This window comes from Mycobacterium sp. IS-3022 (assembly GCF_001500065.1).
Lineage (GTDB): Bacteria > Actinomycetota > Actinomycetes > Mycobacteriales > Mycobacteriaceae > Mycobacterium.
Window position 1 is genome coordinate 1 of record NZ_LQIN01000005.1, and the last position, 56,683, is coordinate 56,683.

General features: G+C 67.9%; 56 protein-coding genes (1 of these 56 cut by a window edge). 25 read left to right on the forward strand and 31 right to left on the reverse strand.

Translation table 11 applies throughout. The features are described 5' to 3' along the window. The 9 genes from AU188_RS25685 to glgX all read left to right on the forward strand — a co-directional run. Positions 1 to 91 (forward strand): hypothetical protein (locus AU188_RS25685; RefSeq protein WP_286137329.1); only part of this gene is annotated, 91 nt, incomplete at its 5' end. A 292-nt stretch (positions 92 to 383) separates the two neighbouring features. Further along, positions 384 to 1,562 (forward strand): zinc-dependent alcohol dehydrogenase, encoded by a 1,179-nt coding sequence (locus tag AU188_RS05835; RefSeq protein ID WP_059162801.1) that lies wholly within the window; start codon positions 384 to 386, stop codon positions 1,560 to 1,562. Positions 1,563 to 1,567: 5 nt separating this feature from the next. Continuing rightward, positions 1,568 to 3,028: an aminotransferase class I/II-fold pyridoxal phosphate-dependent enzyme gene (locus AU188_RS05840; protein WP_059162802.1), complete on the forward strand. Its 1,461-nt coding sequence runs from the start codon at positions 1,568 to 1,570 to the stop codon at positions 3,026 to 3,028. Positions 3,029 to 3,109: 81 nt separating this feature from the next. Further along, on the forward strand, positions 3,110 to 4,942 hold the full coding sequence (locus AU188_RS05845; protein WP_059162803.1) for a hypothetical protein: 1,833 nt from the start codon (positions 3,110 to 3,112) through the stop codon (positions 4,940 to 4,942). Beyond that, complete coding sequence (locus AU188_RS25470) at positions 4,939 to 5,109, forward strand: hypothetical protein (RefSeq protein ID WP_172799406.1); 171 nt, start codon at positions 4,939 to 4,941, stop codon at positions 5,107 to 5,109. Before AU188_RS05845 ends, AU188_RS25470 begins: the two co-directional genes overlap by 4 nt. Next, positions 5,106 to 5,537: a hypothetical protein gene (locus AU188_RS05850; protein ID WP_059162804.1), complete on the forward strand. Its 432-nt coding sequence runs from the start codon at positions 5,106 to 5,108 to the stop codon at positions 5,535 to 5,537. The genes AU188_RS25470 and AU188_RS05850 overlap by 4 nt, the downstream gene beginning before the upstream one ends. Then, positions 5,537 to 6,865, forward strand: a complete 1,329-nt coding sequence (locus tag AU188_RS05855; RefSeq protein WP_059162805.1) for a hypothetical protein — start codon at positions 5,537 to 5,539, stop codon at positions 6,863 to 6,865. The genes AU188_RS05850 and AU188_RS05855 overlap by 1 nt, the downstream gene beginning before the upstream one ends. Before the next feature lie 10 nt (positions 6,866 to 6,875). Further along, positions 6,876 to 7,427, forward strand: a complete 552-nt coding sequence (locus AU188_RS05860) for a nicotinamidase (RefSeq protein WP_059162806.1) — start codon at positions 6,876 to 6,878, stop codon at positions 7,425 to 7,427. Positions 7,428 to 7,649: 222 nt separating this feature from the next. Then, a complete protein-coding gene (glgX, locus tag AU188_RS05865) occupies positions 7,650 to 9,800 on the forward strand; it encodes a glycogen debranching protein GlgX (protein WP_286137312.1) in 2,151 nt (716 codons plus the stop codon). Between the two features lie 4 nt (positions 9,801 to 9,804). Here the strand turns inward: glgX and AU188_RS05870 are convergent, their stop codons facing one another. Genes AU188_RS05870 through treS form a run of 3 tightly spaced genes read right to left on the reverse strand, consistent with a single transcriptional unit; the run spans position 9,805 to position 13,361 of the window. After that, positions 9,805 to 10,152 (reverse strand): hypothetical protein, encoded by a 348-nt coding sequence (locus AU188_RS05870; RefSeq protein WP_059162808.1) that lies wholly within the window; start codon positions 10,150 to 10,152, stop codon positions 9,805 to 9,807. A 54-nt stretch (positions 10,153 to 10,206) separates the two neighbouring features. Further along, on the reverse strand, positions 10,207 to 11,553 hold the full coding sequence (locus tag AU188_RS05875; protein WP_059162809.1) for a maltokinase N-terminal cap-like domain-containing protein: 1,347 nt from the start codon (positions 11,551 to 11,553) through the stop codon (positions 10,207 to 10,209). Beyond that, the gene (gene treS, locus AU188_RS05880; protein WP_059162810.1) at positions 11,553 to 13,361 is read right to left on the reverse strand and encodes a maltose alpha-D-glucosyltransferase; all 1,809 of its coding nucleotides are present in this window, start codon (positions 13,359 to 13,361) and stop codon (positions 11,553 to 11,555) included. The genes AU188_RS05875 and treS overlap by 1 nt, the downstream gene beginning before the upstream one ends. 213 nt (positions 13,362 to 13,574) lie before the next feature. On the opposite strand from treS, the gene AU188_RS05885 reads away from it, so the two are divergent. From AU188_RS05885 to pyrE, 3 genes are read left to right on the forward strand one after another with little or no spacing between them, the layout of a single operon-like run. Then, positions 13,575 to 13,964, forward strand: coding sequence for a hypothetical protein (locus AU188_RS05885; protein ID WP_059162915.1), 390 nt, complete (start codon positions 13,575 to 13,577; stop codon positions 13,962 to 13,964). A gap of 43 nt (positions 13,965 to 14,007) precedes the next feature. Then, the gene (locus AU188_RS05890) at positions 14,008 to 14,808 is read left to right on the forward strand and encodes a HugZ family pyridoxamine 5'-phosphate oxidase (protein WP_059162811.1); all 801 of its coding nucleotides are present in this window, start codon (positions 14,008 to 14,010) and stop codon (positions 14,806 to 14,808) included. A gap of 15 nt (positions 14,809 to 14,823) precedes the next feature. Then, complete coding sequence (gene pyrE, locus AU188_RS05895; RefSeq protein WP_059162812.1) at positions 14,824 to 15,402, forward strand: orotate phosphoribosyltransferase; 579 nt, start codon at positions 14,824 to 14,826, stop codon at positions 15,400 to 15,402. 232 nt (positions 15,403 to 15,634) lie between these two features. Here pyrE and AU188_RS05900 read toward each other — a convergent pair whose 3' ends face one another. The 4 genes from AU188_RS05900 to AU188_RS05915 form a co-directional block, all read right to left on the reverse strand. Then, positions 15,635 to 16,675 (reverse strand): ABC transporter ATP-binding protein, encoded by a 1,041-nt coding sequence (locus AU188_RS05900; RefSeq protein WP_059162813.1) that lies wholly within the window; start codon positions 16,673 to 16,675, stop codon positions 15,635 to 15,637. Continuing rightward, positions 16,672 to 17,376, reverse strand: coding sequence for an ABC transporter permease (locus AU188_RS05905; protein ID WP_082686519.1), 705 nt, complete (start codon positions 17,374 to 17,376; stop codon positions 16,672 to 16,674). The genes AU188_RS05900 and AU188_RS05905 overlap by 4 nt, the downstream gene beginning before the upstream one ends. 74 nt (positions 17,377 to 17,450) lie before the next feature. Further along, entirely contained in the window at positions 17,451 to 18,293 is an 843-nt protein-coding gene (locus AU188_RS05910; protein ID WP_059162814.1) for an ABC transporter permease, read from the reverse strand. 9 nt (positions 18,294 to 18,302) lie between these two features. Next, entirely contained in the window at positions 18,303 to 19,427 is a 1,125-nt protein-coding gene (locus AU188_RS05915) for an ABC transporter substrate-binding protein (protein ID WP_059162815.1), read from the reverse strand. Between the two features lie 190 nt (positions 19,428 to 19,617). Between AU188_RS05915 and AU188_RS05920 the strand changes: the two genes are divergently transcribed. The 3 genes from AU188_RS05920 to AU188_RS05930 all read left to right on the forward strand — a co-directional run bounded on the left by AU188_RS05920 (position 19,618) and on the right by AU188_RS05930 (position 22,900). After that, complete coding sequence (locus AU188_RS05920; RefSeq protein ID WP_059162816.1) at positions 19,618 to 20,166, forward strand: hypothetical protein; 549 nt, start codon at positions 19,618 to 19,620, stop codon at positions 20,164 to 20,166. Between the two features lie 36 nt (positions 20,167 to 20,202). Further along, entirely contained in the window at positions 20,203 to 20,610 is a 408-nt protein-coding gene (locus AU188_RS05925; protein ID WP_059162817.1) for a TIGR03668 family PPOX class F420-dependent oxidoreductase, read from the forward strand. A gap of 109 nt (positions 20,611 to 20,719) precedes the next feature. Next, positions 20,720 to 22,900, forward strand: coding sequence for an elongation factor G-like protein EF-G2 (locus AU188_RS05930; RefSeq protein ID WP_059162818.1), 2,181 nt, complete (start codon positions 20,720 to 20,722; stop codon positions 22,898 to 22,900). A 1-nt stretch (position 22,901) separates the two neighbouring features. On the opposite strand, the gene AU188_RS05935 is transcribed toward AU188_RS05930, so the two are convergent. Next, complete coding sequence (locus tag AU188_RS05935; RefSeq protein ID WP_059162819.1) at positions 22,902 to 23,258, reverse strand: STAS domain-containing protein; 357 nt, start codon at positions 23,256 to 23,258, stop codon at positions 22,902 to 22,904. 184 nt (positions 23,259 to 23,442) lie between these two features. Between AU188_RS05935 and AU188_RS05940 the strand changes: the two genes are divergently transcribed. Continuing rightward, entirely contained in the window at positions 23,443 to 25,410 is a 1,968-nt protein-coding gene (locus tag AU188_RS05940; protein ID WP_059162820.1) for a SpoIIE family protein phosphatase, read from the forward strand. A gap of 166 nt (positions 25,411 to 25,576) precedes the next feature. Continuing rightward, on the forward strand, positions 25,577 to 25,921 hold the full coding sequence (locus AU188_RS05945; protein WP_286137316.1) for an STAS domain-containing protein: 345 nt from the start codon (positions 25,577 to 25,579) through the stop codon (positions 25,919 to 25,921). Between the two features lie 16 nt (positions 25,922 to 25,937). On the opposite strand, the gene AU188_RS05950 is transcribed toward AU188_RS05945, so the two are convergent. Further along, complete coding sequence (locus tag AU188_RS05950) at positions 25,938 to 26,828, reverse strand: DMT family transporter (RefSeq protein ID WP_059162822.1); 891 nt, start codon at positions 26,826 to 26,828, stop codon at positions 25,938 to 25,940. Between the two features lie 154 nt (positions 26,829 to 26,982). Between AU188_RS05950 and AU188_RS05955 the strand changes: the two genes are divergently transcribed. Further along, positions 26,983 to 27,333 carry a hypothetical protein gene (locus AU188_RS05955; RefSeq protein WP_059162823.1) on the forward strand — a complete coding sequence of 117 codons (351 nt, stop codon included), beginning with the start codon at positions 26,983 to 26,985 and terminating at the stop codon, positions 27,331 to 27,333. Here the strand turns inward: AU188_RS05955 and AU188_RS05960 are convergent. From AU188_RS05960 to AU188_RS05990, 7 genes are all read right to left on the reverse strand, one after another. Continuing rightward, positions 27,330 to 27,605, reverse strand: a complete 276-nt coding sequence (locus AU188_RS05960) for a hypothetical protein (protein ID WP_059162824.1) — start codon at positions 27,603 to 27,605, stop codon at positions 27,330 to 27,332. The genes AU188_RS05955 and AU188_RS05960 overlap by 4 nt on opposite strands. Further along, on the reverse strand, positions 27,602 to 28,909 hold the full coding sequence (locus AU188_RS05965; RefSeq protein ID WP_059162825.1) for an MFS transporter: 1,308 nt from the start codon (positions 28,907 to 28,909) through the stop codon (positions 27,602 to 27,604). Before AU188_RS05965 ends, AU188_RS05960 begins: the two co-directional genes overlap by 4 nt. Positions 28,910 to 29,014: 105 nt before the next feature. After that, complete coding sequence (locus tag AU188_RS05970) at positions 29,015 to 29,434, reverse strand: hypothetical protein (protein WP_156426591.1); 420 nt, start codon at positions 29,432 to 29,434, stop codon at positions 29,015 to 29,017. After that, positions 29,431 to 30,684: a DUF58 domain-containing protein gene (locus AU188_RS05975; RefSeq protein ID WP_059162826.1), complete on the reverse strand. Its 1,254-nt coding sequence runs from the start codon at positions 30,682 to 30,684 to the stop codon at positions 29,431 to 29,433. The genes AU188_RS05970 and AU188_RS05975 overlap by 4 nt, the downstream gene beginning before the upstream one ends. Further along, positions 30,681 to 31,646, reverse strand: a complete 966-nt coding sequence (locus AU188_RS05980) for an AAA family ATPase (RefSeq protein ID WP_059162827.1) — start codon at positions 31,644 to 31,646, stop codon at positions 30,681 to 30,683. Before AU188_RS05980 ends, AU188_RS05975 begins: the two co-directional genes overlap by 4 nt. Then, complete coding sequence (locus AU188_RS05985) at positions 31,643 to 32,128, reverse strand: hypothetical protein (protein WP_059162828.1); 486 nt, start codon at positions 32,126 to 32,128, stop codon at positions 31,643 to 31,645. The genes AU188_RS05980 and AU188_RS05985 overlap by 4 nt, the downstream gene beginning before the upstream one ends. Continuing rightward, a complete protein-coding gene (locus AU188_RS05990) occupies positions 32,125 to 33,096 on the reverse strand; it encodes a DUF4129 domain-containing protein (RefSeq protein ID WP_059162829.1) in 972 nt (323 codons plus the stop codon). The genes AU188_RS05985 and AU188_RS05990 overlap by 4 nt, the downstream gene beginning before the upstream one ends. A gap of 67 nt (positions 33,097 to 33,163) precedes the next feature. On the opposite strand from AU188_RS05990, the gene AU188_RS05995 reads away from it, so the two are divergent. Next, positions 33,164 to 33,829 carry an O-methyltransferase gene (locus AU188_RS05995; protein WP_059162830.1) on the forward strand — a complete coding sequence of 222 codons (666 nt, stop codon included), beginning with the start codon at positions 33,164 to 33,166 and terminating at the stop codon, positions 33,827 to 33,829. Here AU188_RS05995 and AU188_RS06000 read toward each other — a convergent pair. After that, the gene (locus AU188_RS06000) at positions 33,822 to 34,649 is read right to left on the reverse strand and encodes a hypothetical protein (RefSeq protein ID WP_059162831.1); all 828 of its coding nucleotides are present in this window, start codon (positions 34,647 to 34,649) and stop codon (positions 33,822 to 33,824) included. The genes AU188_RS05995 and AU188_RS06000 overlap by 8 nt on opposite strands. A gap of 10 nt (positions 34,650 to 34,659) precedes the next feature. After that, positions 34,660 to 35,508, reverse strand: a complete 849-nt coding sequence (locus AU188_RS06005) for a rhomboid family intramembrane serine protease (protein ID WP_059162832.1) — start codon at positions 35,506 to 35,508, stop codon at positions 34,660 to 34,662. A 327-nt stretch (positions 35,509 to 35,835) separates the two neighbouring features. On the opposite strand from AU188_RS06005, the gene AU188_RS06010 reads away from it, so the two are divergent. The 3 genes from AU188_RS06010 to lipE all read left to right on the forward strand — a co-directional run bounded on the left by AU188_RS06010 (position 35,836) and on the right by lipE (position 38,096). Beyond that, positions 35,836 to 36,234, forward strand: a complete 399-nt coding sequence (locus AU188_RS06010; protein ID WP_059162833.1) for a heme-binding protein — start codon at positions 35,836 to 35,838, stop codon at positions 36,232 to 36,234. 110 nt (positions 36,235 to 36,344) lie between these two features. Further along, positions 36,345 to 36,842: an Rv1352/Rv1906c domain-containing protein gene (locus AU188_RS06015; RefSeq protein WP_059162834.1), complete on the forward strand. Its 498-nt coding sequence runs from the start codon at positions 36,345 to 36,347 to the stop codon at positions 36,840 to 36,842. Between the two features lie 9 nt (positions 36,843 to 36,851). Beyond that, on the forward strand, positions 36,852 to 38,096 hold the full coding sequence (lipE, locus tag AU188_RS06020; protein WP_059162835.1) for a lipase LipE: 1,245 nt from the start codon (positions 36,852 to 36,854) through the stop codon (positions 38,094 to 38,096). 26 nt (positions 38,097 to 38,122) lie between these two features. On the opposite strand, the gene AU188_RS06025 is transcribed toward lipE, so the two are convergent. The 6 genes from AU188_RS06025 to AU188_RS06045 form a co-directional block, all read right to left on the reverse strand. Further along, positions 38,123 to 39,253 (reverse strand): FAD-dependent oxidoreductase, encoded by a 1,131-nt coding sequence (locus tag AU188_RS06025; protein ID WP_059162918.1) that lies wholly within the window; start codon positions 39,251 to 39,253, stop codon positions 38,123 to 38,125. 18 nt (positions 39,254 to 39,271) lie between these two features. Then, the gene (locus AU188_RS25690; RefSeq protein ID WP_286137318.1) at positions 39,272 to 39,400 is read right to left on the reverse strand and encodes a hypothetical protein; all 129 of its coding nucleotides are present in this window, start codon (positions 39,398 to 39,400) and stop codon (positions 39,272 to 39,274) included. A 6-nt stretch (positions 39,401 to 39,406) separates the two neighbouring features. Continuing rightward, positions 39,407 to 40,213, reverse strand: a complete 807-nt coding sequence (locus AU188_RS06030) for a glutaminyl-peptide cyclotransferase (RefSeq protein ID WP_059162836.1) — start codon at positions 40,211 to 40,213, stop codon at positions 39,407 to 39,409. An 88-nt stretch (positions 40,214 to 40,301) separates the two neighbouring features. Beyond that, positions 40,302 to 44,219: an ATP-dependent RNA helicase HrpA gene (hrpA, locus tag AU188_RS06035; RefSeq protein WP_059162837.1), complete on the reverse strand. Its 3,918-nt coding sequence runs from the start codon at positions 44,217 to 44,219 to the stop codon at positions 40,302 to 40,304. Beyond that, positions 44,197 to 45,354, reverse strand: coding sequence for an FUSC family protein (locus AU188_RS06040; protein WP_156426592.1), 1,158 nt, complete (start codon positions 45,352 to 45,354; stop codon positions 44,197 to 44,199). Before AU188_RS06040 ends, hrpA begins: the two co-directional genes overlap by 23 nt. A gap of 39 nt (positions 45,355 to 45,393) precedes the next feature. Then, the gene (locus tag AU188_RS06045) at positions 45,394 to 46,287 is read right to left on the reverse strand and encodes a mycobacterial-type methylenetetrahydrofolate reductase (RefSeq protein WP_059162839.1); all 894 of its coding nucleotides are present in this window, start codon (positions 46,285 to 46,287) and stop codon (positions 45,394 to 45,396) included. Positions 46,288 to 46,486: 199 nt separating this feature from the next. On the opposite strand from AU188_RS06045, the gene AU188_RS06050 reads away from it, so the two are divergent. Next, positions 46,487 to 47,971: a protein adenylyltransferase SelO gene (locus AU188_RS06050; protein WP_059162840.1), complete on the forward strand. Its 1,485-nt coding sequence runs from the start codon at positions 46,487 to 46,489 to the stop codon at positions 47,969 to 47,971. Positions 47,972 to 48,031: 60 nt separating this feature from the next. After that, a complete protein-coding gene (locus AU188_RS06055; RefSeq protein WP_059162841.1) occupies positions 48,032 to 49,105 on the forward strand; it encodes a M42 family metallopeptidase in 1,074 nt (357 codons plus the stop codon). Positions 49,106 to 49,113: 8 nt separating this feature from the next. Here AU188_RS06055 and AU188_RS06060 read toward each other — a convergent pair whose 3' ends face one another. From AU188_RS06060 to AU188_RS06070, 4 genes are all read right to left on the reverse strand, one after another. Beyond that, positions 49,114 to 49,773 carry a hypothetical protein gene (locus tag AU188_RS06060; RefSeq protein ID WP_059162842.1) on the reverse strand — a complete coding sequence of 220 codons (660 nt, stop codon included), beginning with the start codon at positions 49,771 to 49,773 and terminating at the stop codon, positions 49,114 to 49,116. 164 nt (positions 49,774 to 49,937) lie between these two features. Then, the gene (locus AU188_RS06065; RefSeq protein WP_059162843.1) at positions 49,938 to 50,648 is read right to left on the reverse strand and encodes a DUF899 domain-containing protein; all 711 of its coding nucleotides are present in this window, start codon (positions 50,646 to 50,648) and stop codon (positions 49,938 to 49,940) included. A 67-nt stretch (positions 50,649 to 50,715) separates the two neighbouring features. Beyond that, positions 50,716 to 50,871, reverse strand: a complete 156-nt coding sequence (locus AU188_RS25475) for a DUF7218 family protein (RefSeq protein WP_172799407.1) — start codon at positions 50,869 to 50,871, stop codon at positions 50,716 to 50,718. 111 nt (positions 50,872 to 50,982) lie between these two features. Beyond that, positions 50,983 to 52,095, reverse strand: coding sequence for an alpha/beta hydrolase (locus tag AU188_RS06070; protein ID WP_059162919.1), 1,113 nt, complete (start codon positions 52,093 to 52,095; stop codon positions 50,983 to 50,985). A 219-nt stretch (positions 52,096 to 52,314) separates the two neighbouring features. Between AU188_RS06070 and AU188_RS06075 the strand changes: the two genes are divergently transcribed. Further along, the gene (locus AU188_RS06075) at positions 52,315 to 53,289 is read left to right on the forward strand and encodes an aldo/keto reductase (RefSeq protein WP_059162920.1); all 975 of its coding nucleotides are present in this window, start codon (positions 52,315 to 52,317) and stop codon (positions 53,287 to 53,289) included. A 12-nt stretch (positions 53,290 to 53,301) separates the two neighbouring features. Here the strand turns inward: AU188_RS06075 and AU188_RS06080 are convergent, their stop codons facing one another. The 3 genes from AU188_RS06080 to AU188_RS06090 all read right to left on the reverse strand — a co-directional run. Further along, positions 53,302 to 55,125, reverse strand: a complete 1,824-nt coding sequence (locus tag AU188_RS06080) for a fatty acyl-AMP ligase (RefSeq protein WP_059162844.1) — start codon at positions 55,123 to 55,125, stop codon at positions 53,302 to 53,304. Between the two features lie 54 nt (positions 55,126 to 55,179). Beyond that, positions 55,180 to 56,355, reverse strand: a complete 1,176-nt coding sequence (locus AU188_RS06085) for a metallophosphoesterase (RefSeq protein WP_059162921.1) — start codon at positions 56,353 to 56,355, stop codon at positions 55,180 to 55,182. Between the two features lie 112 nt (positions 56,356 to 56,467). Then, positions 56,468 to 56,683: the final stretch of an acyl-CoA dehydrogenase family protein gene (locus AU188_RS06090; protein WP_059162845.1), read on the reverse strand. It continues 882 nt past the right edge of the window; 216 of the gene's 1,098 nt are visible here — the last part of the coding sequence; its start codon lies beyond the right edge, outside the window; its stop codon occupies positions 56,468 to 56,470.

Genomic DNA, 56,683 nt, shown 5'->3' on the forward strand with positions numbered 1-56,683 from the left:
AGTCCCACCCTGGCGCGGACCCCTCGGCGAACGCGCCGACTGGTGGTGGTACAACCCCTTCGAACCCCAACCCCCACAACCGCCCAACTGAGTCGGCCACCGGCCAACACCGCGCCAACGCTGAACCAGTTGAGGATCAACAGAATTCGACCTGGGTCAGTGCATGGCCAGATCACCGCAGCATGTAAGTCGCTGCGCGCCCGACAGCCAGCTAGATCGCCGTTCGCCAGACCGTCGCGCGCTGGACCGCCGTTCGCTCGATCGCGCGGTGTCCGCGGGCACCGTTCGAAGCGACAGCCAGCCTCCGTCTGACACCTCCGGACCCGCAGGGTTAGACACCCTCCGCAGCGGGCACGCCTCCTCCAGACAATCAGGAGGGCCCCATGCGAGCAGTGACGTGGCAGGGTCGGCGGAAGGTGTCCGTCGACGACGTGCCCGATCCGGCGATCAAGGAACCGACCGACGCGATCATCCGGGTCACCAGCACCAACATCTGCGGCTCGGACTTGCACCTCTACGAAGTGCTCGGCGCCTTCATGACTCCCGGCGACATCCTCGGCCACGAAGCGATGGGCATCGTGGAAGAGGTCGGCCGCGAGGTCAACGGCCTCCAACCCGGCGATCGCGTCGTGATCCCGTTCAACATCTCCTGTGGGCACTGCTTCATGTGCGACCACGGCCTGCAGAGCCAGTGCGAGACCACGCAGAACCGCGATCAAGGCACCGGCGCCGCACTGTTCGGCTACTCCAAGCTCTACGGCGAAGTCGCCGGCGGACAGGCGGAGTATCTGCGGGTCCCGCAGGCTCAGTACACCCACATCAAGGTGCCCGAGGACGGGCCCGACGACCGCTACGTCTACCTCTCCGACGTGCTTCCCACCGCATGGCAGGCCGTTGAGTACGCCGCCGTGCCCGACGCCGGCACCCTCGTCGTCCTCGGCCTCGGGCCGATCGGCTCGATGGCCTGCCGTATCGCGGCGCATCGCAAGGGCTGCAAGGTGATCGGCGTCGATCTGGTCGACGAACGGATTTCACGCGCCCGCGCCTACTGCGACGAGATCATCGACCTCCGCACCGACAACGCCGAAGAGGTCGTCAAGAGCCAGACCGACGGTCGCGGCGCCGACTCCGTCATCGACGCCGTCGGAATGGAAGCGCACGGTTCGCCCGTCGCCGAAACCATGCAGACCGCCAGCGGGTTCCTGCCCTCGCCGATCGGCCGCGTGGTCATGAAGAATGCCGGCGTCGACCGGCTCGCCGCGTTGAACTCCGCCATCTCCCTGGTCCGCCGCGGCGGCACCATCTCTCTGTCCGGGGTCTACGGCGGCGCCGCCGATCCGATCAACATGATGACGTTGTTCGACAAGCAGATTCAGCTGCGGATGGGCCAGGCCAACGTCAAGAAGTGGGTGCCCGACATCATGCCGCTGCTGACCGCCGAGGACCCCCTGCGCCTCGAGCAGTTCGCCACCCACCGGCTTCCGCTGGACGCAGCACCCGAGGCTTATGCAAGCTTCCAGAAGAAGGAGGACGGCATGGTCAAGGTGATCCTCAAGCCGTGAGCCACATGGATCAATCAGAAGCGCCGCTGCTAAACGCGCTGGTCGACTACCGAAACCGGAACCGCTATGGCTTCACCCCGCCGGGCCACCGGCAGGGGCGCGGCACCGACGCCCGCGTTCTCGAGGTCCTCGGCCGTGAAGCTTTCGCCGACGACCTGCTCGCCAACGGCGGGCTCGACGACCGTCGCAGCAGCAACAAATACCTTCAGCACGCCGAGGACCTGATGGCCGAAGCAGTCGGCGCCGAGGTCGCCTGGTTCTCCACCTGCGGTAGTTCACTCTCGGTGAAGGCCGCGATGATGGCCGTCGCCGGCGGGGACGGCGGGCTGCTCGTCCCCCGCGACAGCCACAAGTCCATCGTCGCCGGCCTCATCTTCTCCGGTGTCCAGCCGCGATGGGTCACCCCGCGCTGGGATGCCGAGCGCCACTTCAGCCATCCGCCGTCGGCGCAGGACTTCCGCGACGCCTGGGACCGTCATCCCGACGCCGCCGGAGCCCTCGTCGTCAGCCCCAGCGCGTACGGCACCTGCACCGACCTGTCCGAAATCGCCGAGGTCTGCCACGAACGCGGCAAGCCGCTGATCGTCGACGAGGCCTGGGGCGCACACCTGCCGTTCCACGAAGACCTGCCGACCTGGGCGATGGACGCCGGGGCCGACGTCTGCGTGGTGAGCGTGCACAAGATGGGCGCCGGTTTCGAGCAGGGTTCGGTCTTTCATCTGCAGGGCGACCTCGTCGACCAGGACCGTCTCTCCGCGTGCGCGGACCTGCTGATGACGACCAGCCCGAACGTGTTGATCTATGCCGCGATGGACGGCTGGCGCCGTCAGATGGTCGAGTGCGGCCACGAATTGCTCGGCGACGCATTGGGACTCGCGCGACAGCTACGCCAGGACATCGGCCTCATCCCCGACGTCGCGGTGATGGAGGATGAACTGCTCGGCAATGAGGCATCCCACGACCTCGACCGCCTGCAGATCCTCATCGACGTCTCCGCCACCGGCACGTCCGGCTATCAGGCGCACGACTGGCTGCGTGAACACAAGCAGCTCGACCTCGGCATGAGCGATCACCGGCGCATCCTGGCGACCATGTCGTTCGCCGACAACAAGGCCAGCGCCGAACGGTTGCTCGACGCGCTGTGGGCGTGGCGCAAGCAGGCCAACCACTTCGATCCGCCCCCACCGATGCACCTGCCGTCGCCCGAGGAGATCGAACTGGAGACCGTCGAACTGCCTCGTGATGCGTTCTTCGGGCCGGTCGAGGAGGTGCCGATCGAGAAGGCGAGCGGGCGCGTCTGCGCCGAGCAGATCACCCCGTATCCACCGGGTATCCCGGCGGTCGTCCCCGGCGAACTGCTGAACGAAGCGGTCCTCGACTATCTACGAACCGGACTGAAAGCGGGTATGAACATTCCCGATGCGGCAGACACCTCGCTTGAGACAATTCGCGTCGTCGCCACCTGATACCTCTGGTTTCGGGTCGGCGGCTTCTGGCAACATTACCGACGAGTAAGAAGTTTCCTCCGACAGTCAGCAGGTGGGCAGATGACGGGAACTGCGGAAATTTCGTTCGTCGCGCAGGACGAGGGCGGTGGTGCCGCACTCAACGAAGTGATCGGCCTCTCGGTCGCCGGCGCGGTGGTCGCGGCGTTGTTGTTGTGGATCGGCTGGATGCACCGCAACCACAAGATCACCTGGTTGGCTAGCCTCGGCGATTGGTCCGGGCGGCGGTTCAAGCGGCCGTCGTGGGTGGCCCTGCCGATCGCGTTGTTCATCGCGTCGATCATCTGCGCCCTGTTCGGCTTCATCTGGGACGTCAGTCTGCACATCGGCAACGGCCGTGATGACGGCGCGCTGGCCAATCCGGCGCACTACTTCATCCTGATCGGTCTGTTCGGCATCTTCGTCGCGGGCTGCACCGCGATGGTGCTGCCCTATGACCGGCCCGGTCCGTCCGCCGTGCGCATCACCGACGACTGGTACGCACCGGTCGGCGGGATCGTGATGGCCGGCTGCGGGCTCTACGCGCTGATGGGTTTCCCGCTCGACGACATCTGGCACCGCATCTTCGGCCAGGACGTCACGCTGTGGGGACCCACCCACCTGATGATGATCGGTGGCGCGGGCTTCTCCACGCTGGCCGCCGCGTACCTGGAGAAGGAAGGTCAGCGCGTCCGGACGGCGGACACCCCACCCGACGGCATCGGACTCAAGTTCGTGCAGTACCTGGCGTTCGCCGGCGTGCTCATCGGCGCGTCCGTCTACCAGATCGAATTCGACTTCGGCGTGCCGCAGTTCCGGCAGGTGTTCCAGCCCATGCTGATCGCGGCCGCCGCGGCGCTGGCGCTGGTGGCAGCCCGCATCTACATGGGCCGAGGCGCGGCCCTGCTCGCTGCGATCATCGCGATCGGGCTGCGCGGCCTGGTCGCGCTGGCGGTCGGTCCCGTCCTCGATGCGCCGATCAACTGGTTCCCGCTCTACCTCGGGCCGGCAGTGGTCGTCGAACTCCTGGCACTGACCCCTCTGTTGAAGCGGCCCATCGTGTTCGGTCTGGTCGCCGGCCTCGGTATCGGCACCGTGGGGCTGTGGCTGGAATCGCTTTGGATCAACGCCGTCTATCACTTGCCGTGGCCCACCAGCATCTGGCCGGAAGCATTGGCCATGGCGGTGCCGGTGGCGGTGCTCGTCGGCGCGTGCGGCGCGATGGTCGGCATGGTGTTGACCTCACAGCGGCTACCCCGCCGGGCCGTCGGGGTCGGCCTCGTCGTGCTGACGGTGTTGGCGATCGGCGGTGCAACGGCAAACGGGCTCCGCTATGACGTCCCCGAAAGTGCTTCGGCGGCAATCACTCTCACCGAAGCCCCGAACGCCGAGGGTGAGCGGTACGTGACCGCGGACGTCCAGATCACGCCCGCGAACCTGCTGAGTGACGATCCGAACTGGGTTTCCGTGCTCGGCTGGCAGGGTGAACTGCCCAACGACCGCGGCATCTTCATCGACCACCTCCAACAGGTGGGACCGGGCCACTACCGCTCCACGGAACCGATGCCGGTGTCCGGTACGTGGAAGACGTTGCTGCGCGTGCACGACGGGCGCACGCTCGCCGCGGTGCCGATCTATCTTGCGGGCGATCCGGGGATCGGCGCCGAAGAGGTGCCCGCCGAGGCGTCGATGACACGCCCCTTCGTCGCCGAGATCACGATCCTGCAGCGTGAGCGCAGCCCGGACATCCCCCAGTCGCTGTGGCTGATCGGCTGCCTGATCGTGCTGATCTGCAGCCTCGCGATGGTCGCGGGCGTCACCTGGGGCGGCGGCCGGATCAACAACAGCGAACCCTCCGGCAGCGAAGCGGAACTACAACCGACCGCCCAAGCATGATCGGCGCAGCGGACGGCCCAGATGTTCTGATTCTGGCCGACCACCCGGTGTGGCTTGCGGTGCCCGCTTTCGCACCGGCGATCGTCGTCGCCGGGGTGGTGGTGTACATCGCGGTGAAGAACCGGCGCAAACGTGAAACCCGACCGACCGACGAAGGGACACCGTGACACCGACACTGCGCCGACGATCCGTAATCGGCATCGTGACCGCCCTGACACTCCTGGCCGCCGGATGCGGCGGCTCGCAGAACACCGACACCGATGCAGGCAGTCCGGCGCAGGCGACGGTGAGCCCGTCGGACATGCCCGACCAGCAGCGGCCACCGGATCGGCTCACCATCGACATCACCATCGAGGGCGGCAACGTCACTCCCACCAACGCGCAGGTACAAGGCAAGGTGAACGAGCCGATTGTGCTGCGGGTCAACAGCGACGCGGCCGACGAGCTTCACGTGCACTCGGTGCCTGAGCACACGTTCAAGGTGGCGCCGAAGCCCGGACAACAGTTCCAGTTCACCGTGGAAGTGCCGGGCAACGTCGAGATCGAACTGCATGAGCTGAACCGCGTCGTCGCCACCGTCCAAGTTCAGCAGTGATGCCGGGGCCGTCGGTTTCCGTACTGGCCCACGGTCTCGGCGGTTCGACCGATCTGCCGATCCCCTTCACCTACGCGCTGATCGGTGCGGCGTGGGCGTTGACGTTCACGTTCGCGGTGGTCGCGCTCGCTTGGCGGAAGCCACGGTTCGATCCGACCAATTCCGTTCGGCCCCTTCCCCGTTGGGTGTCGACGGTGGTGGACGCGCCGCTGACCCGGTGGATCGTCGCGCTGGCCGGCTTGGCGTTCGCGGTGTGGGTGGGCATCGCCGCGGTCGCGGGTCCCCAGGACGAGAGAAACCCGCTACCCGGGGTGTTCTACGTCTTGCTGTGGGTGGGCCTGGTGGCGGTGTCGCTGGTCATCGGGCCCGTGTGGCGGGCGATATCGCCGGTGCGGTCGGTTCTTCGGCTGGTGGGCAGTCGTTCACTGGGCCTGACCTACCCCGCGCGGCTGGGATACTGGCCGGCCGTCTTCGGCCTGTTCGCGTTCGTCTGGCTGGAACTGGCCAGCCCCGAACCGGGTTCGCTTACCGCCATTCGGATCTGGCTGCTGATCTACCTCGGAGTCACCCTCGCCGGTGCGCTCTGCTGCGGTGAGCGGTGGTGCGCGCGGGCCGATCCGTTCGAGGTGTACAGCGTGGTGGCATCACGGCTGTCGCCGTTTCGGCGCGACCCCGACACCGGCCGGATCGCGATCGGCAACCCGTTCGACCACCTTCCGTCGCTACCGGTGCGCCCAGGCACCGTCGCGGTCGTCGCCGTGCTACTGGGATCGACTGCGTTCGACAGCTTCTCGGCGATGCCGGCGTGGCGAAACTTCGTCGACGACAACTCCTCGTCCGAGTTCACGGCAACCCTCATCAGAACCGCCGGCCTGTTCTCGTTCGCCGCGATCGTCGCCTGCACGTTCTGGCTCGCGTCGATCGCCACCGGCGGTGTCGACCGCGACCGCCGCCGCCAGTTGCCCGGCCTGATGGCGCATTCGCTGATCCCGATCGTCATCGGATATGTGTTCGCCCACTACCTGACGTACCTGATCGAGCGTGGACAGCAGACCATCATCCTGTTGGCCGATCCGCTGGGCCGCGGCTGGAACCTCCTCGGACTCGGCAACGCCGAGGTCAGCTACTTCCTGTCCCAACATCCCGCGGTGCTCTCGAGCCTCAAGGTCGGGTTCGTCGTCGCCGGCCACATCGCGGGGGTGGTCGCGGCGCACGACCGCGCGCTGCGGATCCTGCCGTCCGGCTATCAACTCACCGGACAGCTCGCGATGATGCTGGTCATGGTGGGCTACACGTTCACCGGGCTGTACCTGCTGTTCGGCGGGTAGCGTCGGAAGGATGAAGGCGCTCATCATCGTCGACGTCCAGAACGACTTCTGCGAGGGCGGTTCGCTGGCTGTCACCGGAGGCAGCGACGTCGCAGCGGCCATCAGCGACTTGCTCGCCGGTCGGACCGACTACGCACATGTGGTGGCCACCAAGGACTTTCACGTCGATCCCGGCGACCATTTCTCCGACAACCCGGATTTCGTCACGTCCTGGCCGCGGCACTGCGTGGTCGGCACCGCCGGCGCCGACTTCCATCCGCACTTTCAATTCAACGCGGTCGAGGCCGTCTTCACCAAGGGTGAGTACTCGGCCGCTTACAGCGGGTTCGAAGGCACCGACGACGACGGCACGTCGCTGGCCGACTGGCTGCGCCAGCGCGGGGTCGACGAGGTGGACGTCGTCGGCATCGCTACCGACCACTGCGTCAAGGCGACCGCCTCCGACGCCGCGGCCAACGGCTTCTCCACCCGGGTGCTGCTCGAACTGACGGCAGGTGTCGCGCCCGAGTCGACCGAGCGGGCCGTCGCCGACCTCCGCGAGGCCGGCGTCGAAATCGCCTAGCCGGCCGTTACCGCAGTGCGCTGCCGCGGCCGGTTGAGCGTGACAGTTGCCACACCATCGTCGACGTCGGCCCACAACGTCCGAAAAGTGGGCAGGTCGGGACGGCTGGCCACATGATCTCCCTGCGCTGGCGGGCTTCGGTGCGATTTGGTTGTGATGTTGCCTCACCGGGCACACCCGTATGGTTCCGTTGGTCTGTTCGTTCGTCGTCTGGAGTGTGCATTGACCCAAGCCGCCACCGCCCAAGCCGCGCCCGTGGAGATCTGGCCGGGCAAGGCCTACCCGCTGGGCGCCACCTATGACGGCTTCGGCACCAACTTCGCGGTGTTCAGCGAAGCCGCCGAAAAGGTCGAGCTGTGCCTGTTCGACGCCCAGGGCACCGAGACCCGGATCACGCTGCCCGAGGTCGACGCGTTCGTGTGGCATGGCTTCATCCCGAACATCGAGCCCGGCCAGCGCTACGGGTACCGGGTACACGGCCCGTATGAGCCGGCGGCAGGGCACAGGTGCAACCCGAACAAGCTGCTGATCGACCCGTACGCGAAGGCCATCGACGGCCAATTCGACTGGGGCCAGTCGCTGTTCAGCTACAACTTCGGTGATCCCGACAGCCGCAACGACGACGACTCGGCGCCGAACATGCCGAAGTGCGTCGTGATCAACCCGTACTTCGACTGGGGTGTGGACCGGCCGCCGGGCCACGAGTACGCCGATTCGATCATCTACGAGGCGCACGTAAAGGGCCTGACGCAAACGCATCCCGACATCCCCGAACAGATCCGCGGCACCTACGCCGCGGTGGGCCATCCGGTCATCATCGAGCACCTCAAGTCGCTGGGCGTGACCGCGATCGAGTTGATGCCGGTGCACCACTTCGCCAACGACTCCACCCTGGTCGACAAGGGCCTGTCCAACTACTGGGGCTACAACACCATCGCCTTCCTCGCACCGGATTCCAAGTACAGCTCCAACCCCAATCCGGGTGGTCAGGTGCAGGAGTTCAAGGCGATGGTGCGCGCGCTGCACGAAGCCGACATCGAGGTGATCCTCGACGTGGTCTACAACCACACCGCCGAGGGCAATCACCTGGGCCCCACCCTGTCGTTCCGCGGTATCGACAACTCCGCGTACTACCGGCTCGTCGACGACGACAAGCGCTACTACATGGATTACACCGGCACGGGCAACAGCCTCAACGTCGGCCACCCGCATGCACTGCAGCTGATCATGGATTCGCTGCGGTACTGGGTCACCGAGATGCACGTCGACGGGTTCCGGTTCGACCTGGCCTCGACGCTGGCCCGGGAGTTCTACGACGTCGACCGGCTGGCTACGTTCTTCGAACTCGTGCAACAGGATCCGACCGTCAGCCAGGTCAAGCTGATCGCCGAGCCGTGGGACGTCGGCCCCGGCGGCTATCAGGTCGGCGGCTTCCCGCCGCAGTGGACGGAGTGGAACGGCAAGTACCGCGACACCGTTCGCGACTACTGGCGCGGCGAGTCGGCGACCATCGACGAGTTCGCGTCCCGGCTCACCGGTTCGTCGGACCTCTACGAGCAGACCGGCCGACGTCCGGTCGCCTCCATCAACTTCGTCGTCGCCCACGACGGCTTCACGCTGCGGGACCTGGTGTCCTACAACGAGAAACACAACGAGGCCAACGGCGAGGACAACCGCGACGGCGAGAGCCACAACCGGTCCTGGAACTGCGGCGTCGAAGGGCCCACCGACGACCCGGAGGTCAACGCCCTGCGAGCCCGGCAGCAACGCAATTTCCTCACCACGCTGCTGCTGTCGCAGGGCGTGCCGATGATTGCGCACGGCGACGAACTCGGCCGCACGCAGCAGGGCAACAACAACGTCTACTGCCAGGACAACGAGCTGTCCTGGATCGACTGGGCCTCCGCCGACGCCGACCTGATGGACTTCACCCGCACGGTGTCCGCCCTGCGCTCGGGGCACCCGATATTCCGTCGGCGCCGGTTCTTCTCCGGCCGTCCCGTGCGGCAACGCGGCGGCGAGCGACTGCCCGACATCGCCTGGTTCGCACCCGACGGTTCGGAGATGAGCGACGAGGACTGGGAGAGCGGCTTCGCCAAGACGATCGCGGTCTACCTCAACGGCAACGGGATCCCCGACCGAGACGTCCGCGGTCAGCGGGTGGTCGACGACTCGTTCGTGCTGTGCTTCAACGCCCACCACGAGGCCATCGAATTCACTCTGCCCGGCGAACAATTCGGGCCGGCGTGGACGCCGGTGGTCAACACCGGGAAGGATTCGGCCGACGAGTCGGAGCCAAAGCCGCTCAACGCCGGCCACGCCATCACCGTCGAAGCCCGTTCAGTGGTGGTGCTGCAGGCACCGATGGCCTAGAGGGCTATTCGACGACGGGGAAGAACGAATCGCCGTCTTCGGGCGTCCCACTGATCTGGCCCTCGTCGGTGCCATGGTCGTCCGGATTGACGCGGTCCATCTGCACGCCCTCGTCGGTCGGCCGCTCGGCCACGTCGGGTTCCTCGGCGGCGAGTTTCTCGTCGAGGGTCTCGTCGATTTCGCCGTCGGCATTGACCTTGTCGGCCTCGCGCCAATGATCTGGCGGATCGACGGTTTCGTCGCCGTCGTCGTTGCGCACGTCGTCGGAGTCGAACGCCTCCGTCGGGCGCAGCGTGTCGCCGACGCCGCCGCCGTCGTTGGGTGAATTACCTGGGTCCGGATTCGCGTTCACACCTGTTCGGTTGCCCGCCTGCCCTGACGCTAAACGCCAGCCGGCGCCGGCGCGTCAGCCGACGATCCGGGCGATCGACTTCAGCGGGATCGGCAACCAACTCGGCCGGAAGCGCGCCTCGTATGCGGCCTCGTAGACCGCTTTGTCCAGTTCGTAGGCCGCCAGCAGCTGCCCGGAATCGCGCGGATCCGCGCCGGACACCTCGGCATAGCCGTCGCAGAACGACGCGGCGTTGCGGTCCACCCACTCGCGCGCCCGCGCCCCGAGCTGACGGTCGTGGTCCTCGTCGGAAGACTGTTCCATCAGGCGCTGGTAGGCGGCGTACTCGTAGGACCGCAGCAGCCCGGCCACATCGCGCAACGGCGAGTCGGGGCGGCGGCGTTCCTCGAGCGGCTGGCCCGGCTCGCCTTCGAAGTCGATCAGCAGCCAGCCCTCGGGGATGCGCAGCACCTGGCCGAGATGCAGGTCGCCGTGGATGCGTTGAACCCTGATGGTCTCCTCGGAGAGCTTGCGGTAACGCTCCTCGATCAGCGGCGCGTACTGCTCGAGGGCCGGTACCGCCTTGGCGGCCGATGCCAACCGCTCCAACGCCGTGTCGGCCGGGAACAGCGCGGTCTCCGTGCCCAGTTCGTCGGCCAGCGTCGCATGCACCGACGCGACCGCCTCGCCGAGCCGGTAGGACTCCCCGGCGAAGTCGCCGCCCACCTCGTCGGCGTACAGGTCACCTTCGGCGAACAGGTCGCGGGTGCTGGCGGTCGCCATGTCCCAGCCCTCGGCCGAGGTCGCGGCGAACTCCGTGACCATGCCCAGCGCGCACGGCTCGCCGTGCCCGTCCACCGTCCAAGTCGTCTCGAAAGCGCCGAGCAGCCGCGCCACATGCGGGTTACCGGCGCGCGCCAGCACGCGGTTCAACTCGATGTCGGGGTTGGTCCCGGGCGTGATGCGGCGGAACAGCTTGAGGATCGCCTCCTCCTCGAACACCACGCTGGTGTTGCTCTGTTCGGCTGCGGACACCCGCGGTGCGGCGTCCAGCGGTAACTCGACGTCGGGCTCCTTGACGAAGCGCACGGTGTTCTCGCCGGAGCCCACGGTCGCCGACGAGTCGATGAGCGACAGCAGGTACTGCGCGGCGTCGGGCTCGTAGAGCGCGTCGTAGGCGGTGCGGTCGCCGTCCGCACCGATGGTCGCGACCTCGGCGTACTCCTCGATTGGCCCGGTGTTCCAGCGCACGAGCACCTGATAGCGCTCACGCGACCCGTCGGTGTAGGACACGTCGAGCAGCATGAGGTCCAGATCGTCGCGCAACGCGATGCGCGCGGCCTCCTCGACGGAGGCCAACTCACGGCTGCGGCCGGCGTACCACCGCTGGTGGGGTAGCCATTCGTCGAACGGCAGGGTCATCACTGTTCTCCAAGCTCCGGGCTGGGCGCCTTCAGCGAGAACCAGTAGAACCCGTGACCGGGCAGGGTCAGCAGGTAGGGCAACTGGCCGATGCGGGGGAACTCAACGTACCCGGTCATCTCGACCGGCGTGTACCCGTTGTAGGCCTGCAAATTCAACTCGATGGGTTGTGGGAAACGGGACAGGTTGTTGACGCACAACACGGTGTCCTTCTCGCCGCTGTCCTTCTCGATTTCGCGGACATACGTGAGCACGGACGGGTTCGAGCCCCCCAACTCGTGGAAGCTGCCGATCGCGAACGCGTCGTGGCGGCTGCGCACGGTGAGCATGGTGCGGGTCCAGTTCAACAGCGAGTTGGAGATGTCGCGCTGAGCTTCGACGTTGACCGCTTGATAGCCGTAGATCGCATCCTGGTTCGGCGGCAGATACACCCGGCCGGGCGTCGCGGTCGAGAAACCGGCGTTGCGGTCCGGCGTCCACTGCATCGGGGTGCGCACGGCATCGCGGTCGCCGAGCCAGATGATGTCGCCCATGCCGATCTCGTCGCCGTAGTACAGCACCGGCGAACCGGGCAGCGACAACAGCAGCGCGGTGAACAACTCCATCTGATTGCGGTCGTTGTCCAGTAGCGGCGCCAGCCGTCGCCGGATCCCGACGTTGGCCTTCATCCGCGGATCCTTGGCGTACTCGGCGTACATGTAGTCGCGCTCTTCGTCGGTGACCATCTCCAACGTCAACTCGTCGTGGTTGCGAAGAAAGATGCCCCACTGCGCCATCTCCGGGATGTCGGGCGTCTGCGCCAGAATTTCGGAGATCGGAAACCGCGATTCGCGGCGGACCGCCATGAAGATGCGCGGCATCAACGGGAAGTGGAACGCCATGTGGCATTCGTCGCCGCCGGTGTCGGGGTCGCCGAAGTACTCGACCACGTCGGCCGGCCACTGATTCGCCTCGGCCAACAGCACGCGGCCCGGGTACTCGTCGTCGATCACCTTGCGGCAGTGCTTGAGAAACGCGTGCGTCTCGGGCAGGTTCTCGCAGTTGGTGCCCTCTCGCTCGAACAGGTACGGCACCGCGTCCAGCCGGAAGCCGTCGATGCCGATGTCGAGCCAGAACCGCAGGACGTCGAGCATCGCCTCCTGCACGGCAGGGTTGTCGTAGTTGAGGTCGGGCTGATGGCTGAAGAACCGGTGCCAGTAGAACTGCCGTCGCACCGGGTCGAAGGTCCAGTTCGACTCCTCGGTGTCGACGAAGATGATCCGGGCGTCTTTGTACTTGTCGCTGGTGTCGCTCCACACGTAGAAGTCGCCGTACGGCCCGTCCGGGTCCCTGCGTGACTCCTGAAACCATGCATGCGAGTCGGACGTGTGGTTCATGACGAGATCGGTGATGACCCGGATACCCCGGCGGTGCGCTGCGTCGAGCAGATCGACGAAGTCGTCGACGGTGCCGAACTCAGGCAGCACCTTGTAGAAGTCCCGGATGTCGTAGCCGCCGTCGCGCAGCGGCGAATCGTAAAACGGGGGCAGCCAAAGACAGTCCACCCCAAGCCACTTCACGTAGTCGAGTTGTTCGGTCAGCCCACAGAGGTCGCCGATGCCGTCGGAGTTCGAGTCGTAGAACGCGCGCACCAGCACTTCGTAGAAAACGGCCCGCTTGAACCACGTGCGGTCCTCGGGCAGCACCCGGGCGTGACCGAAGTCTTCGGCGGTGGGGTGTTCGACGACACCATCCTCGACGTGACTGCCCTCCGCCGGGTCGTGGTCGGCGGATGCGTCGGAAGCTCGGACACCGCTGCGTTGATCCATACGGTCTCCAACCTACCCACGTCGCGAAGAATCGAATCGCCGTAGCTCCGTGCGCTGGGCGCGGCGGAACTGTTGAATCGGCGTCGGAGACAGGCTACGGTTCTCGACGTCTTGTGATCTTGATCTCCGAACGAAGTGGGTGCTGTGGCTGATTCGACGCCGAACGAAGGTGAAGCTCCGGTAATTGTCGGCATGGCCGATGCGGCCATGCACATGTACGACGCCGCCATCGAAGCGCTTCCCGGCCACAGCGACCCGGAGTTCTCCGAGCGGGCCGGCGTCATCCTCGCGGGCCTGCGCAAGTTGCAGGGCTCGCTGACGGACGCCGCGGGCCGCAGCCGCCCGACGCCGTCGGTCATCGTCGCGCTCAGCGGTGTCCGCAAGCGCTACGACGAGTTGATGGAGAACGCCGCGTCGGGACCGAACGCCACGCTCGGCCAGCGGCTCTACGTCGCGCGGGTGCACGCGAAGCTGTCGAGCAAAGAGGCGGCCAACGGCGTCGGACTGCGCAAGGACCTGATCGAAGCCGTGGAGGCGGAGGAACCCGCCACCGAGGAAGAAACCACCCGGATCAAGGACCTGATCGCCGCGCTCGGCGGCTGAGGCTCGAGGCGGTCACGGGCGATCGCTTCGGTATCGTTCCGGCGTGGCAACACGTGATCACGGCGACCCCGGCGACGCACCGTCCGTTCCTCCGCCGCTGACGGAGGTGGTCAATGCGGTCCGGCCGTCGGCGGCCGAGGAAGCCCGCACGATCGCCGCGTCCACCAACACCGGAACACTCGCGACGCTGACCTCCGACGGCGACCCATGGGCGTCGTTCGTGACGTACGGGCTGCTCGACGGCGCCCCGGTGCTGTGCGTATCCAACCTCGCCGAGCACGGCCGCAACCTTCTGAACGATCCGCGGGCCAGCATCGCGATCGTCGCGCCGGATTCGGAGACCGACCCGCTGGCCAGCGGTCGGATCACGCTCGCGGGCGTGGCGGAGCGACCCGTCGGCGACGAGTCGGCCGCCGCGCGGGAGGCGCACCTGTCGGCCGTCGCGGCGGCGAAGTACTACATCGACTACAGCGACTTCACGCTGTGGGTGCTGCGGGTGCACCGCGTGCGCTGGGTCGGCGGGTACGGCCGCATGGACTCGACGACGGGTGAGGCCTACGCCGCGGCGCAGCCCGATCCGGTGCAGCCATTGGCGGCCGGCGCCATCGAACACCTCAACGCCGACCACGCCGACGCGCTGGTCGCGATGGCCAAAGTCCTGGGCGGCTACCCGGACACCACGGCGGCGACCTGCACGAGCGTCGACCGCTACGGGCTGGACCTGCGTCTGACGACCGATCGTGGGATGGCCTACACCCGGATCGGCTACCGCGCGCCGATCGACTCCATCGGCGAATTGCGTTCGGCCGCCGTGGAGCTGACGCGGCTGGCGCGTCGGGCCTGAAATACGATCGCGGGTATGTCTGCAGCCGCCGGGCGACCGGCCTCCTGGCAAGCGGCGTTCGACCTGATCGCCACCCGCGGTCACGAACGTCGCGAGGAGCCGTTCAAGTTGGCCAGCGGCCAGCTGTCCCACGACTACATCGACGGCAAATACGCGATCGACACCGGTGAGCGGTTGACGATCGTCAGCCGCGCGGTCGCGGAGCTGGCCGACAGCCGCGGCATCGAGTTCGACGCGGTCGGCGGCCTCACCATGGGCGCGGACCCGTTGGCGCACGGCGTCGCGATGGTGACGGGCAAGGCCTGGTTCTCGGTCCGCAAGGAACAGAAGCAGCGGGGCCGCGAGCAGTGGATCGAGGGCACGCGGTTGCAGGCGGGCACCCGGGTACTGCTCGTCGACGACGTGATCAGCACGGGCGGCTCGACCGAGATCGCGTTCGACCGGGTGACCGCGGCGGGGGCTGTCGTCACGGGCGTGATCCCGATGGTGGACCGCGGCGACATCGCGGCCAAGCGCTTCGCCGACCGCAACGTGCCGTTCGCCGCGCTGGTGACCTACCGCGACCTGGGAATCGAGCCGGTCAAGGACGTCTAGCGTCGTGAGTCATTAGTTCGGGCGCAGAATTTAGGGTGCTTGTGCGCACGCACGGGGCCGGGGGTGCTGGTCTGCGAAATGGTCCTAGCGCCGAGATTGCATCCAGGGTTGTGCTGATCTGAGAAAACGACCACAGCCGTGTGTGCAATCTCGAGCATAGGAAGCCGAAAACGGACCACACCGAACGCGCGAACCTCGAATTCTCACTGACGACAAGTAACGACTCTGGACACTAGCCCGGTACCACCAGCACGCCGTCGGCCTGGACACCGACCGTCACGGTGTCCCCCGGCGCGAAGGTGCGGGCCGCCGAACTGGCCATCTGCGCGCTGACCGTCCCGCCGTCGGGCAGCGTCAGGTGGACGCGCGACGTCGGACCGAGGAACACCACCGAGCTGACCGTCGACGTGCCGGCCGGGTCGGCGGTCACCGTGACCGATTCCGGCCGCACCATCGCCAGCCCCGACCCAGAGCTCAATGACCCCGGCAGCATGGGCACCGAGGTGTCGAGCAGCTGCGCGCGACCGCCGGAGATCACCGCAGGCACTTTGTTGTTCAGCCCGACGAAGTCCGCGACGAACGGCGTCGCCGGGTTGGCGTAGAGGTCCGCGGGCGCGGCCACCTGTTCGAGCTTGCCCTGGCTCATCACCGCGACGCGGTCGGCGACGGCGAGCGCCTCCTCCTGGTCGTGGGTGACGAACAGCGTCGTCGTGCCGACTTCGGACTGCACGCGGCGGATCTCGTCACGCAACTGTGAGCGGACCTTGGCATCCAACGCCGAGAGCGGTTCGTCGAGCAGCAGCACGCGCGGCTGGACGGCCAGGGCGCGGGCCAGCGCGACGCGCTGCTGCTGACCACCCGACAACTCGCTGGCGAACTTGTGTGTGTGCGCGGACAACCCGACCAAGTCGATCATGTCGGCCGCTCGAGACAGCCGCTCGCGCTTGGACATTCGACGCATCTTCAGCCCGAACGCGATGTTGTCGAGCACCGTGAGGTGCGGGAAGAGGCTGTAGGCCTGAAACACCATGCCCATGTCGCGCTTGTTCGCCGGAATCCCGCTCAGGTCCCGGCCGTCGACGGACACCGTCCCCGCGGTGGCTTTGTCGAGGCCGGCGAGGATGCGCAGCGCGGTGGTCTTGCCGCAGCCGGACGGTCCGAGCAACGCGACCAGTTCACCCGGTTCGATGTGCAGGGTCAGCCCGTCGAGCGCCTTCACCGAACCGTACAACCGCGTGAGATCGTTGAGTTCGACGGCGACTCCGGCGGTCATGACGTCACTCCTCGCACGCCGCGGCGCCCTCGGGTGACCAGCGAAAGCGCAAGGAGCAGAACGAAGCCAAGCAACAGCACGGCCAACGAGGCCGCCACCGAGGTCGGGCCGTCGGACTTGCCGATCGCCACGATCTGCACCGGAAGTGTCTGGTACCCGCTGAGCGACGCGATCGTGTACTCGCCGAGCACCACGGCGATCGAGATGAACGCCGCGGACAGGATGCCCGACCAGATGTTGGGCACCACGACCCGCAGGATCGTCGTCGTCCAGCCGGCGCCGAGCGACCGCGCGGCCTCGGTGAGGGTCGGCAGGTCGATCGACGACAGCGCCGCGTCCAGCGCTCGGTAGGCGAACGGGAACACCAACACGAGGTAGACGAACGTCAGCGTCAACGCGGATTCCCCGAACAGGTACGTGACCCAGAGGTACACGTTGCGCAGGCCGACGACGATGACCAACGCCGGAATCGTCAACGGCAGCAGGCACAAAAACTCCACCACGCCGTTGGCCCACCGCGCACGCAGGCGCACCCAGATCATCGTCGGCAGCAGGATCACCAACACCGCGAGCACCGTGAACACCGCAAGCAGCAGCGAGACCACGATGGCCTGATACAGCGCGTCGTCGGCCAGCAGGTTGGTCCACGCCCGAAGTGTGCGTCCGCCGGTAATCAGGTTGCGCGTGGAGAAGTCGGCCATCGCATACAGCGGGAACAGGAAGAACAATCCGAACAACACCCACAGCGTGCCTCGAAACAGCTTGGCACCGAAGCTCACCGGAGCCACCGCGCGGTGCGTCGCACCAACCTGGTGTAGGCCACCATCACCACGGCCACGACGACGATCATCTCCAGCGCCAGGGCGTAGGCGAAGCCGGACTGGCCCAACACCACCTCGCTGGTGAGCGCCGCCCGGATCAGCAGCGGCACGATCGGACTGCCCTGGCTGACCAACGCCGCGGCCGTCGCGTATGCCGCAAAAGCGTTGGCGAACAACAGCAGCGCGGAGCCCAGGAACGCCGGCGCCAACAACGGCACGACCACTTCGCGAAAGTACTGGCCGCGCGAGGCCCCCAGGCTCACCGCGGCTTCCCGCCACTGCTCGCGCAGCCCCTCCAGCGCCGGCACGAACACGATCACCATCAGCGGGATCTGAAAGTAGGCGTAGACGACGATCAATCCGGGGAGATCGTAGAGCCAGCCCGACGCCGCGAGATTCCATCCGAGCATCTGCTGGATCCACAGCGTCAGGACACCGTTCAGCCCGATCGTCGCGAGGAACGCGAAAGCCAGTGCCACACCGCCGAACTGCGCGAGCACGCTGCACAGCGCGATCACCGCGCGGCGCACCATCGAATTGGTCGGGCTGGACACGATCAACCACGAGAGAACGGCACCCAGCAGGGCGCCGATGAGAGCGGTGCTGGCCGACAACACCAGGCTCTTCGTCAGCGCCGAGAGCGCCGGGCCGGAGAACAACGCGTCGATGCGGGCCAGCGTGAAAACTCCGTCGGCGAAGAACGCGTTGACGATCACCGTGACGGTCGGGACGACCAGGAACGTCGCCACCACGGCCAGAAACGGCACCAGGGGCACGGCATCCCGCAGTTTCTTCAGCGTCGCTCCTCAGCCGATCGCGGCGGCCCAGTGCTCGGACAGGTACTTGGTGGCCGCCTTGGTCTGCTGCGGGGACGGCACGGTGACGGGCCCGTCGATGATCGGGACGGTCGCCGCGGCGTCCAATTTGCCTTCGGCGGCCATGATGTCGGCGCGGACCGGTCGCACACCGCCGAGCGCGAACAGGTTCTGTCCCTCGTCGCTGTAGAGGAATTCCTGCCACAACCGCGCGGCGGCCGGATGCGGTGCGTCCTTGTTGATCGCCTGGTAGTAGTAACCGGCGACCGCGTGTGCCGGCGGCACCAGCACCTGCCACGACGGCAACCTCTTGGTTTCGGCGGCGTTGGTGAAGTTCCAGTCGATGACCACCGGCGTCTGCCCGGACTCGATGGTGGCCGGCGTCGGGTCGACGGGCAGGAAGTTGCCCGCGTCGGCGAGCTTTCGGAAGAACTCGACCCCCGGAGCGATGTCGTCGACCGAACCGCCTTGGGAGAGCGCGACCATCAGCACACCGGAGAACGCGGCACCAGCCTGGGTGGGATCGCCGTTGAGCGCGACTTTGCCGCGGTAGTCCGGTTTGAGCAGATCGTCGACAGCCGTCACCGGCGGCACCTTGGCCGAGTCGTATCCGATCGACATGTAGCCGCCGTAATCGTTGACCCAGGTGCCGTTCGGGTCCTTGAACGCCGCGGGGATGTCGTCGAAGTTGGCCACCTTGTACGGCGCGAACATCGCGGTGTTGGCCAGCGCAACGGACTGGCCGAGATCGAAGACGTCGGGCGCGGTGCTCTTACCCTTCTGCTGGGTGGCCGCGTTGATCTCATCCTGGCTCGACGCGTCGGGATGCGCGGAGTTCACCTTGATGCCGTACTTGTCCGAGAAAGCCTTGGTGATCGCGCCGTAGTTCGCCCAATCCGGCGGCAGCGCAATGACATTGAGCTCGCCTTCCTTCTTGGCTGCCGCCACCAGCGCGTCGATTCCGCCGAAATCCTCGGCGGAGGTGGCCTCGGCGGCTTTCACGCCGGACTCCGTCTGTTCGCCGTCGCCGCTCTTCTGCGGCGGTGCGCACGCGGTCGAACCGGCCAGCAGGAGAACGGATGCGGCTGATGCGGCCACCAGGCCTGTGAAGTTCATTGCCGAACCTTCCGATGGTCTGGCGAAACGGCGCAGTGACGCAGCAGTTACCGCATCCGATCGCCGCGGTGAATCAATCTGTGCGGGGCGCTCGAACCCTATCGCGGCCGGACAGAGGACGGGAAACTCGCTTGTCTTCAGTTTGTCCGACCGGACATTTGTGCAGGTCTGTCGGCGTTAACATTCCTGTGTGGCGGAACGCGAAGCCTCGGGGGACTTCGACTACCTGTCCGACGACATCGTCGATGTCGCGGACGCCGATGAGAGCGGCGACGATGAACTGCCCCAACCGAACATGGCGTTCGACGCCTTCGACGAGCGCACCTGGTACTTCGAACCCGCCCCGCCGCCCTGGTATCGAACCAAGCCCACGCTGACCGTGCTGGTCGCCGCGTCGGTCGCGGCCGTCGCGCTCGTCGTCTCCGGTGTCCTGCTCATGTTCCGCGGACCCGGCGAGCCCGGAAGCGAGGAGGCCACCCCGGTCAGCCCGACCGCGCTGACCACGGCCGCACCCGCGCGCAGCGCATCGCCGCCCAGGAAATCACCGCCGCCGCCTGCACCACCGCCGCCGGTCGCGAGGTCGGCGGCACCCGCCGCCCCGCCCCCTGCCGCGACCAACCGGCCGCGTCCCCCGGAGACGAGGGCCACCCGCGATCCGGAGTTCGGCGTGACGCGTACCCCGGTCACGCGATCGCCGATCAGCGTCGCACCGCAGCGGCCGGGGCAGGCTCAGCGGTGACGCCAACCCGGGTGGGAACCGGAATACGCTGAACGTATGGCCGAATTCGATGCCGAGGCCACCTTCGCCGAGTCGCCGGTAGCGATGCTGGCCACCGTGGGGCCGGAGTCGACGCCGCACGTCGTGCCGGTGGTGTTCGCCGTGCACCGCAACGTCGTCTACACCGCGGTGGACGCCAAGCGGAAGTCGACACACCGGCTGCGCAGGCTGGCCAACATCGAGGCCAACCCGCAGGTGAGCATGCTGGTCCATCACTACGACGACGACTGGGCCAAATTGTGGTGGGTGCGCGCCGACGGCCGCGCCGAAATTCATTACAGCGGCGAGGAAATGGCGGCCGGTTACGCGCTGCTGCGCCGCAAGTACCCGCAGTACCAGCGGCTCGAGCTGGCCGGGCCGGTGGTGACCGTCGACATCGAGCGATTGTCGTCATGGCAGGCGTGAACGGCTTCGCGCAGCCCTTGTGCTCGCTGACGGTTAGAGGAATTGTGGTCTAACACACACTGCGGCGGCTGGGCGGCCGCCATCGGACGGGCGGTGGGAAGGGAACGTCATGGCCGACAAGACGACACATGCCCAGGGCGCCGGAGCCGCTCCAACCGCGGACAGTCCGGCCGCCATCCGAAACGTGGTGCTGGTGGGCCCATCGGGTGGCGGCAAAACCACACTCGTCGAGGCGCTTCTGGTGGCCTCGGGTGTGCTGACCAGAGCCGGATCCGTGCAGGACGGCAGCACGGTCTGCGACAGCGACGAGGCGGAGATCTCCCAGCAGCGTTCGGTGGGCCTCGCGCTCGCGTCGCTGCAACACGACGGCATCAAGGTCAACCTGATCGACACGCCCGGCTACGCCGACTTCGTCGGCGAACTGCGCGCCGGGCTGCGGGCCGCCGACTGCGCGCTGTTCGTCATCGCCGCCAACGAAGGCATCGACGGACCCACCAGATCGCTGTGGATGGAGTGCAGCCAGGTCGGCATGCCGCGCGCGGTGGTGATCACCAAACTCGACCACGCCCGCGCGAACTACGACAACGCGTTGGCCGCCGCGCAGCAGACGTTCGGCGACAAGGTGCTTCCGCTGTACCTGCCCGCCAACTCCCCGTGCACTGGGCTGATCGGGCTGCTGTCGACGACGCACTACGAGTACGCCGACGGAAAACGCACCGCCACCCACGACCCCGATGACGCTTACGCCGAGGCGATCGAGGAGCACCGCGGCGCCCTGATCGAGGGGATCATCGAGGAGTCCGAGGATGAGACCCTGATGGAGCGCTACCTCGGCGGTGAGCAGATCGATCAGTCGGTGCTCATCGACGATCTGGAGAAGGCCGTCGCGAGGGCGTCGTTCTTCCCGGTCATCCCGGTGTGCAGCAGCACCGGGGTGGGCACCACCGAACTCCTCGAGATCATCACCGCGGGATTTCCCTCGCCGCCGGAGCATCAGGTCCCGGAGGTCTTCACACCGCAGGGCAAGGAACGCGACCGGCTGCCGTGCGACCCGGCCGGCCCGCTGCTGGCCGAGGTCGTCAAGACCACCTCCGATCCCTACGTCGGGCGGGTCAGCCTGGTCCGGGTGTTCTCCGGGACCATCTCGCCCGATGCGACCGTGCATGTGTCCGGCCACTTCTCGTCGTTCTTCGGCGGCAACGGGTCCCTGACCGGTTCGCCTGCCGGCTCACTGGCCGGGCATGAGGACCACGACGAGGACGAGCGCATCGGCACGCTGTCCTTCCCGCTCGGCAAGCAGCAGCGGCCCGCACCGTCGGTGATCGCCGGTGATATCTGCGCGATCGGCCGGCTCAGCCGCGCCGAGACCGGAGACACGCTGTCGGACAAGTCCGATCCGCTGGTGTTGCGGCCGTGGACCATGCCGGAACCACTGTTACCCATTGCGGTGCAACCCCGGGCGAAGACCGACGAAGACAAGCTCTCCGTGGGGTTGCAGCGGTTGGCCGCCGAAGACCCCACCCTGCGCATCGAACAGAATCCCGAAACACACCAGATCGTGCTGTGGACCATGGGCGAGGCGCACGCCAGCGTCGTGCTCGACGCACTCTCCAGGCGTTACGGTGTCGCCGTCGACACCGTCGAGTTGCGGGTGCCGCTGCGAGAAACGTTCGCGGGCAAGGCCAAAGGTCACGGCAGGCACGTCAAACAGTCGGGCGGACACGGTCAGTACGCGGTGTGTGACATCGAGGTCGAACCGCTACCCGAGGGCTCGGGTTTCGAATTCGTCGACAAGGTCGTCGGCGGCGCGGTGCCCCGACAGTTCATTCCGAGCGTCGAGAAGGGCGTGCGGGCGCAGATGGAGAAGGGGGTCGGGCCGGGCTATCCGGTCGTCGACATCCGCGTCACGCTGTTCGACGGCAAGGCCCACAGCGTGGACTCGTCGGACTTCGCGTTCCAGATGGCGGGCGGACTGGCGCTGCGCGAGGCGGCCGCGGCGACGAAGGTGAACCTGCTCGAACCCGTCGACGACGTGTCGATCCTGGTTCCGGACGACTTCGTCGGTGCGATCATGGGCGATCTGGCCGGGCGGCGGGGCCGGGTACTCGGGACCGACAAGGTCGGTGAGGACCGCACGTTGGTGAAGGCCGAGATCCCTGAGGTCGAGCTGACCCGCTATGCCGTCGATCTGCGTTCGCTGGCGCACGGCGCCGGTACCTTCACCCGCTCGTTCGCCCGATATGAACCGATGCCCGAGCACGCGGCCGCGAAGGTCAAGGCCTCGGCCTGACTCAACCGGACTTCAGCGCGTCGAGGGCCTCGTCCAACGTCGAAAACAGCGAGAACACCTGATCGAGTCCGGTCAACTGGATCGGCCGACTGGTCGCCGGGCCGTCGGCCACCACCGCGAAGCGAGCGGCCTTGCTGACACTCTCGTGCGTCGCGACCAGCGCCTGTAGCCCCGCGGATGCGAGGAAGTCCACCGCCGACAAATCCACCACCAGTGCCGACGGCTCCTGTGTGAGTGCCTCGGTGATCGCCGCCTGGAACGCGGGGACGGTGGCGAGGTCGACGTCGCCGCCGACCTTCAGCACCGCGATGCCGCCCTCGTGCGAGATCGAGGTGGAAATCGGGTCATTACGTGACAAGGCCGTCCTCCGGTCAGCGCCGCCACCACGACGGCAATGGGCCGAGCTTAACCCGTGGCGTGCGGGCGGATATCAAAGCTTCAGCTGATCGCGCTGCGATACGCAGGCTACTGTCGAATCGACAGACCTGCGGTGCTCGGGGATTCCGGTGCGCGCGAGCTGGGAGGGACCAACTGCGTCGAACATGACCGACCCCGGAGACTTGTATCACCGCTATGAGCGGGAGCGGGCGCGCGCCGACGATCTGGCCGATCGCGATGAGTTCCGCGGCGCATTGGTCAATTCGTTGCAGGAAGGTTTCTTCGTCGCCGACGACCACGGGTGCGTGGTCGAGATCAACGACGCCTTCGCCGAGATCACCGGGTACGGCCAGGACGGCATGCCCTACCCCATGCCGCATCCGTGGGTGATCGACGACGCAACGGCGCATGACCGGAACAAGGCGCTCGTCCGCAACGGCAGGGTCACCGCCGAGATCAGGATCCGGCACCGCGACGGGCGCCTGCGGTGGGTGGCGGTCAGCATCAATGCCGTCCCGGATCATCACTCCCGCCGAGGTCTGTACGTGGGCACGATCCGCGACGTCACCGGACCCCGCGCCGCTGCAGAGCGCGACCGCGCGGTAGCCCGGCTGGCCACCGCCGTCAGCGTCGCGAAGAATGTCGACGAGGTGCTGGCGATCACGCTGGCCCAGTGCCGGGTACCGCTGGATGCGCAGCGGCTGATGGCGGTCATATGGCCGAAGACCGAGGGCGAGCAGCCGACGGTACGGGTCGCGGGCGAACCCGAGTTGGCCGGCTGGGAGGACCTGGACGAGGACTGGCGCCGCACCTTCGAGGACGCCCGCAGGTGGATACCGCTGACCGTGACGCCCGTCGGCGGGGCGCCCAGCGCCGGCACCACCCGCGGCTTCGTCGCCGTCCTCTCCGGCGCGCGCGACGTCGTGTTGTGCCTCGAGCACCGGGAGCCGCGGGTTGTCAGCGCAGAGGACCGGCGGTTGATCGGGGCGCTGGTCGGCCACCTCAGCCTGGCCATGCAACACGTCCGGCAATTCGAAAGCGCCCGGGAGACGTCGCTGACGCTGCAGCGGTCGCTGCTGGCGCCGACCGACCTGCCGCCGGGGTTCGCCGTTCGCTACGAGCCCGCGGTGCATCCGCTGGAGATCGGCGGGGACTTCTACGACGTGCTTCCCGTCGGTGACCACCGGATCGGGCTGGTCGTCGGCGACTGTGTGGGCCGCGGCCTGGCGGCGGCCGCGGTGATGGGCCAGTTGCGCGCGTCGACGCGCGCGTTGCTACTGACCGGTGCGCAGCCCTCGACCGTGCTCGAACACCTCGACTCGGTCGCCGAATTCATCCCGGATGCCTTCTGCACCACCGTGTTCGTCGCGATCATCGACACCGAATCCGCGACCGTGCAGTACAGCAGCGCCGGCCATGTGCCGCCGGTGCTGGTGTCCGAAGCGGCGTCACCGCAGTTGCTGGACGCGGCGTCCTCGGTCCCGTTGGCCGTCAAGCACACTCAACCGCGCCCGCAGGCAACGCATCACTTGGCACCGCTCTCGACGCTGATGCTCTACACCGACGGTCTGGTCGAACGCCGCAGCCGACCGATCGACGCCCAGATCGAGCAGGTGGCCACCGTGGTGGCCGACACCGCGGATCTGCCGATCGAAGAAGTCGCCGACGCGGTGCTGGCCAGAATGTCACCCGAGGGCGGCTACGACGACGACGTGGCGATCGTGCTCTATCGGTCCACCCGCGCTGCGCTTGTCATCGACGACACCGCGACCGCCCCGAAGCTGACGGAGGTGCGGCATCGGTTGGCGGCGTGGCTCGCGGCGAACGGTATCTCCGATGCGTCGGCGGCCGATCTCGTCCTCGTCGTGAACGAGGCGTGCTCCAACAGCGTCGAGCACGCCTACCGAGGACGTACGCCAGGGCGCATGCGCGTGGAAGCCGAGATTCACGACGATGCCGTGCATGTGCAGGTCACCGACTTCGGATCGTGGAAGGCACCGCCCGCCGATCCCGGCACACGTGGCCGCGGGCTGTTGTTGATGCGCGCGGTCAGCGATCACGTCGATCTCGACGGCACTCCGGCGGGGACAACCGTGGCTATGACGTTTCAATTACCGCAGATTCGACTTTGACGAAGTTCTACGCGGCGTCAACCCCGTCCGCGTGGTATTACATCTATCGGCAAGGACGTCTGTCGAGGAGAGGCAGCGGTGCGGACTTTTTGGTATGCACGGAGGCTGTCGCGCCTCTAGGACACGGAGGTGCTGTGACTGGAACCGCTCACGTTGCCGTCGACAGGTGCGCCCCACTGACGGTGGGGATCTGAAAGCCATGGGTCGCAACCAGTTCCGGTTCATCGCCGGAAGCGCCGAAGCACGTCCGGTCATCACCGCGGTCGGTGAGATCGACTTGGCGAACGTCGACGAGTTCAGCGAGGTCTTGTCGCGCGCTGCGGCGGACAACTCGTCGGTGACTGTCGATCTCACGCGGGTGACGTACTGCGACAGCGCCGCGCTGCGCGCGCTGTTCTCCGTCGCGGCGAGCGCCAAGCTGCACTTGATCGTGCCCGCCAAGGGACCGATCACCACCCTGCTCACCATTTCCGGCCTCGACAAGGTCGCCACGGTCACCGTCGTCGACTGATCGGATCGCCTGACGGCTACGACCCGCGCTTCGCGGCCGCCTCGAGTTCCTCTTCCAGCGCGCCCTCGTCCCGGCCGAGCGCGATCGTCGCCGCCGTCATCGCGGCGATCGCGATCGTGATCGCGATGGCCTTTCCGCCGTCGACGGTCAGATCCTCGCCGAGCACCACCGCCCCAAGCACGACGGCGATCACGGGTTCGAGCACCAACATGGTGGGCACGGAGGTCTGCAAGGAGCCGGCGTGAAATGCGGACTGCTGCAAGAACACCGCGACGACGCCCAGCACGAGAAGCAGATACAGTCCCGGCGCGGTGAGCACGGCGCGCACGCCCTCGTGCGTGAGCAGGTGCATCACGATCTTGGTCAGCACCGCGACGACGCCGAACAACACACCGACCGCTACCGCCAGCAGCACCGCCCGCTTCCATCCCCCGTTGCGGACGGCGACGGTGACACACACCATCACCGCCCCGGTACAGACGACAGCGACGAGCGCCGACAGCGGGGCAGACGCCTCGTAGTCGCCGGGCCGCGTCTTGGCCAGCAGCACGAAAACAGCCAGCGCCGCGGTGAGCACCAACGCCCACATCCACTCTCCGCGGGTGACCCGGCGGTTGGCCAGCCGTGCACTCATCGGCAGCGCGAACAGCAGAGCGGACACCAGGATCGGTTGCACCAGCAGCAACGATCCATTGGCCAAGGCGAGAGCCTGAAAGACGTAGCCCGCCACGGCCGCGGCCGTGCCCGCCCACCACAGCCGCCTACGCAGCAGCGTCATCACCATCACGGTGCTGACACCGTGCTCCTCGGGCACGTCAATGGTCGCGCGTTGTCGAACCACGATGCCGATCGCCAAGAAGACCGCGGCGAGCAGGGCAAGCACGACGACCAGGCCCTGGCCTACCACGACGGGCCTACCAAAGCGGGCCTACCAAAGCATTCCGCCCCTTTCCGGCCACGGCGAGCACATCGGACAAGCACAACATACGGCCGGCCCGCCCGCCCAACCGGCGACGGCCCGCGAGGTTTGGTGCCCCAACTATCGGGGCATCAAACCGATCATGAACTTGCGACGTTTGATCCTGCTGGTCGGCGCAGTCGTACTCGTGGTGGGGGTCATCGGGCTGCTGATGCCCGTGTCGATCTCGGGACCCGACAACCAGGAGATCGGATGTGGCAACGCCGTCGCCGCGGACGACTCCGCGGCCCGCGAGGCCAACACCAACGATCCGAACCAGCTGAAGAACCTGCCGGTAATCGACGAGCTGACGGAGGATCCCCCCGACTACGTCGCGCAGTGCCACTCGGCGGTCTCCGACCGTCGCATGTGGTCGATTCCCGTGGCCGTCATCGGTTTGGTGGTGCTCATCGGCGGCTTCCTGGTCGGCGGACGCACGACGCGCGCGGGCTAACTGGCCTCGCGACCTCCTGCGACGACCCGCAGGGCCGGGGGCGTGCTGTCGGGCGCGATCCTGTCGTTGACGTTGGCGACGACCGAGTCGACGCGATGGACCGCCCGGTCGCACAGACCGCGCACCTTGTCGCTGGCCGTGTCCACGTCGTCGGCCGCGCTCAGCAGATAGGCCCGCACGTTGAGGCGCAGTCGTTCGCCGGCGGAGCGCACGCGGCGGCGCAGCCGATCGTCGATCTCGACCGTGACGTAGGGCATCACGTGAAGCTTCATAGGCCCACCTTAGCCGCGGGGACCTGCTGGTCGCTGGTTTGGACGAGCGGTCGGCCCGCGGACTCCCGCAGGGTGAGGATCGCCGCGAGCGAGACGACGGCGGCGACGATCAGGTACCACGCGGGCGCCAGGTCGTTGCCGGTCTCGGCGGCCAGCCAGGTGACGACGTAGGGCGTCGTACCGCCGAACCCGGCGACGCAGATGTTGTAGCCGATCGAGAACCCGCTGTAGCGCACGGTGGTGGCGAACAGTTCGACGCCCGCCGATACCGCGGCCGAGACGTAGATCGACTCGATGACCGCGAGCCCGCAGTGCGCAGCGATCGCGGCGGCCAGCGATCCCGAATTCAACAGCAGGAACAGCGGATAGCCGAGCACCGCGAACGCCACCGAGCCGGCGATCAGCATCGGCCGGCGGCCGATCCGGTCGGACAGCGCGGCCAGCGGAAGAATGAGTATCAGCGCGACGAGGCTGGCCAGGCTGATCGAGACGAAGGCGTCGGCCTTGCTGAACCCGAGCGTCTTGATGAAATAGGTCGGCAGGAACGTGAACACCACGTAGTAGCCGATGTTGAAGACGATGAACAGCCCGATCACCTGCAGGATGCGCCGCCACGACGTCGTCACCGCTTCGCGTAGCGGCGACTTGGCGACCCGGTCGCTTCTGCTGAGCTCAGCGAACTGCGGCGTGTCGTCGAGGCGAAGCCGGATGTAGAGGCCGACGAGGCCCAGCGGCCCGGCGATGAGGAATGGAATGCGCCAGCCGTAGCTCTCCATCGCCGCGGCGGGCAACAGCGCCTGCAGCAGCGTCACGGTCACCGAGCCGAGAAGGAAACCCAGGACACCGGACCATGCCATGAACGTGATCGTCAGGCCGCGACGCCAGTCGGAGGCGAACTCGGCGAGATAGACTGCGCCGCCGCCATATTCGCCACCGGCCGAGAATCCCTGCAAGCAGCGCAGGAACAGCAGCAGCAGCGGGGCGGCCACACCGATCGACGCGTAGGTGGGCAACAGGCCGATCAATACCGTTGCGCCGCTCATCAGCAGGATTACCAGTGCCAGCACCCGCTGCCTGCCCAGCTTGTCACCGAGCGGGCCGAAGACGAACCCGCCCAGCGGCCGCATGAAGAAGGCCGCCGCGAAGATCGCGAAGGTGTTGAGCAGCGCCGCCGTCTCGTTGCCCGCCGGGAAGAAGTTGGCCGCAATGAACGTCGCCAGGAAGCCGTAGATCGCGAAGTCGAACCACTCCACCGCGTTGCCGATCGATGCGCCGGTGATCGCCTTGCGCACCTCGCTTCGCATGCCGACCTCCCGAAAGTAGCCGTCGCGCCCGCCACGAGCGACCTCTTTTGTACAGCCTCCCCCGCCGTGTCGTTGTACAGACACGGTCGCTCGCGATGCCGGCATCTACCGTCGCCCGCCCACCCAGAATGGCCGCGTCGCCAACACCACGGCCGTCAGTACTGCAAGCGGCGCCAGCAACGGCACCCACGGCAGCTCCAGCGGTAGCGCCACCGCCGCCAGCCCGATGGCCGCGAAGCCGAGCGCACCGATGACTGTCGGGGCGGTGACGTCCGCGGTGTGCCGCAACACCAGATACGCGGCGCCCGACAGTCCACACAACGCCGCCACGGCGGGAGTCGCCGAAGCAAGGACGATCGCCGCGGCGGTCGACACGACCGCCAATGTCGCTGCTGCGCGAAACGCGTTGCCCACCATGATGAGAACTACCGCCGCGCCACACGCGGCCAACGCCGCACCCTCGGACTGCAACGTGGCCGCGGCCACCATGACCAAGCCGAAGGCCGTCGACAATGCGCGGTTCACCGTCGCCCCCGCACCGGTCGCCGGCGATGAGGCACGAGTTGCATGGCCTGGTCGAGGGTGTCCTCGTCGCGCCATGCCACGATGTCGACGCCGACGGTGCCCATGTCTCGATACATGAAAGACCGTTGCAGCGACCACATCCGGGCCACCAGCCCGTCGCACTCGCCCTCGAACGGAGCGCCCTGCAACACGTCGACCGCGATGACGGTGTGGCCACGCTTGCGGAGATCGATCAGCGCCAGCGCGAACTCGGTGTCGAGCAGCGTGGAGAACGCGACGACGATGGCGCCCGGCGGAACCGCGGCACGCGGGGCCAGCGTGCCCGAAGTTGTGTCGTATCCGCCGCTGACCCCGAGCATCGCGTCGAGCACCCGGTAGAACTGCCTGCGGCCGATGTCGGCGCTCAGCCACCGCGGATGCCGGTCCCCGAGTGCGACGACGCCCGCCCGGTCACCACTGCGCAACGCGCTTTGCACCACCTGCACGGCGCCGCGTGCGGTGCGTTCGGTGGCTTCGGTTGCGGGACCCGCCGGTTGCGCGTAGTTGTCGATGAGCACGACAACGTCGACGGCGCGATCGGTCAGTCGCTCGGTGACGTGCAGGCTGCCCCGGCGCGCGCTAACGGCCCAGTTGACCGTCCGGAGCTGATCGCCCGGCACATACCGCCGTACGTCGGCGTACTCCACACCGGGGCCGATGTGCCGGGTCAGGTGGGTGCCGAGGCGGTCGAGCAGTTCCGTGCGGGGCATCGCCGTCGACTGCGGCGGGGCCATCGGAAACACGTAGACGTCCGCGGCGTCGACCACTGCGGTGCCCTCGAGGAGACCGCCGCGCGCAGAGACGGTCAGTTGCGCGCGCAGCGGATACCGGCCCCACCGTTGCGCGGCCGCCACCACGGTCTGCCGGCTTGCGCTCTCCCGCTCGGCGACCTCCAGTGTCATCCCTTCTATCGCAGCGGCTTTCATCGCCACCGCATCGTTCTCGGCCTCGGCCCACAGCGTGATACGCGCCGGCTCATCTTCGAAGCACCGGTGGATGCCGGGGTCTGCGTGCACGTGCACCTTCGGCACCGGCCGCTGCCAGCCCACCGAACACAGCACTCCGATCAGCGGCGCGGCGAACACGACGAGTTCCCAGCGCGAGCCGACGACCGCGGCGGCCATCGACGCCACCGCGCAGGTCAACAGCGCTCGCGCGAGTGGCGAAGCGCGCCAGTCCAATTCGGCCTCGCTGCAGCGGGTTTCGATCACGGGTCGGTCCGCGGCACTGGCAGCCGTCGCAATAGCTCCTCGACCACGTCGCTGCCACGAACCCGCCGCACCCACATCTCCGGGCGCAGTGTGATACGATGCGCAATCGCCGGTACGGCAAGGCTTTTCACATCCTCCGGGACGACGTAGTCCCGCCCGAGCAGTAGTGCGCGGGCGCGGGCCAGCGCAACGAGGTCGAGTTCGGCCCGCGGGCTGGCACCCACCGCGATCTGCGGGTGCTGGCGGGTGGCGGCGGCCAACGACACAACGTAGCGCAGCACGTCGTCGTGAACGGTGACCTGCTCCACCGATTCGCGCATCGCGACGAGTTCGTGCGCGTCGACGACCTGCCCGACCGTGGGCTCCGCCGATCCGCGGTCGATGCGGCGACGCAACATCGATGCTTCCTCCTGCTCGGACAGATATCGCAGTTCGAGCCGGATGGTGAAGCGGTCGAGTTGTGCCTCGGGCAGTGGATAGGTGCCCTCGTACTCGATCGGATTGTCGGTCGCCAGCACGATGAACGGCGACGGAAGCTTGTGTGTGGCACCGTCGATGCTCACCTGGCTTTCGGCCATCGCCTCGAGCAGTGCAGCCTGTGTCTTGGGAGGGGTGCGGTTGATCTCGTCGGCGAGCAACAGGTTCGTGAAGATCGGACCGGGCCGGAATTCGAAGCGACCCGACTGCATGTCGTACACGGTCGAGCCGAGCAGGTCGGCCGGCAGCAGGTCCGGGGTGAACTGAACGCGCTTGAACTCCAGGCCGAGCGCCGCCGCGAACGATCGGGCGATCAGCGTCTTTCCGAGGCCGGGCAGGTCCTCGATGAGCACGTGGCCGCCGGCCAGCACGGTGGTGAGGATCAGGGTCAGCGCCCCGCGTTTGCCGACCACGACCCGCCCGATCTCGTCGAGCACGGTTTCGCAGTTCGCGGTGGTGGTCGCCGCAGGCAGTCCTGCCGTCATACCCGCTCCAACCGTTGCAGGATCTCGTCTAGCGTCGCCCGGCCCGGACCGGGTTGGTCCGCAACGCTTTTCACGACGTTCTCAGGGTTGACCCACTCCCACAGTTCCGGGCCGAACAGCATCTCACCGGTGGCGTGATAGGCGGTGCGGTTCCGGTTGCGCCGTTGGCCCGTCGCCAACTCGAACTGCCGGGCGAGCATCGGCCGCAGGTGCCGGTCCCAATCCTTGCGGGTGGCCTCCGCGCGGCTGATCAGCGTCTCTGTGCGTGACCGCCAGCGGCGCAGCTGCTCCGCAGCATCGTCGGAAGGCGTTGCCTCATAACTGGTCTCGTCCTCCCGTGTGAGCTGCCACCGCACGCCGAGCAGCGCCAACGCCAGCGCGCCACCCGAGACAATGAGGATCAGTTGGCGGTCGCGGGTTGCGACAGCGATCAGTTCGGTCCCCGCCACCAACAGAAATGCCGCTGCGACAAGCTTTCTCATGACAGAGCCCCCGCGGTGCGCTGAGGCAGTTCGGCCAGCACCCGGTTCATGACGTGCACGGCGGCGTTGCGATGCGACTCACTCATCACATGTGGCGAGAACCGGGCTTCCTCGAACAGATCGACCAGTTCTGTTGCACTGTCGGAGCGCAACGCGCCACTGGCGACCGCTCGGGCGAGTACTTCGGTGGGGGTGTCGCAGGCTTGGGGTACGGCACCGGGGACTCGGGTGAGCTCGCGTTCCATCGCGGCGTAGCACGCGATGATCGCCTCTCGTGGTTCGCGGCTGAGATCGCCGATCTCGGCGAGCCCGATCTCGGCGGCCCGGGCAAGCGACGTCGTGGCCGCCGGCCTCGCCGGTTCGTCGACGGCGTCGAGGACGGCGGTCGGAACAGGGGGGCGAGTCCGCCGTCGGGAGGCGACCGCCATGCTGACGACGATCAGCGCCATCAAGATCAATATCGGCGGGATGAGGTAACTGATCACATTCGGGCCGGCGGCGTCGTCCTCGGCGGACGGGCGCGGAGCAGCCGGATCAGCAGGAACCCGATCTTCGGGGGCCGATGCGTCCGGCGGGTCGCTCGGCGGCGGTTCGATCGGCCCCGGATCGGGCAGCCATGACAGCAGCATGATCAGCAGAAGCAACGCGATCACGGCCGCGAGCGCGACGATTGCGAAGCGCCACGTCGGCCGCTCGGAAGTCCCCCTGCTGCGCGGCAGCTCGCCCATCGGCATGCGGCGTGGTCGTGGGTCCCGCATCCGCACGACGATCGCGAAACCGATGATCGCCACCGCCGCACAGAGCAACACGACGACGGCGGCCAGCGCCGCCGGATTGTTGCGCTGCGGTTCCGCCCGGTCGACTGTCCGCTCGACGCCGGGGACGTAGCCGCGCAGCGCCCATGCGGCAAGCACCATGAGCGTGATCACCGCAATCACGCGTCGCGTCGACGTGCCGGAAGCGCCCATGGCCCTGTCGCCATCCTGGCACGGAAGGGTATCGGCCATTTCAGTTCGGCCCGATACGTTGGACGTCATGGGCATTTCACTGCACGACCCCGAAGTCGCCTCGACGCTCGACCGGATGTACGCCGAAGCCGGTGACCAGATGGCGGCCCTGCGCGACCGGGGCGCCGACTTCGCCCGCCTGTCGGAGGCAAGCCCGCAGGAGCGCGCCGATGCGCTCAGCGACTTCTACCTGCCGGTCACCCCTGAGGCGGGTCGCCTGCTATATGCGCTGGTGCGAGCGAGCAGACCCGCGACCGTCGTCGAGTTCGGGATGTCGCTGGGGATCTCGGCCATCCACTTGGCCGCCGCCGTACGGGACAACGGCAGCGGTCGCGTCGTCACCACTGAGCTGAGCGAGACCAAGGTCGCCGCCGCGACGCAGACCTTCGCCGACATCGGGCTCGACGATGTCATCACGGTGCTGGCCGGTGACGCGCTCGCCACCCTCCAGACGCTGGAGGGCCCAGTCGATTTCGTCCTGCTCGACGGCTGGAAGGAGCTCTACCTACCGGTACTCGAGCTGCTGGCACCCCGACTGTCGCCGGGCGCACTCGTCGTAGCCGACAACACGTCGATGGCCGACCTCGCGCCGTACCTCGAGCACGTCCGCGACCCCCGCAACGGCTATGTCAGCGTCCCGTTCCCCGCGAGGGAGAGCGACAGCATGGAAATCAGCTGTCGCGCAGTCACTTGAGGCGCCGCAGTCGGGTCTTGGCCTCCTTCACCACGGCGGCGGCGTCGCGGCTGGCCTGCTTGGCCTTGTCGTAGGCCTCCTCGGCGCCGGTCAGGGCGCGTTCGGCTTCCTGCAACCGCCGCTTCGCATCCTGGTGTCGCAGGCGCGCGGCCGCCAGATCCGATTGCAGCTCGGACAGCGCATCGTCGGCCTCGGCCTTGGCGTGCTCGGCGGCGGCCAGCGCGGCGCGCGCCTGTTGCCGTTCCCGGCGGGCCGCCGCATCTTTGTCGTCGCGTGGCTCATCCTTCGCCGCCGGTTCTGGTTCGGGTTTGCGCTCCGGTTTACGTCTGGCCGTCGGACTGACAACGATTGCGGTGTCGCCGAACTCGCCGAAGCCGGACCACTCCTCGGCCTTGGTCAATCGGCCCAGCCGGTCGGCGACGTCCGGGTCGGCGACCGCGGCCTGCAGCGTGCCGGTGACGTCGTCCCGTAACGCCCCGGCCGGGCTCTTGAGCTCGGCCTCCTCGAACGCGGTGCGAATCAGGTCGTTGACCAGCCGGCGCTGCTCGGCGGACAGCTCGCGGATACGTTCGCCGTCCATCGCGGCGTGGGCGTCGCGCAGCCGCTCGCCAAGATCTTTCAGGCGCCGCTTGACGTCCTCGTCGCCGAGAGCCAGCCGGTTGACCACCCAGGCCGCGGTCGTCGGCTTGCGCGCGGCCGAAATCCGCTTGGCCGCATCGGTGTCGCCCCGCTTCTTCGCCTCACCGGCGAGCTTGGTGCGCAACGCGGTGAAGTCCTCGGGCTTCGCGGTGTACAGCTCGTCGAGCGCATCGTCGGCCATCGGCTCATCCTCAGGCCATGCCGAACGGTGCCAGCAGAACGGCCGTGCGCCACCACACCAGCAGGGCGAACACCACCAGTGTGGCCGCGGTGGCTCCGGCCTGAACCAGGTTGCGGGAGCCGCGCGGAGCGTAGGCGTACGCCGTCGCGATCACCGCGCCGGTGACCAGCCCGCCGATGTGGCCCTGCCAGCTGATGTTCTGCGAGCTGACCAGCGGTATGACGAACGTGAATGCCAGGTTGATCGCGATGAGCGCGACCACCCACCGCACATCCATGTTCAGCCGTTTGCCGACGACGAACACCGCGCCGAACAACCCGAACACCGCGCCCGACGCCCCCGCGGTCTGCGCGACCGGCGACGACAGCAGGTACACCAGCACCGAGCCGCCCAGCGCGCTGAGCAGGTAGAGACTCGAGTACCGCAGCCGGCCCAGCGCCGCCTCCAGCGGCGGGCCCACCACGTACAGGGCCCACATGTTGAACAGGATGTGCGCCGGACCGTAGTGCAGGAACGCCGACGTCACCATGCGGTACAGCTCGCCGTCGGCCACTGCGTACGACTGAAGCACCAACTCGCGCTGCAGGCCCGGAACCAGGATCTGCAGCGCGAACATCACCACGTTCACGCCGATCAGCACGTAGGTGACCGTCGGCTTGCCGGTCGGCACCCCACCGAACTGGGTGCGCACTTGGCGGACCTGTCTTGCGCCCGAGTTCACGCAGTCCACGCACTGATGGCCGACCGCCGCGTCGCGCATGCATTCCGCACAGATGTAGCGGTTACACCGGGCGCAGCGGACATACGTCACCCGGTCGGGGTGCCAGTAGCACGTCGGCGTCACGGGCGGGGTCGACATGGACACCACCTTAGGTTCAGCCCCACAGAACCATCTGGATAGCAAGCTCGATGACAAGTGCCGATAACAATTCGGTCACCATCTGCATCACGATCAATTAAGGGCGGTCGGCGAATTCTGAGAGTTTTCAAGATCTGCGCGTCACTCTGCCCGCGCGCTTATCGAATTCGACCGGAATTGCGGCGCAGATCACCGCGTTCCGGTGTAACGCCTGCTGGTGAGCAGTTTTCGGGCCCCGCGGCCACGTTTGCATCCGTTTGCCTTGGGTACCTTGGATTTCGCGGACGGGGGATCCGCGACCATCCCAATTCGAAGGAAAGAAACGCTATGAAAATCCGTGGAATCGCCGCGCGTCGGCGAATCGCAGGCGCCTGTGCTGCCAGCCTGCTAGGGGGTCTGGCCGCAGCAACCATCGCCGCACCGTCGGCGGCGGCCGCGCCGGACTGCAGCGCCAGCGCCGTGTCCGGCACCGTCAGTTCGGTGACCGGTTCGGCCCGGTCCTATCTGGACAGCCATCCGGGTGCCAACCAGGCCGTGACCACCGCGTTCAGCCAGCCTCGTGCTGAGGCGGCGGCCACGCTTCGCGGCTACTTCACCGCGAACCCGCAGGAGTACTACGACCTGCGCGGCATCCTCGCGCCGATCGGTGACGTGCAGCGCACGTGCAACATCCAGGCGCTGCCGCCGGACTTGGCATCGGCCTATGACGAGTTCATGGCCGGCTGATTCCGGGTCGAGACCGGTTGAATCCGTCTGAAGAGACCCGCCGCCGCAGCTCGCGCTGTGGCGGCGGGTTTTTGATTGCCATCGACAACTTGCGCTTAGACTGGCTCCCTATGAAGCTGACGCGACCCGCAACCGTCGCCGCGACGGTGCTTCTCGCCCTGGGTGGGGCGGGTGCCGCGCAGGCCCAGCCGGATGAACCTCACCACCCGGATCCGGCCGCCCCGGGGCCCTCTGCCGCGCCCGGGCCGCCGCCGGCACCGGGACCGGGACCGGCACCGCAAGCTGCGCCCGCGACGCGCATCGACCGCGACGGCACCTACAAGGTCGGCACCGACATCCTGCCGGGTACCTACTCGACGGCTGGTCCGATCGCCGAGGGCGCCTGCTACTGGAAGCGCGTCAACAACGACGAGATGCCGGACAACGCGCTCACCAAGAAGCCTCAGGTGGTACGCATCGAGGCGACCGACACGGCGTTCACCACAAGCGACTGCCAGCCGTGGCAGCAGACCAACGCGGCACCCCCGCCGCAGGCCGCGCCCAGCGACCTGCTCGGACAACTCGGCGCCTTCATCGGCAAGGGAATCCTGAACGGCGGCCCCGGCTAGCCTGGCGGCGTGGCTGATCTTCGCGCCGAGGGCCGGATCCGCGTGCCCGCCGATCTCGACGCAGTGACCGCGGTCGGCGACGAGGACCATTCCGGGGTCGACGCCGCCTCGATCGAGCGCATCTGGGACGCCGCCCGGCACTGGTATCGAGCCGGTATGCAGCCAGCGATCCAGTTGTGCCTACGCCGCAACGGCAGAGTCGTGCTGAACCGGGCGATCGGGCACGGTTGGGGCAACGGTCCCGCCGATCCGCCCGACGCGGAGAAGGTGCCCGTCACGACCGAAACACCGTTCTGCGCGTACTCGGCGGCCAAGGCGATCACGTCGACGGTGGTGCACATGCTCGTCGAGCGCGGGTGCTTCTCGCTCGACGACCGCGTCTGCGAGTATCTGCCCAGCTACACCAGCCACGGCAAGCACCGCACCACGATCCGGCATGTGATGACCCACAGCGCGGGGATACCGATCCACACCGGCCCGCGTCCAGACCTGCGCCGCATGGACGACAGCGAGTACACCCGCGAGAAGCTGGGCGAACTCAAACCGCTGTATCGACCCGGCCTCGTGCACATCTACCACGGGTTGACCTGGGGTCCGCTGATCCGCGAGATCGTCGGCGCCGCAGCGGGTCGCAACATCCGAGATGTCCTGGCCTCCGAGATCCTCGAGCCGCTCGGATTCCGGTGGACCAATTATGGTGTTGCGGCACAAGATGTTCCGCTGGTCGCGCCGAGCCACGCGACCGGCAAGGAGCTCCCCCAACCGGCCGCCACCGTGTTCCGGTTGGCGGTCGGCGGCTCGCTGTACAAGATCATCCCGTTTTCCAACAGCCCGCAGTACCTCACCAGCGTGCTGCCGTCGTCGAACACCGTGTCCACCGCTTTCGAGCTGTCGCGCTTCGCCGAATTGTTGCGTCGCGGCGGCGAACTCGACGGTGTGAGGGTCTTGGCACCCGAGACACTGCGAGCGGCGACCGCCGAATGCCGAAGGCTACGGCCGGATGTCGCGGTCGGGTTGGCGCCGCTGCGCTGGGGCACCGGCTACATGCTGGGGTCCAAGCGGTTCGGGCCGTTCGGGCGCAATGCACCCTCGGCGTTCGGGCACACCGGCCTGACGAACATCGCCGTGTGGGCCGACCCGCAACGCGGGCTCGCCGCGGGTTTGATCAGCAGCGGCAAGCCAGGACCACATCGCGAGGCCAACCGGTACACCGCGCTGCTGGACTGCATCACCTCGGAGCTCCAGCCGAACTGACGCCCTGCCAGAGCTCCTGCGGCGCTTCAGCTTCGACGGACGCCGCGGTAGATGCCGCGCCAGACGATCCAGGGCATCAGCACCCGATCGATCGACCAGCCGGGAAAACCGAACGCCTGACCGCTGGGCGTGAACACCTCGAGCCCGTCGGGTTGCGGTCCGAGCACCGACCCCCAGCGACGGCTCGCCGGCCGATAGGACCGCAACGGCTTTCCGGCGAATTCGGCCCGAATGTTGTGGGCCAGCAGGCCGTCGGCGCGGTTGCGGGCCGACGTGCGCAGCGGATCGGTCGCGGCGACGTCACCGATCGCGTACACACCGCGCTGCCCCGGAACCCGAAGCTCCGGTGTCACCCTCACGAAGCCGTGCTCGTCGAGCATCTCCGGCGGCAACCACTGCGTGTTGGGGCGGACCCGGCCGATCGCCCACAGCACCGCATCCGCGGCGGTTTCGGGTTGGCCGGTGCTCCACTGCACCGGCCCGGTGGTGAGATCGTCGCACTCGAAGCCGTCCGGCACGACTGCCCGGTGACCGGCGTGCACTTCGACCCCGAAGTCGTTCAACCGGCGGCTGACCCGGTCCCAGACGCGGGCGTGGTGGTGCACCAGGGCGCGCTCACCTGGAAAGTACAGCCCGATGCGCTTGCCGGGGTAGGTGCGCGCCAGGTTGGCGGCGCTGCTCACCGCCGCGGCGCCACCGCCGATGACGACGACCGAGCAGGCTGCCGCCAGGCGCTGATGCGCCTCGAGGAGGTCGGCGGCGATCTCGTGGGCGGACTGCAGGCGTGGTTGGCGCCAGAACCCGTTGGTGACGCCGGTCGAAATGACCAGTGCGTCATAAGGTTCGGCGGTCGCGCTGCCGTCACCCTGCTGTACGAACACCTTTCGCGCGACCAGGTCGACTCCGGTCAGCGTGCCGTGAAGAGTCCGAACGCGATCGAGGCCGCGATACCGGTCGAAGGTGATCCAGTTGTAGCGGGCCCAGTCGTTCGGCCGACTCAGCCGCATCCCGAGTTCCTGGCCGCTGAGCAGACCCGGCTTGGCGGAGATGCCGACGACGTCGGCGTGCCGCGCGAGCTTGATCGCGGTCAGCACACCGCTGTCACCGAGGCCCGCGATGACCACCCGCGCGCGGCTCGTCGACCGCCGATTCTTCAGGTGTCGCACCCGGTCACCCTAGCCAGTCGGCAGGCTGCCGACCTCCAGACCGGCGATTTCGGACTCTCCGTCGAAGATCACCCGTCCGAAATCTTTGATCACGCAGCGCAACCGGCCGCCGAGATGCTCGAAGTCGGCCGCGCGCAAACCCTTCTACGCCGGCGCTGGCAACCGCACCCGGTACATCGACGGCCAGAACTTGCCGGTCAGTAGGTATTCGTCGCCGTCGACGTGGGCGATGCCGTTGAGCACCTTTTCGCGGCCGGCGTCCTGCTCGGGCCACAGCCCGGCGGCATCGACCACGGTGTCGACCCTGCCCGTGGCCGGATCGATGCGCACGATCATGTCGGTCTGCCAGACGTTGGCCCAGACCCGGCCGTCGACGCACTCCAACTCGTTGAGGTTCCGCAGCGGCTGGTCGTCGCGGGTGACGGCGACGGAGCCGGTCTCGGCGAACGTCGACGGGTCGTGGAACCGCAACCGGTCGGTGCCGTCGCTGCGGACCAGCCGGTCACCGTCTCGGCACAAACCCCAGCCTTCCCCGTCGACCGGAACCTCACGCAGCGGGGTGAGGGAGCTCTTGTCCCATTCGACCGCAACCCCGTTCTGCCAGGTCAGCTCCCAGATCCGGTCGTCGACGACCGTGATGCCCTCGCCGTAGTAGTTGTTCGGGGCGGGCGCCGCGCGGTGCAGCGCGCCGGTGGTCGGGTCGAGTTCGCGGAGTTGCGATTCTCCGGCGATGCCGGTGCCCTCGTACAACGTCGACCCGTCGAGCTCGAGTCCCTGGGTCCACGCCGTGCTGTCGTGGGAAATCTGCGCCAGCACAACGGGTTTGATCACCGGCGCCGGTCCGGCCTGCGCCGACGGGTCACTCTGCGCGGTCGGCGACGAGCCGCCACACGCCACGGGGACGACGGCGAGCAGCGCGATCGCCGCGCGGCGGGCAACCCAGGAATACATAGGCTCTATGCCTACCGGATGCACCGGCGTCGCGCGCGGTTGCGACGAACTACGCGTTATCGGCCCAGGCCGGTCCGCAGTTGCGCCGTCAGGGGCGGACGGCGTCGATCGCCCGGTAGATGCGCTGTTCGCTGACCGGCCGCGGGGTGCCGAGTTGTTGCGCCCACAAACTGACCCGCAGTTCCTCGATCTGCCGGCCGATGTCGCGGACGTCGGCGGCCGCCGCGCGCACGGGCGACAACGCGTGCACCAGTTCGTCGTAAGCGTCCTGCACCGCGTGCACCCGCTGCATCCTGTCACGGTCGGCGCCGGGCGCGTGCGGCAGCCGATCCAGCCGCCTGCCGATCGCGAGAAGGTATCGGCGCAGGTCGGCCAGATGCGTGGCGCCGGTCGCCGTGACGAAGCCTCTGGGCAACAACCGGTCGAGCTGGGCTCGGATGTCAGCGATCGCGTCGGCCTGGGCTGCCGACGGCGCCGCCGGCAGCGCCACTTCCACGTCGTGCGCCGCCGCGAGCACCTGCTCGACGCGCGTGACGATTTCGACCGTGGTGCGCACCAGGTCGGTGGCGACGCGATCGCGCAGCGCGGCGAACTCGTCGCGGGTCCACGCCGGTGTGGGTGCCAGCAGGTCGGTCGCCGCGTCGGCACAGTCTTCGAGCAACGCCTGCAGCGAGCCGGCCGGGTTGGCGCCGAGAACCAGCCGGGTCCGCGGCTGTAGCCGGCGTTCGACGGCTTTCACCGGAGAGGACACGGCGAGGCGCAGCAGCCTGCGGGTACCCGGCCCCATCGACGCCTGTTGTTCGGCAGCTGTCGGGAACACGTGCACGTCGACCGTGGCGCCCGCGTCGACCAAAGCCGGATATCCCCGCACGGTATGGCCGCCGACGACACGTTCGACGCTGCGCGGCAATACATCCAGATCCTCGGGCCACGAACGCATACCTTTCCGGTCCAGGTCACCGGCGACCGCGTCGGCTACCGCACGTCGCACCGGGGCGGCGAGCCGCTGTTGGAGGGCATCGAGGTCCTTGCCACGTGCCAACTCGGTGCCGTCGGCGTTCTCGACGGCGAATGTGACGCGCAGGTGCGACGGCAGCTTGTCGAAGTCGAACACGTCGATCGGCACCAGAACGCCGGTGCGCTTGTGAAGTTCGCGCTGCACGGCCTCGAGTAGCGGCTCACCGCCGGGTGTGATTCCGGCCAGCACCGCACGCGCTGTGTCCGGAGCGGGAACGAAGTTGCGGCGCAGGTTCTTCGGCAGCGACCGGATCAGCGCGGTGACCAGTTCCTCGCGCAGCGCGGGCACCTGCCAGGCGAACTCGTCGCCGCCGAGCCGGGCGAGCACCTCGACCGGCACGTGCACCGTGACACCGTCGTCCGCGGCGCCCGGCTCGAATCGGTAGCTCAACGGCAGCGACAGCTCGCCGGCCCGCCACGCATCCGGCTGACCGTCGGCCGCGTCGTCAGTTCGCAGGAGGTCGTCGCGGGTTAAGGTCAGCAGGTTCGGCGACACGTGGCGCTGCTTCTTCCACCACGCGTCAAAGTGCCGCGCCGACATCACTTCCGCCGGAATGCGGGTGTTGTAGAACGCGAAGATCTCGTCATCGCCGACGAGCAGGTCGCGTCGACGCGCCTTCTCCTCGAGCTCCTCGAGTTCCGCCCGCAGCCGGGCGTTGTCCCGGAAGAAGTGGTGGCGGGTCTGCCAGTCGCCCTCGACCAGGGCATGCCGAATGAACAACTCGCGCGCCAGATCCGGTTCGATCTGCGAGTAGTTCACGCGGCGACGCGGCACCAGCGGCAGCCCGTAGAGCGTCACCCGCTCGTAGCCCATCACGGCGCCGCGCTGGGCGTCCCAGTGCGGCTCGCTGTAGGTGCGCTGAACGAGATGCGCGCCAACCCTTTCGATGACTTCGGGTTGGATGCGCGCGCCGATTCTTCCGTAGAGCCTGCTGGTTTCGACGAGGTCGGCGACGACGATCCAGCGCGGCGGGCGTTTCGTGAGCACGGAACCCGGCGCGAGGATGAACTTCGCGTTGCGCGCGCCTTGATACTCGCGGCCGTCCCCGTCGCGCAATCCGATGTGCGACAACAGGCCGGCGAGCAGCGCTGCGTGCACCCGCGCCGGATCGGCGGGCTCCCGGTCATCGCTGGGCTCCCTGATTCCCATGTCCCTGGCGATGCTGCGCAGCTGCCCGGTGAGGTCCTGCCATTCGCGGATGCGTAGGTAGTGCAGGAATTCCTCGCGGCACATGCGTCGAAATGCATTGCCGGACAGTTCCTGTCGCTGCTCGCGCAGATAGCGCCACAGGTTTAGGTACGAGACAAAATCCGAGTGGTCGTCGGCGAAGCGTGCGTGCTTCTGCCTGGCGGCCTCCTCGCGGTCGGCGGGCCGTTCCCGCGGATCGGGGATCGACAGCGCCGCGGCCAACACCAGGATCTCCCGCACGCAGCCCTCGGTGTCGGCCTGCAGAATCATCCGGCCCAGCCGGGGGTCGACCGGCAGCTGCGCGAGCCGTCGGCCGACGTCGGTGATTGCGCCGTCGGCGTCGAACGCGCCTAGTTCTTGCAGCAGCTGCACACCGTCGCGGATGCTGCGCCGATCGGGCGGGTCGAGAAACGGAAAGGTCGTGATGTCACCGAGATTCAACGCCGCCATCTGCAGGATCACGGCGGCCAGGTTGGTGCGCAGGATCTCGGGGTCGGTGTAGCGCGGCCGCGCCGCGAAGTCTTCTTCGGAGTAGAGGCGGATGCACACACCGGGCGCCGTGCGGCCCGAGCGGCCGGCCCGCTGTGCGGCGGACGCCTGTGAGATCGGCTCGATCGGCAGCCGCTGCACTTTGGTCCTGCGGCTGTAGCGGGAGATGCGGGCGGTGCCCGGGTCGACGACGTACCGGATGCCGGGCACCGTCAACGACGTCTCGGCGACATTGGTGGCCAGCACGATGCGACGCAACGCGTGGCTGGGCTGAAACACCTTCTGCTGCTCGGCCGTTGGCAGCCGGGCGTACAGCGGCAGCACTTCGGTGCGGTCATCGACGATGCCGCTCAAGACCTGACTGGTGTCGCGGATCTCGCGCTCACCCGACAGGAAGACCAGCACGTCGCCCGGCGGCTCGCTCTCCAGCTCAACGATCGCGTCGACGATCGCTTCGGTCTGGTCGCGCATTTGGGTCCGTACCACTTCGTGGTCGGGATCGTCGGGGTCCGCCGCGTCGGGGTCGTCGACCGGCGCGACGGCGACTTCTAAAGGCCGGTAACGAATCTCGACGGGATAGGTGCGCCCCGACACCTCGACGATCGGTGCGCCCGCGAAGTGGGCGGCGAAGCGTTGCGGCTCGATCGTCGCCGAGGTGACGATGACCTTGAGGTCCGGCCGCCGAGGCAGCAGTTCGCGCAGGTATCCGAGCAGGAAGTCGATGTTGAGGCTGCGCTCGTGAGCCTCGTCGAGGATCAGCGTGTCGTAGCGCAGCAGGCGCCGGTCGCGTTGGATCTCGGCGAGCAGGATGCCGTCGGTCATCAGCTTGACCAGCGTGCGGTCGCTCGCTTGGTCGGTGAAGCGCACGGTGTAGCCGATCGCTTCACCGAGCGGGCTGCCGAGTTCGTCGGCGATGCGCGTAGCGACGGTTCGGGCGGCAAGGCGCCGCGGCTGGGTGTGCCCGATGGTGCCGCGCACACCGCGGCCGAGTTCGAGGCAGATCTTCGGCAGCTGCGTCGTCTTGCCCGAACCGGTTTCGCCGGCGACGACCACCACTTGATGCGCGTTGATCGCCTCGGCGATGTCGTCGCGGCGTTCGCTGACCGGCAGGTCAGGATAGGTGATCTGGGGCATCGCGGCCGTCCGGGTCGCCACGAGCGCTTCCGCGGCGGCGATCTGTTCGGCGATCCGGCGCAGGTTCTCCGGTCGCTTGTCGCGGAGGTTCTTCAGGCGGCGGCCGAAGCGGGCCGCGTCGCGGATCGTCAGTGCGTCCAGACGCGCGCGCAACTCAGCGACTGACAGCCCGGACACTCGGGTCAGAATAGGCGTCGCGTGCGGAGTCAACCTCCTCGCAGAGGCGCTGGGCGTCGGTGTAGAGCCCGCCGTAGATGGCCCACTGCGTCGGCCGGTCGAGCTCGCGGTTTCGGACATGCACCGTCAGTTCGTCGAACGCCGACGTGCATCTGCGGGCCTCCTCGGCCAGAGGTTCGTCGCCGAAGTCCGCGACGGTGTACATCGCTCCTGCGGCCGCCACGGCGTCGCGCACGGCCGCGAGCAGGGTGCCGTAGTCGCGCAGGAACTCATCGTGTTGCGTGCCCGACTCGTCGCGCTCGACGGCGCGGGTCAAACCGGTGGTCACCCAGCGCAGCTCTTCGCCGATCCGCTCGAGCGCGTGGATAGTCACCCGGTGGCCCGCTACCCCGGTGTCGGCGCGGACCAGGAGTCGGCGCAGGTTCAGTTTTGTGGTGCGCACGGCGTGGTCGAGGGTGTGGCGGGCCTGTGCCGCCTTGTTCGGCAGGGCGTCGGCGCGCCAACGCCAATCCCGCGCCGCCTCGATGCTGACGTCGCCGTCCACCAGTTCATCGGCCATGTCCGACAGCAGTTCAACCATCGACCCGCTGACCGATTCGACGGCGTACCGGGCACTGCGGTACCGCAACGGCGGAGCGATGACCAACGTCACCACAAGCGCCACCGCGGCGCCCAGCAGCACCATGCCCGCAATGGACGGCAGAGGGCTGCCGGCCGAGGCGTTGCCGGACGGCTGCGCGAAGGCGCCGTACGCGAAGATCGCCGCCACCGCGACGTTTATCCCCTGGCTACCGAGCCGGCGCCAACGCCCGATCACCAGCGCGACGATGAGCATCACCGGAAACAGCCACACCGCGACTCCCCACAGCCACACCCCCGCACCGGCCAGGCCGATGCCGGCGAGCATGGCCGCCGTGTATCGAAAAGCCTTGGCGACCGAGTCGGCGATCGTGATGTCGACCAGCATCAGCGCGGAGAACGCAGCGAAGGTCGCGTACGAGGCGTCGAACACCTGGGCGGCCAGCACCCAGGCGATGGTGCACGCAATGACGGACTTCACCAACGCGAGTGCCGTTTCGCGGTCGGGGCTCAGCTGTGAGAAGCCATGCCCGGCGCGCGCTACGAGATTGCCCACCACCTCATCTGGCCTTCCCGCTCCCGCAGGACTTAACCGTCAGGCCTTGTCAGGTGCCCAGTACTCGAGCATTTCGGCGAAGGTCTCGAACGCGGGCGTGGACACGCCGTACGTCGCCTCGAGGTGGATGCTCAGCGGAAAGCCGAGGTCGGCGACGCCGTCGATGACGCGCTTGTACAGGTCGAGCATCAGCTTGCGCTTTTCCCCCGGCTCCGTGGCGGCCAGCCGCTTGACGAACTCCTGCTCCTCGGCGACCGCGGCGTTGCCCGGATCCTGGATCAGCCAGTCGATCAACCCGACTTTGCTCTCCATCTTCGGAACGAAGCCGAACGACAGCAGGATCTCCGGCCGGTGATCGGTGTTCGCGGCGAAGTCGCGCATGAAGCCCACGATCGCATCCGAGTAGAGCAACTGGGTCATGCCGTAGGTGGCGCCCCGCTCGCACTTGAAGGTGAACCGGCCCTGCTCCCCGTCGCGGGTCGGAATGAGGATCGCCCCGCGGTTCGGCACGAGATCGTCGTAAATCGACAGCGCGTCCACCGGTGCGACGCCGGAGCCTTCGCCGTCGTTCATCGTGCGCGGCACCCCGACGAACGCGATGCCGTCGAACCCGGCACGGGACAGGTCCGTCAGTCGGCGACGCAGCGTCGGTTCGTCCATGAACGCGGTGACCTGAGTGCACAAGCCGTTCACCCCGGCAAGCTCGGGCGTGATGATCGACCAGAAGTCCAGCACATCGAGTTTCGGCTTCATCTCGATGGGCCGGTCGGCATCCTCTTCGATCATGCCGGGGATCATCACGTGCCTGATGCGGCCCTCGAGACCGGTCTCGGCGGAGCATCGCAGCACCTTGTGCGCATCCGCCAGCGCCTGCTCGCGGCCGCGCTCGACGTTCGGCGGCACGAGCTCGAGCGCGATGGTGTTCAGCGTCACCGGGCTGCTCCTCATCAGACGATTACTTCCCGCGGCGCGGCAGGTCCACGATGACCACTGTTCGCGAATTCGCGCTGCTGCCCCGGGAGCATCACCATACAGCCCCGCGCGTTTGTGAATCTGACGACGCAAACGTGCCTCAAACCGTCGCCGGATTCACAAATGAAGACCCGGCGGATCCGCTCGTACTGTGGAAGGGGTGAGCATCGCACCCTCGACTGTCGCCTTCGCCGACCACTACGCCAGCGAGCTGCCGGAGTTGGCGGTCCGCTGGCAGGCGGAGGCGGCGCCCGACCCGCAGCTGCTTGTGCTCAACGAGTCGTTGGCCACCGAACTGGGAATCGACGCTGAGTGGTTGCGCGGGCACGAGGGACTGCGGCTGCTGGTCGGCACGCTGGTGCCGCGCGGCGCCACACCGGTCGCGCAGGCATACGCCGGGCATCAGTTTGGCGGTTACGTCCCGCGGTTGGGCGACGGGCGGGCGCTGCTGCTCGGCGAGCTCACGACGACCTCCGGAGAGCTGCGCGACCTGCACCTGAAGGGATCCGGCGCGACGCCGTTCGCCCGCGGCGGCGACGGACTGGCGGCGGTGGGCCCGATGCTGCGCGAGTACATCGTCAGCGAGGCGATGCACGCGATGGGGATACCGACCACGCGCTCGCTGGCCGTCGTCGCGACCGGCCGCCAGGTGCAGCGCGAGACGCTCCTGCCGGGCGCGGTGCTGGCGCGGGTCGCCCGCAGCCACCTGCGGGTCGGCACGTTCCAGTACGCCGCGAACACCGGCGACGTCGACGTGTTGCGGCGCCTCGCCGACCACGCGATCGAACGGCACCACCCGGCGGCCGCCGACGCGGGCAACCGTTATGTCGCGCTGTTCGAATCGGTGGTGGCCGTGCAGGCGGCGCTGGTCGCCAAGTGGATGCTCGTCGGTTTCGTGCACGGCGTGATGAACACCGACAACATGACGATCTCGGGCGAGACCATCGACTACGGGCCGTGCGCGTTCATGGAGGCCTATGACCCCGAAACGGTGTTCAGCTCGATCGACTCGTGGGGTCGCTATGCCTACGGCAACCAACCCGCCATCGCGGTGTGGAACCTGGCCCGGTTCGCCGAAGCGCTGCTGCCGCTGTTCGCCGACGATCAACAGCAGGCGATCGCGATCGCCGAAGGCGGTCTCACCGGCTTCACGCCCCGCTTCCAGGAGGCGCTCTCGACGGGCATGTGCGCCAAGCTCGGCCTCGCGGACACCACACCGGACGAGATCGCGGTGCCGCTGATGAACGACCTGATCGCGCAACTGCATCAGAGCCACGTCGACTTCACGTCGTTCTTCCGCCGTCTCGGTCAGGCCGCCCGCGGAGACCACGAACCCGCCCGCGGCCTGTTCCTCGATCTCGCCGCGTTCGACGACTGGCTGGCCCGGTGGCAGGCGTTGAAGCCCGGCCCCACGGTGATGGACCGCGCCAACCCGGTTTACATTCCGCGCAATCATCTCGTCGAGGAGGCGCTGATCGCCGCGACAGGACCAATTGGCGGCACCGCCGCCGAAGGCGACCTCGAGCCGCTGCACCGGTTGCTGGACGCCGTGACCGCGCCCTACGACGAGCGCCCGGGGCTCGAGCGTTACGCCCAGCCGGCGCCGGAGGACTTCGGGAAGTACCGAACCTTCTGTGGGACCTGAGCCTTTTGCGCCGGCGCAGCGAAGGTTAGCCCGACGGCGTCACGGGCAATATCAAGATCTATGGCCACCGACGAGGCGCTGCACCTCGACCTGCTTCAGGAATTGCTCCACGCGTACGGGCCGTGCGGCCAGGAAGACGCCGTGCGGGAGATCTGCCGCCGCGAGTTGGGCCCGCACGTCGACGAAATGTGGGTCGATGAGGCCGGCAACCTTGTCGGCCTCATCCGCGGTGCCGACAGCGAGGCGCCTGCCACCCGTGTGATGGCGCACATGGACGAGTTGTCGATGCTCGTCAAACGCATCGGCTCGGACGGCATCCTGCACATGACGCCGCTGGGCACGATGTATCCGGGCAACTTCGGCCTCGGGCCGGTCGCTCTGCTCGGGGACAAGGAGACCGTCTGCGGCGTGTTGACGCTCGGCTCCGAGCACACCACCAAGGAGAGCGAGCAGATCTGGGAGACCAAACCCGATCAGGGCGACAAGGCGCTGGACTGGATGCACGTCTACGTCTTCACCGGCCACAGTCCCGACGATCTCGCCGCCGCGGGCATCAGGCCCGGCATCCGGGCGTGCGTGCACCGAAGCAAGCGCACGCTGATCGACGTCGGCGCGGAGTATCTCGGGTGCTATTTCATGGACGACCGCGCCGCGGTGACCGCACTGCTCGATGTGGCGCACCGGTTGGGGGAAAGCGAGCGGCGCCCCGCGCGTGACACCTACCTGGTGTTCACCACGAACGAGGAGGTCGGTGGTGTCGGCGGCTCGTACGCCAGTCGGACGCTGCCCGGTGATCTGACGCTGGCGTTGGAGGTTGGTCCGACGGAAGTCGAGTACGGCACCACCTGCACGGGCGGCCCGATCGTCGCGTATCGCGACGCCGAGTGCGTGTACGACAAGGTGGTGGCCGACACATTGCTCGAAATCGCCACCGACCTCGGACTGTCCCCTCAGCCGGCGGTGCTGGGCGCGTTCGAATCCGACGCGTCGCACGCTAAGGCCGGCGGGCTCACGCCGCGCGCGGGCCTGTTGTGCCTGCCGACGCTCAGCACCCACGGCTACGAAGTGATTGCCCGACAAGCGATCCCGGATATGGCCGCGGTGCTTGGCGACTTCCTGCGGCGCGGCGTGTAACCGCGCGGTCAGCCGTCGAGTTCGCCGGCGATACCCCGCTCGATGGCGGCGCGGGCACGCTCGGGCAGCACGATCAACCCGTCGAGTTCGCGACGCGCCAGCGCGTAGCCGCGTTCGCGCTCCTGCGCTGTCGCCGCGGTGTCGGTGGCGACGCGCAGCATGTTCTGGGCGCGGGCGAGGCGCTGCTGCTCCTGCGCCGAGAAATCGCTGCGCCGACGCCGGAGCGCCTCGTTCTCCGCGGCGTCGAAGGCGGTGACGTACTCAGTGACCGCGTCGACGTACTCGCGAACCGCCTGGCCGTCGTCGACGAGGTCCTCGGCCTTCGCCGGCCGCAGCAGGTCGGCGCGCAGCTTGGTGCGGTGGAACCGCTCGGTCAGCGGGTCGCGCATGTCGGTCATCAGCGGGAAGTCGAGCAGCTTGGCGAGATCCAGCTCGTACTCCAGCCAGCGGGTGTCCGTGCGGTCGTGCTCCTTGACCGCCCGGGCGATCGCTTGCCAGTGGACTGCGGGCGACGTCGTCGGCCGGTCGGCCGGTTCGGAGTTCGGGAGGCGTCGCTGCGGATCCTGGCGGGCGCGTGCGGCCGAGAACGCCCGCCACCCCCCGTACAGCACACCGGCCAGCGGCACCAGAAGGATCAGCAGCTCGACCAGTCGGAAAATCAGGCCCATACCGGCTCCATGGAGCCAGGATGCCACCGCAGCGGCGACGCCCGGTCGGTGCCGGTCCGCGGACCTACGCGCGAGATTGCACTCAGGGTTGCGGATGCGCGCTTGAATCGAAGGCGGCGAGCACGACCCTGACCGCAATCTCGGCTGTGGCTTCGCCGCGGCAGCTAGCAGTCGGCGCCGGGGCCGTACGCGCGCGCGATGTCGGGCGAGTCGAGCCAGCCCGAGTACGTCGGCCGCTGCGGCCAGCCCTCGGGCGAATCCTGCCACTCCTCCTGGCGACCCCAGGGCAGCACGTCGATGAGCGCGAACGAATGGCTGAGTTGTTCGGTGCCGCGGCCGTTGGTGTGCCACGTCCGGTACACGGTGTCGCCGTCTCTCAGGAACACGTTGACCGCGAAGCCTTCACCGGGTGCGGCATCGACGTCGGCGCCGAACGAACTCTCCGACGACGAGTACCAGGTCATCTTGTTGCCGACCTTGGTGCGGTAAGCCAGCGCCTCTTCGATCGGGCCGTTGGTGACGATCACGAACCGGGCGTCGTAATTGTCGAGGAACTCCAGCCGGGTGAACTGGGAGGTGAAACCGGTGCAGCCGCCGCACTGCCACTCCGCGCCGTCGGTCCACATGTGGTTGTAGACGATCAGCTGGGATCGCCCCTCGAACACGTCGGCAAGCCTGACCGGACCGTGCTCGCCGATCAGCGTGTAGTCAGGCATCCGGACCATGGGCAGCCGCCGACGCTGGGCGGCGATGGCGTCCAGTTCGCGTGTCGCCGCCTTCTCGCGCCTTCGCAGGTCGTCGAGCGCGGCGCGCCAGGTCGCCACATCGACGACGGGCGGTAGGGCGGCCGGTTGAGTCGTGACGGGGTTCGTCATCTTCAATCCTCCTGCGGGAGATGGTGCACTCGCAGGTAATGACCGACTCAGCGACCGAAAGTCATCGTCAGCTCTTCTTGGATCCGCCGGACTTCTTGCCGCCCTTCTTCGACGCGTTGGGCGTGTTCGCGATCGCCGCCGCGCGCGACTTGCTCATCCCCTTCTTGCGCAGGCCCTCGTACTGTTTGTCGTTCTTGACGCTGGAACCGTGATCCTTCGCCATGGTGGCCTCCTCCATCGTGGTGCGTTGGGGGATACCCGCTAATGACGGCCCCCACACGGCAGCGCGCAGCCGCAGCAAGCGGGTACCTGCGGCGACTACGGCAGTCGCCTACTAGACAGCGGCCGCGGCCTCGCCCTGAAGCTGCCGGTCGCGGAGGTCGGTCAGGAAGCCGCTCACCTCGACGGCGAGCCGCCGCGCATGCGACGAGTCGACGAGGTCGAAGGCGTGTCCGGCGCGCGGTATCTCGCTGTACTCCACCGTATTACGGGATACCGCACGCAATCTCTCACCGAACTCGCGCGCCTCGCGGACCGGGATGATGGTGTCCTGTTCACCGTGAACGAGCAAGAACGGCGGCGCATCCTTGTGAATGCGCGCCAACGGAGAAGCGGCAGTGAAGATGTCGGGATGGCGAGACTGCCTGCGCCCCACGACAACCCGCTCCAGGAAGTTCTGGAAGTTTCGACGGGCCGGGGTCGACCGGTCCTGCCAGTCGTAGCGACCGTAGATGCCGACGACCGCGTCGACGGAGGTGTCGGCGTCCCCGGTGAGCTCACCGCGGAACGCCGGGTCACCCGGTGTGAGGCCCGCGAGCGAGGCGAGGTGCCCACCCGCCGAGCAGCCCGCCACCGCGACGAAGTTCCGGTCTCCGCCGTACTTGTCGACGTTGGCGCGCGCCCACGCGATCGCTGCGTTGACGTCGGCGATCTGACGCGGCCAGCGGTGCAGCGGTGACACCCGGTAGTCCATCGTCAGGCACACCCAGCCCTGCTTGACCAGGTGATGCAGCATCGTGTGGCCCTGCATGACGCGGGAGCCCTGCACCCAGGCGCCCCCGGGCACGAACAGCAGCACCGGTGCGTCGGGCGGCAGGTCGGGCTGCCGCCAGACGTCGAGCAGCTGGGCGGGGTGGTCGCCGTAGCGCACCGACCTGAGGTAAAGGCACTTCTGCCGCTGCGCACGGAAGCGCAGGTACGGCGGTAGCCGGCTGGCGCGCTGCGACGCGATCGACGCGTCGGCGGCGTCTGCGGCCTCCGGAGCTGGACCGAAGCGGCGGGTGACCATCCCCCGCACCGCAGCGGGCGCGTAATGGTGGCCGTACATCGCCATCGCGGTCAGGCCGGCGAACGGCTCGAGGTGCTTGCCCACCACCGGCAGCGACGAGTACAGCCGCGTCGACGCCATGACCAGGTCGAACGGGTGAAGTGAGCGGGACAGCGACATCGTCATCCGGCCATCGCCAGGTCGGCGTCGCCGAATCGACCGCTGCAGGAGTCACAAGCGACTTCTTCGAGGCTGAAGTGCCCGCACGTGGGGCAGATGAACTCGAGCATGCGATACGCCTTTCGCGGCTGGTGTAAACGCCGATTTTCTGCAGCCCGCCTCACATACCCCGGCCCTCGGGCTGCAAAACCCGTCCGGTCTGTCAGTACCGTGGACACGGTGAAGTACTTGGACGTCGACGGAGTGGGCCGGGTCAGCCGTATTGGGCTTGGTACCTGGCAATTCGGCTCCCGCGAATGGGGTTATGGCGACACGTATGCAGCCGGCGCCGCCCGCGAGATCGTGCAGCGCTCGCTCGCCCTGGGCGTCACGCTGTTCGACACCGCCGAAATCTACGGGTTCGGTAAGAGCGAGCGGATCCTGGGCGAAGCGCTCGGCGACGCCCGCGCCGACGTGGCGGTGGCCAGCAAGGTGTTCCCGGTCGCGCCGTTCCCGGCAGTGGTCAAACAGCGTGCGCAGGCCAGCGCGCAGCGGTTGGGGCTGCAGAAGATCCCGCTGTACCAGATCCACCAGCCGAACCCGGTGGTGCCCGATTCGGTGATCATGCCCGGTATGCGGGACCTGCTCGACAGCGGCGTGATCGGCGCGGCGGGCGTGTCCAACTATTCGCTGGACCGCTGGCGCAAAGCCGACGAGGCGCTGGGCCGTCCGGTGATCAGCAATCAGGTGCACTTCTCGCTGGCTCATCCGCAGGCGCTCGAGCATCTCGTGCCGTTCGCCGAACGGGAGAACCGCATCGTGATCGCCTACAGCCCGCTGGCTCAGGGGCTGCTCGGCGGCAAGTACGGACCGGACCACCGGCCCAGCGGCGGGGCCCGGGCAATGAACCCGCTGTTCGGCACGGAGAACCTGCGCCGCGCCGAACCACTGCTGCAGACGCTGCGCGATATCGCCGCCGACGTCGACGCCAAACCCGCACAGGTGGCGCTGGCGTGGCTGATCGGCCTGCCCAACGTCGTCGCCATACCGGGCGCGTCCAGCGTCGAACAACTGGAGTTCAACGTGGCAGCCGCCGACATCGAGCTCAGCGCGGATGCTCAAGCAGCGCTCACCGCCGCGGCCCGGGCGTTCCGGCCGGTGTCGACCGTCCGCTTCCTGACGGACACGGTCCGCGAGAAACTCGGCGTGCGCTAGCGGTCGCCGAGCCTAACGGCGCAGCTTCCCGCCGATGTACTCGGCACGACACGCGCCGCGGGCGAGCTTGCCGCTCGTCGTGCGCGGAATGGCCCCGGCCGCGACGAACCGGATATCGGCGGCCGCAATGCCGTGTCGCTGCAAGACGGCGTTGTGAATCGCCTCGATCGCCGGCGCCGGATCGAGTCTTGCCGTGCCACTGGCGCGTTCGGCGACGATCACGAGGGCGCCCTCACCGTCGGGTCCCGGCACCGTGAACGCCGTGACGTGTCCCGGCCGCGCCATCGCCGACGCGTCTTCGGCGGTGGCCTCGACATCCTGCGGATAGTGCTGCCTGTTGTCGATGACGATCAGGTCGGCGCGCCGGCCGGTGACGTACAGCTGCCCTTCGAGGTGGACGCCCAGATCGCCGGTGCGCAACCAGTTCGCCTGCGGCGCTACGCCGTCGGCGTGACTGCCGGACGGCAATCGGGAGCTGAGCCGGGCGCCGAAGGCGCGACGTGTCTCGTCGGGCCGGCCCCAATAGCCTTTGCCGAGATTGTCGCCGTGCAGCCAGATCTCGCCGATCCGGCCGTCCGGCAGTTCGGTGCCGGTGTCGGGGTCGGCGATGACGGCCCGCTGGCTGCGCGCCACCTGTCCGCACGACACGTGCGCCACCGCGCCGGGAGAACCGGCCGCGACGGGCACGGCGCGGCCCTCGGCGAGTTGTTCGCGGTCGAAATAGACCGCGTCGGCGCGGGCATCGGGCGCGATGGTCGAGACGAACAGCGTCGCCTCCGCGATACCATAGGACGGTCGAAAGGCGTTGGGCGGCAGTCCGTATGGCGTGAACGCGGCGTTGAACGTGTTGATCGCCTCGATGCTGACGGGTTCGGAGCCGACGATCAGCACCGCCTTGCTCAGGTCGAGGTCGTCGCCGGGCGCCGGCAGACCCCGCTGCGCCGCGTACTCGTAGGCGAAGTTCGGCGCCGCCGTGACCACCCGGCCCTCGCGCGAGCCGTCCGACAGCGCCTTGATCCACCGCTGCGGGCGCCGGATGAACGCGGTGGGCGACATCAGCGTCGAATGCCCGCCGTACACCGCCGGGAACCCGATCATCGACAAGCCCATGTCGTGGAAGAGCGGTAACCAGCTGACGCCGTGCACTTTTCGGTCGAGCAGATCGATGGACAGGATCATCTGGATGAGGTTGGTGCCGACCGCGCGGTGGGTGATCTCGACGCCGGCCGGCGGCCGCGTCGCACCAGAGGTGTACTGCAGATGCGAGATGTCGTCGAGACGCAGCGGCACCGGTTCGAAATCGTCACCGGAGTCGGTGATCTCGTCGAGCAGTACCACCCGCGGCGCGGGCACGCCGTCGAGGCCGCCGAGAAAGTCGTGCACGTTTGCGGCCGCGGCCACGGTGGTCGCCACCACGGAAGGCTCTGAGTCGCGTAGCGCGGTGCCGAGTCGTTTACTGTGGCCCTGCAATTCGGGTGCGAACAACGGGACCGCGATGGCGCCCGCCTTGATGGCGGCGAAGAACCCGGTGACGTAGTCGAGGCCCTGCGGCGCCAGGATGGCCACCCGGTCTCCTCGCTGCACGGCCCGTTGCAGGTGCGCGGCGATCGCCCGGAGGCGCGCGCCGAGTTGCGTCCAGGTGAGTTCGCTGACCCGCCCGTCGGTGTTGCCGCTGTAGTCCAGGTAGCGGTAGGCCGGCGCATCGCCGACGTTGGCGATGTTGCGGTCGATGAGCGAGATCAGGTTCACTCCGGCGGGCACCGCGACGTGGCCGTCGGCGTCCAGGCAGTCCTCGATCCGCAACAGCCCCTCGTGCGTCACGGTCCGTTCACCCATGAGCGCAGTCTAAGTACCGCCGCCTTGGTCCTGGTACGTCCGTACCAGAGCCGATCACGCCTCGCGTTGGAGTGTGAGGACCGTGATGTCCGGCGGCGCGCCGATGCGTACCGGCGGGCCCCAGAACCCGGCCCCCCGCGTCACGTACAACTGGGTGCCGTCGACGGCCGAAAGCCCCGCGAGCGACGGTTGCACGCTGCGGACGACGTAGTGGAACGGCCACATCTGCCCGCCGTGGGTGTGCCCGGACAGTTGCAGGTCCACTCCGCGCACGGCGGCCTCGTCGACCAGCACCGGCTGGTGCGCGAGCAGCACCGTCGGGCCCGCCGGACTCCGTCCGGACAATGCGCGGTCGAAGTCCGGACCGTCGGATCGCGATGCTCCAGCCAGATCGTTGACGCCGGCCAGGTTGACTACCGCACCGCCGCGGCGGATCAACGTGTTCTCGTTGCGCAGCGGCCGGATGCCCAACCGCTCCAGCTCGCGAAGCCACTCGAGCGTGTCGTCGACGAAGTACTCGTGGTTGCCGGTGACGAAGTACGTGCCCTCCCGGGACGCCAAGTCGCCCAATGGCGCTGCGGCCGAACCTAGTTCGCCGACAGTGCCGTCCACAACATCGCCGACGATTGCGACGAGATCCGGCGCGGTCTCGTTGATCGTCTCGACGATCCGCTCGGCGTGCGTCCGCCCGGCCAGCGGTCCGAGATGGATGTCGCTCACCACCGCGATGCGAAAGTCGTGAAACGCCGGGTCGAGGTTGCGCAGCCGCACCGGTACGCGCAGCAGGTCGGGCGGAGCCGTCGCAGTGGCCGCCCCGAAACCGACGAGGCCCACTGATGCTGCGCCGGCGGTGACGGCGCCCGCACGGGCGAGGAACAGGCGGCGATTCAGAACTGCTGGCGCCGCCGGGTTTTCCGGATAGGTCGGCGCCGTCTCGGAGCGCACCCATCGGCGCAACACCAGGTGCACGGGTTCGAGTAGCAACAGGACCAGCAACATGTACGCGGCCACCCCGAACCATAGGTAGCCGGGCCAGGCGAACCAGCCCGACTCGGCGGGGCCGATCACCCGGGGCAGCACCAGCGCGGCGAGCAGCACGCCCGCAAGCGCGAGCAGGATCGCGGTCAGCGCGCGACGGGTCCGGCCCGGCCCGGCTGTGTCCTTGATCAACCTCTTCCACAAGTACAGGTGCATCACCGCCAGCACCGCGCCGAGAACGACGATGAACATGGTCACCCTTCGCGGTCAAATTGGTGATTTCGGTGTCGTTGGTTGCGCTCAGCGCATCCCCCGACACCGAAGTCGCTCAGAGGGCCGGGTGCGCCTCCCTTATGCGCCTCTCTTAGAGGGACACCGTTCCGTAGTCGCCGACGTGGCCGACCAGTGTGCGCAGCTGGTCGTCGGCCGTGCCGAACGTGTTGTCGATCGCGGTGAGTCGCGCGGCGTAATGCCCGACCGGGTACTCGGCGGTCATGCCGATGCCGCCGTGCAGCTGGATCGCCTCCTGCGCGATGTGTCGCCCGGACCGGCCGATCTGCAGTTTTGTCCGCGCCGCGAT

Excerpts from the sequence above, each read along its gene's own strand:
- AU188_RS06015 (WP_059162834.1), top strand. The coding sequence starts at position 36,345 with ATGAAGCTGACGCGACCCGCAACCGTCGCCGCGACGGTGCTTCTCGCC.
- AU188_RS05955 (WP_059162823.1), top strand. The coding sequence starts at position 26,983 with ATGAACTTGCGACGTTTGATCCTGCTGGTCGGCGCAGTCGTACTCGTG.
- AU188_RS06065 (WP_059162843.1), bottom strand. The coding sequence starts at position 50,648 with ATGACGAACCCCGTCACGACTCAACCGGCCGCCCTACCGCCCGTCGTC.
- AU188_RS25470 (WP_172799406.1), top strand. The coding sequence starts at position 4,939 with ATGATCGGCGCAGCGGACGGCCCAGATGTTCTGATTCTGGCCGACCAC.
- AU188_RS06000 (WP_059162831.1), bottom strand. The coding sequence starts at position 34,649 with ATGGCCGACGATGCGCTCGACGAGCTGTACACCGCGAAGCCCGAGGAC.
- AU188_RS05940 (WP_059162820.1), top strand. The coding sequence starts at position 23,443 with ATGACCGACCCCGGAGACTTGTATCACCGCTATGAGCGGGAGCGGGCG.
- AU188_RS06010 (WP_059162833.1), top strand. The coding sequence starts at position 35,836 with ATGAAAATCCGTGGAATCGCCGCGCGTCGGCGAATCGCAGGCGCCTGT.
- AU188_RS06080 (WP_059162844.1), bottom strand. The coding sequence starts at position 55,125 with ATGGGTGAACGGACCGTGACGCACGAGGGGCTGTTGCGGATCGAGGAC.
- AU188_RS05845 (WP_059162803.1), top strand. The coding sequence starts at position 3,110 with ATGACGGGAACTGCGGAAATTTCGTTCGTCGCGCAGGACGAGGGCGGT.
- AU188_RS05835 (WP_059162801.1), top strand. The coding sequence starts at position 384 with ATGCGAGCAGTGACGTGGCAGGGTCGGCGGAAGGTGTCCGTCGACGAC.
- AU188_RS06030 (WP_059162836.1), bottom strand. The coding sequence starts at position 40,213 with ATGTATTCCTGGGTTGCCCGCCGCGCGGCGATCGCGCTGCTCGCCGTC.
- AU188_RS06055 (WP_059162841.1), top strand. The coding sequence starts at position 48,032 with ATGGCCACCGACGAGGCGCTGCACCTCGACCTGCTTCAGGAATTGCTC.
- AU188_RS06070 (WP_059162919.1), bottom strand. The coding sequence starts at position 52,095 with ATGTCGCTGTCCCGCTCACTTCACCCGTTCGACCTGGTCATGGCGTCG.
- AU188_RS05930 (WP_059162818.1), top strand. The coding sequence starts at position 20,720 with ATGGCCGACAAGACGACACATGCCCAGGGCGCCGGAGCCGCTCCAACC.
- AU188_RS05900 (WP_059162813.1), bottom strand. The coding sequence starts at position 16,675 with ATGACCGCCGGAGTCGCCGTCGAACTCAACGATCTCACGCGGTTGTAC.
- AU188_RS05915 (WP_059162815.1), bottom strand. The coding sequence starts at position 19,427 with ATGAACTTCACAGGCCTGGTGGCCGCATCAGCCGCATCCGTTCTCCTG.
- AU188_RS05985 (WP_059162828.1), bottom strand. The coding sequence starts at position 32,128 with ATGAGAAAGCTTGTCGCAGCGGCATTTCTGTTGGTGGCGGGGACCGAA.
- AU188_RS05965 (WP_059162825.1), bottom strand. The coding sequence starts at position 28,909 with ATGCGAAGCGAGGTGCGCAAGGCGATCACCGGCGCATCGATCGGCAAC.
- AU188_RS05860 (WP_059162806.1), top strand. The coding sequence starts at position 6,876 with ATGAAGGCGCTCATCATCGTCGACGTCCAGAACGACTTCTGCGAGGGC.
- treS (WP_059162810.1), bottom strand. The coding sequence starts at position 13,361 with ATGGATCAACGCAGCGGTGTCCGAGCTTCCGACGCATCCGCCGACCAC.
- AU188_RS05840 (WP_059162802.1), top strand. The coding sequence starts at position 1,568 with ATGGATCAATCAGAAGCGCCGCTGCTAAACGCGCTGGTCGACTACCGA.
- AU188_RS06060 (WP_059162842.1), bottom strand. The coding sequence starts at position 49,773 with ATGGGCCTGATTTTCCGACTGGTCGAGCTGCTGATCCTTCTGGTGCCG.
- AU188_RS05960 (WP_059162824.1), bottom strand. The coding sequence starts at position 27,605 with ATGAAGCTTCACGTGATGCCCTACGTCACGGTCGAGATCGACGATCGG.
- AU188_RS05905 (WP_082686519.1), bottom strand. The coding sequence starts at position 17,376 with ATGGCCGACTTCTCCACGCGCAACCTGATTACCGGCGGACGCACACTT.
- AU188_RS05885 (WP_059162915.1), top strand. The coding sequence starts at position 13,575 with ATGTACGACGCCGCCATCGAAGCGCTTCCCGGCCACAGCGACCCGGAG.
- AU188_RS05980 (WP_059162827.1), bottom strand. The coding sequence starts at position 31,646 with ATGACGGCAGGACTGCCTGCGGCGACCACCACCGCGAACTGCGAAACC.
- AU188_RS06085 (WP_059162921.1), bottom strand. The coding sequence starts at position 56,355 with ATGTTCATCGTCGTTCTCGGCGCGGTGCTGGCGGTGATGCACCTGTAC.
- AU188_RS06005 (WP_059162832.1), bottom strand. The coding sequence starts at position 35,508 with ATGTCGACCCCGCCCGTGACGCCGACGTGCTACTGGCACCCCGACCGG.
- AU188_RS05925 (WP_059162817.1), top strand. The coding sequence starts at position 20,203 with ATGGCCGAATTCGATGCCGAGGCCACCTTCGCCGAGTCGCCGGTAGCG.
- AU188_RS25475 (WP_172799407.1), bottom strand. The coding sequence starts at position 50,871 with ATGGCGAAGGATCACGGTTCCAGCGTCAAGAACGACAAACAGTACGAG.
- AU188_RS05855 (WP_059162805.1), top strand. The coding sequence starts at position 5,537 with ATGCCGGGGCCGTCGGTTTCCGTACTGGCCCACGGTCTCGGCGGTTCG.
- AU188_RS05995 (WP_059162830.1), top strand. The coding sequence starts at position 33,164 with ATGGGCATTTCACTGCACGACCCCGAAGTCGCCTCGACGCTCGACCGG.
- AU188_RS05990 (WP_059162829.1), bottom strand. The coding sequence starts at position 33,096 with ATGGGCGCTTCCGGCACGTCGACGCGACGCGTGATTGCGGTGATCACG.
- AU188_RS05875 (WP_059162809.1), bottom strand. The coding sequence starts at position 11,553 with ATGACCCTGCCGTTCGACGAATGGCTACCCCACCAGCGGTGGTACGCC.
- pyrE (WP_059162812.1), top strand. The coding sequence starts at position 14,824 with ATGTCTGCAGCCGCCGGGCGACCGGCCTCCTGGCAAGCGGCGTTCGAC.